Genomic DNA, 56,112 nt, shown 5'->3' with positions numbered 1-56,112 from the left:
CGCGCGCAGCGTCTATCAGCGCACCATGGGCTCGGTGCTGTCGCCGTTCAACGCCTTCCTGCTGCTCCAGGGCATCGAGACCGTGGCGCTGCGCATGGAGCGCCACGTCGAGAACGCCCGCAAGGTCGCCGAATTCCTGCGCAAGGATTCGCGTGTTGCCTGGGTCAATTACACCGGCTTTCCCGACAGTCCCTACTATCCGCTGGTGCAGAAATATCTCGATGGCAACGCCTCCTCGCTGTTCACCTTCGGCATCAAGGGTGGGATGGAAGCCGGAAAGAGCTTCTATGATGCGCTGAAGCTGATCACGCGCCTCGTCAATATCGGCGATGCAAAGTCGCTGGCCTGTCATCCGGCCTCGACCACCCATCGACAGATGTCGGCAGAGCAGCAACGCGTTGCCGGCGTGCTGCCGGAGACCATCCGGCTCTCGATCGGCATCGAGCATGTCTCTGATATTATCGAGGACATTGACCAGGCACTGGACAAGGCCTGTCGGTCAGCGCGCCTCGAGGCCGCGGAGTAGACGGCGGCGCCCATGACGATCTTGATCGACAGGGATCAAGTCATCTCGAGCCCGGCGCTGGTGCCGACCGAGCGCGATCTCGCGCGAGAACGCGGCCCCGAACTCACGATCGGGCTTGTCAACAACATGCCGGATCCGGCGCTGAAGGCGACCGAGCGGCAGTTCATGAAGCTGCTCCAGGCCGCAGCAGGCCAGTGCCGCATCCGCTTCCACTGCTTCTCGCTGCCCTCGGTCAAGCGCTCGCCGGAAGCGAAATGGCATGTCGAAAGCGAGTATTCCGACCTTTCAGATCTCAAGCGTCAGAAATTCGACGGGCTGATCGTAACAGGCGCAGAACCCGTCGCTCCCGAACTCGACCAGGAGCCGTACTGGCGCGACCTCACCGACCTCATCGACTGGGCCAAGGTCAACACGCGCTCGACGATCTGGTCGTGCCTCGCCGCGCACGCGGCGGTGCTGCACCTCGACGGCATCGAACGGCGACGGCTGCCGGCCAAATGCCACGGCATCTTCGATTGCGATGCCGTGACGAGCGATTCCCTGACGCGCGCCGCGCCGGCGCCGCTGAAGGTCTCGCATTCGCGCCTGAACGAGATTGCGGAGAGCGACCTGGCGCAGGCCGGTTATCAGGTGCTGACACGCTCGGCCCAGGCGGGTGTCGATGTTTTCGTTCGCCAATATGCCAGCCGCTTCGTGTTCTTCCAGGGGCACCCGGAATACGACGCGCTGTCGCTCCAGCGCGAATATCTGCGCGACATCGGCCGCTATCTCGCGCGCGAGCGTGAGAATTATCCGCGCCCGCCCGTGAGCTATTTTGACGCAGCGACGGAAGAGAAATTGACCCGCTTCGAGAAGAAAGCGGCCCACCAGCGCCATCCGGCGCTCACCAACGAGCTGCCGGGACTGAATTTGCGCGCCGATATCGGCGCCGGCAGCGCGGCGGCGGTGCTTTTCCGCAACTGGTTGCAATATCTCAGCGTGGGAGCCGATGCGTGGGTCCTTGCGCGTCAGCCGAAGGATGTTGGTTCCGCGTTAGGATTACCCAAGCGTTAGGCTTGCCTCAACCAGCGCGCGAATGTTTCAGTACAGAAATACGTAAATCACGGGAAACGCAGTCGTGTGGTCGGCACTCCAGGGACGCGTGAGCAATCGGCTGGCTCGGCACTTTCGCGCCGCGCCGCACCGGCTGCCGGCGCATGCGCCGATCGTGAGCTTCACCTTCGACGATGCCCCCGACAGCGCCGCGGGCGAGGGTGCGGAGCTTCTGGAAAAGCACGGCGGCCGGGGCACGTTCTATCTCGCCGGGAGCCTGATCGATCAGCCGTCGGACCACTGGCATGGCCTGTCGGATGACGCGATCGTGCGGCTTCACCGCGCCGGTCACGAGATTGCCTGCCACACTTTCTCGCATCAGAGCTCGGTCAATCTCGACGAGGCCGCGATGGCTCGCGAGATCGAGCGAAACCGCGCTTATTTCCGTGGTATCGATTCCTCGATCACGCTGGAGAATTTTGCCTATCCCTATGGGATTGCCTCGGTCTGGCGCAAGCCGCAGCTCGCCAAGGCCTTCCGTTCGGCGCGCGGCATCCTTCCCGGCGTTAACAGCGACGTCATCGACCTCCAGTTCCTGCGAGCTTCGCCCCTGGTCGATTGCGAGATCGATAGAGCGGGCGTCGATCGCTATTTCGACGAGGCGGTCGCGAGCGGCGGATGGCTCATCTTCTATGGCCACGACGTGGCGAACACGCCGAGCCCCTACGGCTGCACCCCAGACCTGATGCGTCATGCGTTGCAAGCGGCCGGAAAGCGCAACATGCCGATCGTGACGGTCGCAGAAGCGCTGCGAAGGATCGGGGCGTAGCTTCTTTACCTTCTCCCCGCTTGCGGCAGGGCAATCGCATTCGAACATCAGAATATGTCGTCATGCCCGGGCTTGTCCCGGGCATCCACGTTCGTTGTGCTGTGTGGAAAGGCGTGGATGGCCGGGACAAGCCCGGCCATGACGTTGTGGGTACTGTCGGTGCCTCAGCCCCACACCTTATGTGCGTTTCCCGTACCGCAAGCGGGGAGAGGCAGAAGATGGACTTGCCACGCCGACGCCGCTATGCGACTGGCCTTGTGACGAATCTCACGGCCTTGGTTCCATCCCGCCCATGTCCGCTTCCTCCACCGCCCCGCTGCCTGCGCCGGCCAACGGCCGCGACGCGCTGTCGGTGCTCCATTCCGTATTCGGCTTGCCGGGTTTTCGTGGCGCGCAGGGTGAGATCGTCGGGCACGTCACCGACGGCGGCAATTGCCTGGTGCTGATGCCGACCGGCGGCGGCAAGTCGCTGTGCTACCAGCTTCCTTCACTGCTGCGCGAAGGCTGCGGCATCGTGGTGTCGCCGTTGATCGCCTTGATGCGCGATCAGGTCGCGGGCCTCATCGAGGCCGGTGTCAACGCCGCCGCGTTGAACTCGTCACTGACGCCGCAGGAGGCGTCCGATATCGAGCGCCGCCTGCTCGCGGGCGATCTCGATCTGCTCTATGTCGCACCGGAACGCCTGGTGACGCCGCGCTGCCTGTCGCTGCTGGCGCGGGCGAAGGTGGCGCTGTTCGCGATCGACGAGGCGCATTGCGTCTCGCAATGGGGCCATGACTTCCGCCCCGAATATGTCGGCCTCTCCATCATCGCCGAGCGCTTCCCCGACGTGCCGCGCATCGCGCTGACCGCGACCGCAGACGACTTGACGCGCAGGGAGATCGTCGAGCGGCTCCAGCTCACGGGCGCACCGCAATTCGTCTCGAGCTTCGACCGGCCCAACATCCGTTACGAGATCGTCGACAAGCGCAATGCCGTATCGCAGCTGAAGGAGTTCATCCGGGAGCGGCATGCGGGCGATGCCGGCGTGGTCTATTGCCTGTCCCGCAATCGTGTCGAGGAGGTCGCCGCCGCGCTTCAAGACACCGGCATTGCGGCGCTGCCCTACCACGCCGGACTCGATGGCAGCGTGCGCTCGCGCAACCAGGACCGCTTTCTCAACGAAGACGGCATCGTCATCGTCGCGACCGTCGCGTTCGGCATGGGCATCGACAAGCCCGACGTGCGCTTCGTCGCCCATCTCGACCTGCCCAAGAGCATCGAGGCCTATTATCAGGAGACGGGGCGCGCCGGCCGTGACGGCAAGCCGTCGGCGGCCTGGATGGCCTATGGGCTCTCCGACATCGTGCAGCAGCGCCGGATGATCGACGAGTCCAGCGCCTCCGACGAATTCAAGCGGGTCTCGATCGGCAAGCTCGATGCGCTGGTTGGCCTTGCCGAAACGCCGCACTGCCGTCGCCGGCGGCTGCTCGCCTATTTCGGCGAGATCGTGATGGGCGAGACCTGCGGCAATTGCGACAACTGCCTGACGCCGCCGAAAATGCGCGACGGCAAGGTGCTGGCGCAGAAGCTGTTGTCCTGCGTCTATCGCACCGGACAGCGTTTTGGCGCGATGCACCTGATCGACGTGCTGGTGGGCCGGTTGACCGAGAAGGTGACGCAGTTCGGCCACGACAAATTGTCCGTGTTCGGCATCGGACGCGAGCTCAACGAAAAGCAGTGGCGCACCGTGCTCCGGCAGTTGGTGGCGACGGGACATTTGCAGAGCGACAGCGAAGCGTTTGGCGCGCTGAAGCTGACCGAGACCGCGCGCGGCGTGCTGCGCGGGGAGACTGAGGTGTGGCTGCGTGAGGAAACGCCCGGCATGCGCATTCGCGCGAGTCGCGGCAAATCCCGCCGCGGCGATCTCGCGCCTCCGACCAGCCCGCCGCAAGGCGATGTCGATCCCGAATTGCGCGCGCGGCTGCGCTCATGGCGCTCTGACATCGCGCGCGAGCGCGGCGTGCCGGCCTATGTCGTGCTGCACGATGCCACCATCGACGGCATCGTCCGGGCCTGGCCGACCACACTCGACGAACTCCGCAACGTGCCCGGCATCGGCGACAAGAAGCTCGAGCACTACGGCGACGAGCTGCTGCAGATCGTCAGGACGCGGTAAGCGATCGCAGGTGCCGTAGCCCGGATGGAGCGCAGCGCAATCCGGGGCAGCCTTTCCGTATCGTGCGATTCCCCGGATTGCGCTGCGCTCCATCCGGGCTACGAAGATGGAAGAGGCGGCTATCGCCCGCCTCCCTCATGCCTCACCCATTCCGGAACGCATACGCATATCCGTTCAGCGCGGGGGCGCCGCCGAGATGAGCGTAGAGGATCTTTGCGCCCTTCTCGAAATAGCCCTTCTTCGCAAGATCGATCAGGCCCTGCATCGACTTGCCCTCGTAGACGGGGTCGGTGATCATGCCCTCGAGCCGCGCGCTGAGGCGGATCGCCTCCTTGGTCTCTTCCGACGGCACGCCATAGGCGGGATAGGCGTAGTCCTCGATCAGCACGACGTCGTCGGCGACGAGCTCCTTGCCGAGCTCGACGAGCTTGGCCGTGTTCTGCGCGATCTCGAGCACCTGCGCCTTGGTCTGATCAGGCGTGAGAGAGGCGTCGATGCCAATCACCTTGCGCGCGCGGCCGTCGGCGGCGAAGCCGACCAGCATGCCGGCATGGGTGGAGCCGGTGACGGTGCAGACCACGATGTAGTCGAACTTGAAGCCGAGCTCTTTCTCCTGCTTGCGCACCTCCTCGGCGAAGCCGACATAGCCGAGACCGCCGAATTTGTGCACAGAGGCGCCGGCGGGAATGGCGTAAGGCTTGCCGCCCGCGGCCTTCACCTCCTCGATCGCCTGCTCCCAGCTCTTGCGGATGCCGATGTCGAAACCGTCGTCGACCAGGCGCACGTCGGCGCCCATGATGCGCGAAAGCATGATGTTGCCGACGCGGTCATAGACGGCGTCCTCGTGCGGCACCCAGGCTTCCTGCACCAGACGGCACTTCATACCGATCTTGGCTGCGACGGCGGCGATCATGCGGGTGTGGTTCGACTGCACGCCGCCGATCGAGACCAGCGTGTCGGCGTTGGAGGCGATCGCGTCGGGGATGATGTATTCGAGCTTGCGCAGCTTGTTGCCGCCATAGGCAAGGCCCGAATTGCAGTCCTCACGCTTGGCATAGACCTCGACATTGCCGCCGAGATGCTTTGACAGCCGCTCCAGCTTCTCGATGGGCGTCGGGCCGAAGGTCAGCGGGTAGCGCGCGAATTGGTCCAGCTTCATGGGTCATCCCGATTGGCGTTGAGGTCTGGGACCTGGCTAGCACTGGCCGCGGAAAATGTGCTCTCGAATATTGCGCCAATATTGCACACTATCTTGCAGCTTTTGCGGAATAGGATATCAAGTCTTCCAATGTAATGACACTTTCTGGAAGTTTCTTCCATGCCGGCTCGACTCGACCGCATCGACCTTAAGATATTGAGATTGCTGCAAAATAACGGCCGGCTCAGCAATGCCGAATTGGCCGAGACCGTCGCAATCAGCCCCGCCACCTGCCATCGCCGCACTCAGCGCCTGTTCGAGGACGGTTTCATCGCCGCTGTCCGCGCCATGGTCGCTCCGAAGAAGGTGGCCAAGGGCACGCTGGTGATGGTCGGCGTCGTGCTCGATCGTTCGACACCGGAGAGCTTTGCCATTTTCGAGCAGGCGATCGCCAGGCTGAAATTCGTCCTCGACTGCCACCTCGTTGCCGGCGACTTCGACTACTTCCTCAAGATCCGCGTCGGCGACATGGAGGATTTCAACCGTATCCACGGCGAGCAGCTCATCGCGCTGCCCGGCGTGCGCCAGACCCGCACCTTCTTCGTCATGAAGGAAGTCGTCGACAACGCGCCGCTGGAGTTTTGAGCAGGCCTGTCACAGCAACTTCACTTGCCACGCGCGGGCATGCGCGCGACGGTCCTCGCCTTCTCAACGAGGAGATCCCGCCGTGCGCCTTTCCATTCTCGATCCGAAGGATCTGACCGACGAGCAGAAGCCGCTCTATGACGACATGCGAGCGGGCATCAAGGACCACTTCAAGGGCTTCGTGAACATGCGCGATGACGGCGCGCTGCTCGGGCCGTGGAATCCCTGGATCCGCGAGCCGCGCTTCGGCAAGCCGGTGTGGGAGCTGGTCAAGGCGATCGCGTCGAACCCGCTGCTGCCCGCACCGGTGCGCGAGGTCGCCATCCTCGTCACCGGCTCGCATTTCCGTTCTGGCTACGAGCTCTATGCCCATGTGCTGGTCGCCGAGCAGCGTGGCCTGTCCGACGAGAAGCTCGCGACGATCGTCGCCGGGCAGCGGCCGGTCGATCTCACCAAGCAGGAGGCTATCGCCTACGACGTGGCATCCGCGCTGGTCAGTGGCGGCGTGCTGCCGGAATTGACCTGGCGCGCCGCGGTGAAGGAGTTCGGCGAGCATGGCGCGGCCGAGCTGTCGTATCTGGTCGGCGTCTACTGCATGGTCTCGGTCACGCTGAACACGTTCGACGTGCCGGTGCCGGACTGAGAGCTGCGTGCTTCGATCACTCCGCCGCTTTGCTTGCAAGCGGCGGAGGCGCGAAGGCGATGCAGCGGTTGCGGCCTTCGGCCTTGGCCTGGTAGAGCGCATGATCGGCCGCGCCCATCAGCGCGTCGATGCCGGACATGCCGACCGTGGCCTCCGCGATGCCGATGCTGACGGTGACGTCGAACTGAATCTCGCCGGCGACGATCTGCGCGCTCATCACGCGCTTGCGGATGCGATCGGCGACAGTCCTCGCCCGCGACAGGCTGGTCTCGGGCAGGAGAACGGCGAACTCCTCGCCGCCAAGGCGGCCGACGATGTCCGATTTGCGCTTGCCGTCGAGGCACGCGGCCGCAACCGCCCTGATCGCGGCGTCGCCCACGGCATGGCCGTAGCGATCGTTGACCGACTTGAAGTGGTCGATGTCGAGCATCAGCACTGAGACGGAGCGATAATAGCGCTGAAACCGGCTCCACTCAGCCTCGAGGCTCTCGAGGAAGTGGCGGCGGTTGTAAAGGCCGGTGAGCGGATCGGTGGTAGCGAGCGTCTCCAGCATCGCGGCTTTTTGCATCAGGTCGGTGATGTCGACATAGGTCAGCATGCGGCCGCCATTCGACATCGTGGTGCAATGGGCCCTGATGCGCCGTCCGTCCGGCGTCTGCAGATCGCGCACATGGTCGCCGGCCGTGACCTCTTCGACGCGCCGCGCCGGAAATCTCGCGATCTCGTTTGTCGGAAGATTGGGCGCGCTGGCGCGATGCAGGCGCCGCACGAGCGACGAATAGGCCGGCCGGCTCGCCGCCTCGTCTTCGCTCACCTCCCAAAAGCGCCGCATACGCCGGTTCATGAAGGTGGCGTGCAGGTCGGAGTCGAGAAGCAGGACCCCGTCCTGGACATTCTCGAGCGCATCCCGCAGCAGCTTCAGCTCGTCGGAGGCGCGCACGATGTCCGTGACGGGCGTATAGGTCAGCATGCGCCCGCCATCGGGCAAGGGCGTGACCTGGACACGCACGACATCGCCATTGGTCCGGCGCAGATCGATCGGCGTCGGATCACCCGCCTCGATCACACGGACGCGTTCCGCCACCAGAGCATCGAGCTCGGGGTCGGGCACTTCATAGGCGCCGGTGTCACGGCCGTGATGGAGCAGCGTAAGGATTGATGGATTGCTGTCGGCAACCTCGTCAGGCAGGCGCCACATCTTGCGGAACGACCGGTTGATCAGGCGCGCCCTGAGACTGGAGTCGAGCAGCACGATGCCGGTCGGCACGTGATCGAGCGCCGCGCGGAGCGCCAGCATCTGGCTGCGCATCAGCGCGTCGGGCGAGCGTTCCCGCTCCTCGCCGACCGCTCGCTCGACGATGCCTGGCTGCTCGAAGGTGATCCCGACCTGACGATCCGATCGCCAGATCACGCGGCAGGTCAGGATCTCGCGCCCCGCGAGCCTGAGCTGGAAACGCTCGGGTACGCCGATGCCGCTCTCCATCTCGAGCGTCGCGGCGTCTTCGGTCAGCCGGCGCACGACGCAGTCGATCGACGACTGGCCGAAATTGAAAAAGATCTTCCCAGCAAGGAACGTCCGTTCCGGAACCAAGCGGGACATTCGCAGCCTCCAAGGCGAAAACGACGGGACGAACACGACACCAAACAGCCGGTCCAGTCTCGCTCAAGGTTCCTTGCGGCGATGTAACGCGATCAGTGATTTTGGATGAGGATTAACGATTGGTTGACGAGCGAGGTGGGGTGACCGTGGCCGCACTAGTTGCGGATGGCGTAGAGCGGTGTCCGCAGCGTCACCTGGTAGGACGGTTTTGGCATCCACGCGATCTGGGCGGTGATGCCGAACAGGCGGTTGTCGTTGTCGTCCATGCGGTCGAGGTCGAGCCGCAGGATCGGCTGGGTGAAGGACGCCGCCAAGGTCCGGCCGGCGAGCTGCGCGCCGCCGAACGACTGCATGCCAAGGCGCCCGGTGAACTTCCAGTTGCTCGGCCATTGGTAATAGCCGCCGGCATAGAGGATCGTGTTCGGCCGGATGCTGGCGAGCTGGCTGGCGATGTCGGTGTGGGTATATTGCACGCCGGCCAGCCAGCCCCGCGTCTCATCCTCGTCGAGCGCGTAGTCGAATTCCAGGATGTTGTTCAACGAATTCGTCATGCCCTGCTCGTTCGGCACCGATTGGGTCAGCGTCGATTGCAGCGTGATGGTCGGGATCTTCCCGCCGTTCTGTTGATAGAGGTCGGCCTGGACGCCGATGTTCCAGCTCGTGATGTCGAACGCCGACCAGCCGCCGCCGATGTCGGTCGTCGAGCCCGACACACCGCCATAGAGCGAGACGCGATCGCTGACGTCCACCGTCAGCGGCAGATCGACGGCGATCGATTTCGCGGCCGGCAAGCCGTTCGGCAAGCTTGCGCCCCGGCGCGCCGCCAGCGCCTGGAATGCGGCCGACAATGACGTGTTGCCGAAGCCGAGCCCGAGCGTGCCCGCCGGGATCGTCGCATAGATGGTACGGAGATCGAGATAGATGTTTGGTACGGCCGGCTTCGCCGGTGCGTCGTCGGCAGCGAAGGCGGCGCCGGCCGAGATCGTCAGACAAAGCAGCCCCATCGCGGCCGCGCGCAGAGCCTGGCGATGCAAGGGGCTATGATCGAGCACGAGACAATCCGACGCGCGGCGATTTGGTGACGGAATTCTTCCTAGATGGAACGTGATCGTTGGTGCGGTCAAGCGCTATTGCAAGCGGTGGACTGCACGGACGTGCGCAGCTACCTTGTGGTGATTGTACCGACACACACACGCCGGCCGGGGTGCAGGCGAGACAATGGAAGGACGACAGCCATGAACACGTCACGCCGCATTCTGCTCACTGGTCTGGCGGGGCTCGCTGTTGCTCCGACGGCCGTGGTTGCCGCCATACCGACGTCCGCGCCTGACGACGTGACGGTCGCCGAGGAGCGCTTCGCGCGCACCATTGCGGCTGCGCATGCGCCCGATGTCACCTGCGCAAGGCAGGCCGAACGTTATGCGGATGCACATTGGCCTGAATACGTCGTGGCAGCCAGGGCGGTGCTCGACGCGCGCGTGTGATTCGCAGGCTCAGTTTTCGACCGCCCGCCTGACCTGCTCGCCGATCTGCGACAGCACGAGCTGCGCCTGCGGCAGGATCGCCCCCATGGCGTGGAAATTGTGGACCATGCCGTCGTGGCAGACATGCTCGACGGCGACGCCAGCAGTGAGCAGCTTGCGGGCATAGGCATTGCCTTCATCGCGCATCGGGTCGTACTCGGCCGTGTGGATGATCGCGGTCGGTAGGCCTGTGAGCCGCGTTGCGCGCAAAGGGGAAACGCGGGGATCGGCGGTGTCGATGCCGTCAGGCAAATAATCAGCAAGATCGGCCGCGATGGTGACGCGGTCGATCAGGTGGCCCTCGGCAAAAGCCTCGCGCGAGGGCGATGTTTCCTCGAAATCCAGCACCGGGCAGATCAGGCATTGCGCGGCGATGGCAAGGCCAGCGGTTTGCGCCGCCTCCTGGCACACGATCGCAGCGAGCGTCGCACCGGCGGAATCGCCGCCGACCACCAGACGCTCCGCGTCGATGCCGAGCGATGCGGCCTCGCGCGCAACCCATTCGGTGGCGGCGATCGCATCGTCGACGGCGGCAGGAAATCTGTGCTCCGGCGCGAGCCGGTACTCGACCGAGACGAGGCGGCAACCGGTAGCATGTGCCAGCGCCGCCGCGATGCGATCATGCGTGGCGATGCTGCCGGCGACGAGGCCGCCGCCATGAAAGAACACGAAGCCCGGCGCGCGCTCCTCGGCATTTGCCGGCGTGTAAAGGCGATAGGGCAGTTCGCTGGCGCGGCCGGGCAGCCTGCCGTCGCGTGTCGTCACATCCGGCGCATCGGTGCGCGCGAACTGCATCAGCTTGGCCAGCGATTGCCGCCGCGCCTCCACGCTCGGCCGGCCTCTCGCCTGCGGTGCGGCCGCAGCAATCATGGTCAACAAGCGCCTTGCGAGCGGATCGAGCGGCATGGTGAACTCCGTATCATTGCTCGCATTATAGCCGGTTTGGCCTGCTTTACCCTCCAGGGGAGGGGTGCCAGTCCCGCAGCAAATCGTTTAGAAATTGGGACAATAGTGCCCGGGTATTTCCAAGGGGAGGCCGCCGGTCATGGCCGAAATCAAGAAGCCGATCGAATATTCGCCGAGCTGGACCTTCTTCGAGGGCAAATGGCACGAAGGCAATGTGCCGATCATGGGTCCGCGCACGCACGCGGCCTGGCTCGGCTCGGTGGTGTTCGACGGTGCACGCGCGTTCGAGGGCGTCGCGCCCGATCTCGACCGTCACGTCGTGCGCGCCAATCAATCCGCGATCAATTTTGGCCTGAAGCCGGTGGTCGATACCGGCACCTGGCTCACGCTCGCAACGGAAGGCATCGCACGCTTTGCGGCCAATGCCGAGCTCTACGTCCGTCCGATGTATTGGGCGCAGAACGGCGCTGGCGGCGGCGTGCTGTTCGACCCCGAGACCACCAATTGGTGCCTGTGCATCTACGAGGCGCCGATGCCAAAGCCCGTCGGCAACGCTATCACCCTATCGCCGTTCCGCAGGCCCACCGCCGAATGCGCGCCGGTCGAGGCGAAGGCGGCCTGCCTCTATCCGAACAATTCGCGCGCGCTCGCGGAAGCCGCTTCCCGCGGCTTCCAGAACGCGCTGATGCTCGACATGCTCGGCAATGTCGCGGAGTTTGGCAATTCCAACGTGTTCATGGCCAGGGATGGCGTGGTCTATACGCCGGTGCCCAACGGCACGTTCCTCAACGGCATCACGCGCCAGCGCGTCATCAACCTGCTTCGCGGCGACGGCGTCACCGTAGTCGAGAAGACGTTGCGCTATGCCGACTTCCTGGCCGCCGACGAGATATTCTCCTCCGGCAATTTCGCCAAGGTCGCCCCGGTGATCCGCATCGACGAGCGCGAGCTGAAGCCGGGCCCGTTCTACACAAAAGCGCGAAAACTCTATTGGGACTTTGCGCATGCGGTGAAGCTGGCGGCTTGATCCGCACTTTACGCCGTCAAGCCCGGGCTCGTCCCGCCTGCGCGGCCGAAGCCGCTTCGGCGCGGCGAAGGCCCGGGCATCCACGTACTTGCTCGCATGTCGTGATGCGTGGATGGCCGGGACAAGCCCGGCCATGACGAGAGCTATTTCTGTCGCTCAAACCGGCTGAACTGAAACGCCTGCGTCGAATTCCACGGCGTATGATGCGTCTCGCCGCGCGTCTCGACCAGTTCGAACTCCGGCCCGAGCTCCGCTGCAAGACTGGCGCTGTCATGGCGCTGCACCGGCAAGCCGCTGCATTTCTCCGGACCGTCGGGTGCAAACGTCGCGATAATGACGTGGCCACCGGGCGCAAGCGCAGATCGCAGGCGCTCGACGTAAGCGGCCCTGTCGCGGGAATCCGTCAGGAAGTGAAACGCCGCGCGATCGTGCCATACATCGTAAATCCTCGCCGGCCGCCACGTCGTGGCGTCGGCGACGATCCAGTCGATCGTCGAGGCGGCGTGGCCAATTCGGCGCTTGGCTGCGTCGAGCGCGTTGGCGGAAAGGTCCAGCACGGCAACATCGCGATATCCGCCGTGCAAGAGAGCGTCAACCAGCCGCGAAGCGCCGCCGCCGATATCGATGATGGCGGCGTCATGATCCGCCGTGGCCGCGCGGATCATCTCGAGCGAGATCGCCGGGCTGTCCTGAAACCAGCTGACTTCCGCCTCGCCCTTGGTGGCGTACACGTGCTCCCAATGGCCGCTTCGGTCAGGCAAGGCGGGTGCTCCGGACTAGGCCGGCATGACAGCGAGCGAGGCAGCATCGCTCTCGACCGGCAGCTTGCGCACCCGCAACATGGGGTGCGCCCGCACGGACGAAAGAGCTATTCTTCCTTCTTCGACATCCGCTCCAGGCGTTCCTGCATTTCCTTCATCTGCTGGCGCAAATCGTCGATGTTGCTGTCCTTCGGCGTCTCTGCGTTCGCATCCGGCTCGGACTCAGCGCTTGTCGCCGAGCGGGGCGGGACGAACGGCTTGAACATCGAAAAAGTCTGCTGGAACAGCTCCATGTTGCGGCGGACTTGTTCCTCCAAGGGAGCAAAAGGAGTGCCGGACAGGCTATTGGCGATCTGCTTGCGGAACTTCTCTTGCTCCTGGGTCAGGGTCGCGATCGACTGCTCCAGATATTTCGGCACCACCATCTGCATGCTGTCGCCGTAGAAGCGGATGAGCTGGCGCAGGAAGGTGGTCGGCAGCAGGTTCTGGCCGGCCTTGTTCTCCTGCTCGAAGATGATCTGGGCGAGCACGGAGCGGGTGATGTCGTCGCCGGTCTTGGCGTCATAGACCAGGAAATCTTCGCCATCCTTGACCATCGCGGCGAGGTCTTCCAGCGTCACGTAGGTACTCGTCCCGGTGTTATAGAGCCGGCGGTTCGCGTATTTCTTGATGGTGGTGGGTTGGTCTGATTTCGCCATGGGCTCTCACTTGCAAGCGCGGAGAACGGGAACCCGGCGGGCAATGCCGCAGGGCGGGAAGAGTACGCAACGCAACAAAATAAGCATTTTCAAAGGGGTCACGCTACCGTTTTGTGCGGCACGGTTAATTGCGGTGCAAAATCTTGCTTGCGAAAGCGCCAAGAACGCTATTTTGAATGCGCCGCGGCATGAATTCGGTCGCCGGCCGATTGACATGCCTCAACGACGTTAACAGGATGGCCGACGAGACTGGCGAGCCGTTTTCCTAAGCCCCGCCTGCCCCTTTCAAGAACCTCAAGCCTCAGGAGATGCCCATGTCAGACGATGTCGTCATCGTCAGCGCCGCCCGCACCCCGGTCGGAAGCTTCAACGGAGCCTTCGCGACCCTTCCCGCCCACGATCTCGGCGCCATCGCCATCAAGGCGGCGCTGGAGCGCGGTGGCATCGAGCCCGGTCGGGTCTCGGAAGTCATCATGGGGCAGATCCTGACCGCCGCCCAGGGTCAGAACCCGGCCCGTCAGGCCTCGATCGCCGCCGGCATTCCGGTGGAGAGCCCGGCCTGGGGCGTCAACCAGCTGTGCGGCTCGGGCCTGCGCACGGTCGCGCTCGGCTACCAGGCGCTGCTCAACGGCGATTCCGAGATCGTGGTCGCCGGTGGCCAGGAATCCATGAGCATGGCCCCGCACGCCCAATATCTGCGTGGCGGCGTCAAGATGGGTGCCGTCGAGTTCGTCGACACCATGATCAAGGATGGCCTGTGGGATGCCTTCAACGGCTACCACATGGGCAACACCGCCGAGAACGTGGCGCGGCAGTGGCAGATTACCCGTGCCCAGCAGGACGAGTTCGCGGTCGCCTCGCAGCAGAAGGCCGAGGCGGCGCAGAAGGCCGGCAAGTTCAACGACGAGATCGTCCCGGTCACCATCAAGTCCCGCAAGGGCGACGTGGTCGTCAGCGCCGACGAATATCCGCGTCACGGCGCAACGCTCGACGGCATGGCAAAGCTCAAGCCCGCCTTCGAAAAGGACGGCACGGTCACCGCGGGCTCGGCGTCCGGCATCAATGACGGCGCTGCCGCCGTGGTGCTGATGACCGCCAAGCAGGCGGCCAAGGAAGGCAAGAAGCCGCTCGCGCGAATCGTCTCGTGGGCGCAGGCCGGTGTCGATCCGAAGATCATGGGCTCGGGCCCGATCCCGGCCTCGCGCGCCGCGCTGAAGAAGGCCGGCTGGAACGTCGGTGATCTCGACCTGATCGAGGCCAACGAAGCCTTCGCTGCGCAGGCCTGCGCGGTCAACAAGGACCTCGGCTGGGATACCTCCAAGGTCAACGTCAATGGCGGCGCGATCGCGATCGGCCATCCGGTCGGCGCGTCCGGCGCCCGCGTGCTGGTGACGCTGCTGCACGAAATGCAGAAGCGCGATTCGAAGAAGGGCCTTGCCACGCTGTGCATCGGCGGCGGCATGGGCATCGCGATGTGCATCGCGCGCGACTGAAGATAGCTTACGCGTAACTGACGTGTCATGCGCGCGTGCGCTGCACACATTGGTTAGTGCGTTGCACGCGACTAAAAAGGCAGCGGTTGCAAATCAAATATTCTTCGCAACCGCGCAAGCCTCGACTAAAGAGAAACGCCCGGCTCAACGCCGGGCGTTTTGTTCTTGATGTCCGTCAAACGTCCCGCATAATCCGGAGTTAAAAAACGATCACGTCAGAAACGTCCGAAGAGTCCAAGGGAAGGAATACGATATGGCACGTGTTGCATTGGTCACGGGTGGTACGCGGGGCATCGGTGCTGCGATCAGCAAGGCACTGAAGGCGGCTGGCTACAAGGTTGCGGCGAGCTATGCCGGCAACGACGCGGCGGCGGAGAAGTTCAAGGCCGAGACCGGCATTGCGGTCTACAAATGGGACGTCAGCAGTTTCGACGCCTGTGCCGAGGGCGTGAAGAAGGTCGAGGCCGATCTCGGGCCGGTCGAGGTGCTCGTCAACAATGCCGGCATCACCCGCGACACCGCCTTCCACAAGATGACGCTCGATCAGTGGAACGCCGTCATCAACACCAATCTCGGTTCGCTGTTCAACATGACGCGCCAGGTCATCGAAGGCATGCGTTCGCGCAAGTTCGGCCGCATCATCTCGATCTCCTCGATCAACGGCCAGAAGGGGCAGTTCGGTCAGGTCAACTATTCCGCGGCGAAGGCCGGCGATATCGGCTTCACCAAGGCGCTCGCGCTCGAGAATGCCAAGGGCGGCATCACCGTGAATGCGATCTGCCCCGGCTATATCAACACCGAAATGGTGCAGGCGGTGCCGAAAGACGTTCTGGAAAAGAACGTGATCCCTCAGATCCCGGTCAACCGGCTTGGCGAGCCCGAGGAGATTGCGCGCGCGGTCGTGTTCCTCGCGGCCGACGAGGCCGGCTTCGTCACCGGCTCGACCATGACCATCAATGGCGGCCAATATCAGGCCTGAGATAACGCCAGGCTCTTAAAAGCCTGTAGCTTCAGGCGCGACAAGGCGATAGTGAAGACGAAAATGCCCGGCCTCGTGCCGGGCATCATCGTCCTCGGGCCTTGATTGATGACCCCGCGCACAGCCACCCTGATCGGATTGACCGCGATCCTGATGTGGTCGCTGCTGTCAGTGATGACGGTGGCGACCGGAAAGATCCCGGCGTTCCAGCTCGCCGCGATGACCTTCGCGATCGGCGGCCTCGTCGGTCTGCTCACCTGGATCGGCCGCGGCGAGGCGGCGAAAAGCCTGCGCCAGCCGCTCGTCGTCTGGGCCGTCGGCGTCGGCGGTCTGTTCGGCTATCACGCGCTGTATTTTCTCGCCTTGCGCTTTGCGCCGCCGGCCGAAGCCGGCTTGCTGAATTATCTTTGGCCGCTCCTGATCGTGCTGTTCTCGTCGTTCCTGCCGGGCGAGCGGCTCGCGCTGCATCACATCGTCGGCGCGGTGCTCGGCCTCGTCGGCACCGTGCTGCTGTTCGCCGGCAACACCAGCGGCTTTGCGCCGGGAGCGGTGCCGGGGCTAGTGGCGGCCTTCATCGCTGCGTTCGTGTGGGCAATTTATTCGGTGTCGTCGCGGCGTTTGAAGGCCGTGCCGACCGATGCGGTCGCCGGCTTCTGTCTCGCCACAGCGGTGCTCGCCGCGTTGATGCACGCCGCGCTCGAAACCACCGTCATGCCGGAGACGAGCTTGCAATGGCTCTCCGTGGTCGCGCTCGGCATCGGCCCCGTCGGTGCCGCCTTCTACGCCTGGGACATCGGCATGAAGCGCGGCGACATCCGCGTGCTCGGCGCCGCCTCCTATGCGACGCCGCTGCTCTCGACCGGCTTCCTGATCGCCGCTGGTTTTGCAAAAGCCAGCGCCAACATCGCGATTGCCGCGATCCTGATCGCCGGCGGCGGCCTGATCGCGGCGAAGGATATGGTGCTGCGGAAGCGATGAGCTAAAGCGCCGGCTGCCACCCTGGTGGCCGGTACATCGCCTCCGGAATCTGTCCGAGCTCGGAACGCTGCAGGCGCTGCGGCATCAGGCCATAGAATTCCTGGAAGCTGAGGATGAGCGGTCGCCATTTATCGGGATCGATGCGGTTGCTCGCCCCACTCATCATGATGGCGGGGTGCGCGTGCACGCGGGTGATGCGAACCTCGATTGCGGCGAGATTGCCGCGCCAGACAGCATCGTCCTGCGCCATCTCATGCACATATGCGACCTTGGCTTCCATTTGCACCGGACATTCAGTTGCACGCGGCGCGCCGACCGTTTCGCCTGCCAGCGCCGTCAATCCGCAGAGGCTGAACTTGTCCTTTTCGTACCGATAACCGCGATAGAGTTTTCCCGATGGCACCGGGTTCGATCCGGTGGTGCGCGCGAGGCGATCGACGGCGGCAACGAGATCTGCCGACGGCAGATTGAGCACGCATTCGCCGGTGCGAATCATGTTCTCGGTGGTCTTGGAATTGCGCGCGAGTCCGAGCATGCAGCGCCACCCAACCCACCATGCCGATGACATCGGCGCGAGATTGTGAGAGCCGTCGTCATTGATCGTTCCGATCAGGACGACGGGTGTTCCAAAATACAGAATGGCCGGGTCGATCTGGACGGCGGCGGGACCGAGTGTTCCGTGCATCGTGCGCTCCTGTTCACTGGAAGCGCTGTCCTAGTGCGGAAGACAAATGGGACCCACCCGATTCCGGATCGCAGCTTCAGGGCTCCCAGTCCTGAGGTGCGAGTTCAAAGCCTGCGAACTCGAACGCCGGAGCGACAGTGCAGCCGACCAGCGTCCACTCGCCCGACGTCTCGGCGGATTGCCAGGCCTGCGCCGGCACGATCGCCTGGGGCCTGTCGCCATTCGCAAGATCGGTGCCGAGGCGCACCACATGCTGCGAGCAACCGTCATGGGCGATGCGCAGCGTCAGCGAGCTGCCGGCGTAATAGTGCCACGTCTCGACCGCGTCGACGCGATGCCAGTGCGAACGCTCGCCGCGTGCGAGCAGGAAATAGATCGAGGTCGAGCGCGACCGGCCGTTGGTGTCCGTGGTCTGGTCGCGGAACGTCTCGCGGTAATGCCCGCCTTCAGGATGCGGGCGGAGTTCGAGGCGCGCGATGATCTCGGCTGCGGTCGGCATCGATCCTCGTCAAGACTTGTTCTTCAGGACTTGTTCTTGCGCTCGCGTAGCTCGCCGAACACCGCGGCGGCATCCGCGCCCTTCATGTGCAGCCTGGCCGCGACCGACGGTTCGTCCGCGCGGAGGAACACGTTTGCCCGCTTCTCGTCACCCAGCAGTGTGGGAATGGTCGGTTTATTCTCGGCCCGGAGTTTCGCCACCTCCGCCGCGCGCGCCTGGAGCGCCGCATTGTCGGGATCGACGGTAAGCGCGAACTTGACGTTGGAGGCCGTGTATTCGTGGCCGCAATAGAGCTTGAAGTCGTCGGGCAGGGCACGCAGCTTCAGAAGCGAATCCCACATCATCGGATAGGTGCCCTCGAACACGCGCCCGCAGCCGATCGAGAACAGCGTGTCGGCGGCGAAGACCGTCTTCTCGGTGTCGAACACGTAGGAGATGTGGTCGAGCGTATGGCCGGGCGTCTCGATCACACGCGCCAGCAGGTTGCCGATCTTGACCACGTCGGCATTGGCGACACGCAGATCGACGTTCGCGATCTCAGTGGTCTTGTCGTGCGGCGCGACGACGCGGCAATTGTATTTGCGCTTGAGTTCGGCGACCCCGCCGACATGGTCGCCGTGATGATGGGTGATCAGGATGTCGGTGAGCTGCCAGCCCTCGCGCTCCAGCGCCTTCACAATGGGGCCGGCCTCAGGCGCGTCGATGGACGCCGTCGCCTTGGTTTCCACATCGTGGATCAGATAGCCGAAATTATCGTTTAAACAGGTGAAAGTACGAATTTCGGCGGCCATATCATCTCCATCGCGCTCAGCCCCGCCAGACAAATATGGCGTTAACGTCGCGCAGGCAATGCAATATTCCGCGCGCGGCGCCGGCCTTGCGCATGTTACATTGCCGTCATGACCATCGATGTCGTCGACCTCCGCGAGTTCTATTCCCGCCGCCTCGGGATTGTGGCGCGACAAATGATCAATCGCGGCATCCGGGAGCGCTGGCCGCGTGCCGACGGCCAGCGTGTGCTCGGCCTTGGCTATCCCACGCCCTATCTGGGGTTGTTCCGGGAAGATTCCGAGCGCTGCATCGCCTTCATGCCGGCGGCCCAGGGCGTCCTAAAATGGCCGACGGGACGGCCGGCGCTGGCCTCGCTGGTCGACGAATTCTCGCTGCCGCTTCCCGACGCCGCGGTCGACCGCATCCTGCTGGTCCACGCGCTGGAGATGTCGGACGATCCGGCGGCGCTGCTGCGCGAGGTGTGGCGCGTGCTGTCGCCGTCCGGGCGCGTGATCGCGGTGATCCCGAACCGGCGCGGGGTGTGGACCCGCACCGACAGCACGCCGTTCGGTCACGGCCGGCCCTATTCGCGCTCGCAGATCACCGATCTGTTGCGCCAGACCTGGTTTACGCCGACTGCCTGGGGCGAAGCGCTGTTCATGCCGCCCTATGCCGGCGGTTGGGTGCTGAAGTCGGCGCAGATGTGGGAGCGCGCCGGCGCGGCGCTGTCGCTGCCCTTTGCCGGCGTGCACATCGTGGAGGCCACCAAGCAGGTCTACCGCGCGATCCCCGCCAAGCGCGAACGGGCGCGGCTCATTCCCTCGCTCGCGAAGCCGGTGCTGGTGCCGTCCTCGACGGTGACGCGCAGCTGAAAAAATCGTCCCGGCGAGGCCGGGACGATTTCAGATCGGAGGTCCAGAACAGGCTTACTCGCCGGACGCGAGATCGTCGCTCGAGGCGGCCGGAGCTGCCTCGCGCTCGGGGCGCGGACCATGCGGCCGGCGCCGCCGGCGCGGATAGCGTTCGCCACCGCCGGCGCCGCCCTCGCCGCCATTCGCGCCGGCATTCACTTGCGGCTGCGCGCCGGTGATGAAGGACGGCAGGCGATCGACGCTGCCGGCATCGGCGATGACGGGTTGCGGCTGGTTCGCGGGCAGCGGCTGCGGCTGATATTGCGGCTGCGGACGATGATCGCGCTCGCGGTGCTCGCGCGGCTGCTGGTTGTCACGCTGGAACGGCTGCTGGTTGTCGCGTTGCTGATGATCGCGCTGGCCGTCGCGGTCGCGCACGAAAGACTGCTGCGGCGGCTGCGGGACGAAGCCCGGTTCCTGGCCGAAATTCGAGAAATTCTCGCCGTCGTCTTCGCCGTCGTCGCTGTTGCTGCTGACCGGTTCGTCACCGCGTGGCTGCTGATTCTGGCGGAACTGTTCCTGGGCCGCGGCGATCAGGCGGAAATAATGCTCGGCATGCTGGTAGTAGTTCTCGGCCGCAACGGGGTCACCGGAGGAGCGCGCGTCTCGCGCGAGCTGGAGATACTTTTCAGCGATGTGCGAGGCGGTGCCGCGGATCTTGATGTCGGGTCCGTTGGACTCGTAGACCCGGGTCATCGGGTTCTGGCTGCGCCGGTTATTGTTGTTGTTGTTGTTATTGTTGTTGCGGTTGCGCATCCGCTGCTTGTTCTGACCGTTTCTCATGTCCTGCCTTTAATTCCAGCCCTAAACGTTGCACGCATTACAGATTGCCAGGAGTGACCCGGTGACAGCGGCTCACATCGCTCGCGCGCACTGCGCGCAAGCGGATTGATCCCTGCCGATGTTCGTCGACCGTCGCGTTCAACAAGGACGCGTTCCCCACCCGCCAGCACTGATCGCCAGCGAACCCATTCATTTTGCTTGCCGAAACAAGCCCAGCGGTGTTGCGTAAGTCTTCAAGCGCAATATCAGGCTTTCGTTCACTTTGCGGTCGGAGAGCAGCGCAGCTCCACTGGCTATCGCGCTTCACAGGACCTGCGGCTTGGAACCTTTATCAGTAAAGCTCTCGCCCGAGAGCCCGGCTTTCGCCCGTAGGTCTACGGGGCCGGCACCGATGTGTTGACCGAAACGTAGTCGTTCCCAAGGGATATTCCAAGAGCTATTTGCAAGCCAATCCGGCTTTTATGGGGGCATTTTTCGGGCCGAAACGGCCCGGGGAATGCCCGCAAGGTCGGCCTTGGGTGGCCTGTCTACCGTTAACCCCGCGGCCGCCATAAGGGTTTCAATATTTCTCGCCTGGCCCTGGCCGGCCTCGACGATCAGCGCTCCGCCGGGGGCGAGACGCTCGCTCGCCTGCGGAATCAGGGCGCGGTAGGCGTCATACCCGTCATTGCCGCCGTCGAGCGCCAAATGCGGATCGTGCTCGCGCACCTCGATGCTCAATGTCGGAATTTCGGCCGAGGGAATATAGGGCGGGTTCGACACGATGAGGTCGAACGGGCCGCCGAGCGCCGACGCGTAGGAGCAGGCGACGAAGCCGGCGCGGCCGGCGAGGCCGAGAGCCGCCGCATTGTCGCGTGCCGTGTTGAGCGCCGTCAGGCTGACATCGGTGCCGACGCCAAACGCATCGGGAATTTCGTGCAGCAGCGCGAGCAGGATGGCGCCCGAACCGACGCCGATATCCGCGATTCCAGGGCGTTGTCCCGATATCGTGAGCCCGCGAAAAATCTCGAGCGCCAGCTCGACGACGGTCTCGGTGTCCGGCCGGGGCACCAGCGTCGCCTCGGACAGCCGGAACGGCATGCCCCAGAAGTCCCGCGCGCCGAGAATGCGGGCGACCGGCTCATGTGCCAGCCGGCGCTGCGCATATCGTTCGAGGCGCGCGGTCTCCTCAGGTGTGAGTTGTCGTGCCGCCTGCGTCATCAGGCCGGTCAGATCGAGCTCCAGGGCAGCGCCGACGAGCAGGCGCGCATCGAGGGCGGGCACCTCGATGCCGGCCGATTGCAGCCGCGCGGTGAGGGCGCGACGCGCACTCTCTATGCTGTTTCCGGGATCGAAGCCTGTCGTCAATGGAACCATCCTACCCCCCATCGTGGATAGATCGGCAGGCTTGCTTGCGTCAACGGAAAGGAGCGCGTTTGATCGCGCCCTCGCAGCGAGGGAGGGGATCCGTGACGGCCTACGACGATCAGAACGTCTTCGCAAAGATCCTGCGCGGCGAGATTCCCTGCTTCGAGGTCTTCAGGGACGATCGCAGCCTGGCCTTCCTCGACATCATGCCACGTGCGCCCGGACACACGCTGGTCATTCCGCGGGCGCCGGCGCGCGGCATCCTGGATATCGCCGATGACGATCTCGCCGCGGTCGCGAGAACCGCCAAGCGGATCGCGATTGCGGCGATGAGGGCGTTCGACGCCGAGGGCATCATCCTGCAGCAGTTCAGCGAGCCGGCCAGCGGGCAGGTGGTTCTTCACCTGCACATGCACGTCATGCCGGTCAGGTCCGGTATCGAGCTATTGCCGGCGCAGACGCGCAAGGAAGACATGGCCGTGCTCGCCGATCACGCCAAACGGATGGTCGCGGCGCTTGTTGGCTAGAGCATGATCCGGAAAAGTGCGCAGCGGTTTTCCGAAGAGATCATGCTCAAAAAATCATCTAAACGCCGAGATAGCGCTGTAGCAGTTCCGGCTGGGCTTTCAGCTCCAGCGCCGGCCCCTCATGCACGATGTGGCCGTTGTTGATGATGTAGATCCGGCCCGCCAGCGCCAGCGTCGCCGCCAGATTCTGCTCCACCAGCACAATGGTCTGCCCGGCGGCCGCCAGCTCGCGGCAGGCCTTGACGAGATCCTGGACGATCACAGGCGCAAGGCCCTCGAACGGCTCGTCGAGCAGCACGATTTTGGGATCGCGCACCAGCGCCCGCGCGATCGCGAGCATCTGCTGCTCGCCGCCGGAGAGCTCGGTGCCGCGGTTGTTACGACGCTCCTTCAGCCGGGGAAACATCTCGTAGATGCGGCCGAGCGGCCAGCGTTTCGGCGCGGTGATCCCTGCAAGGGTGATGTTCTCCTCCACCGACAGGCTGCCGAAGATGCGGCGCTCCTCGTGCACGAGCTGCATGCCCGCCCGCGCGATCTTGTGGCTTCTGCGTCCGGCGATGTCGATGCCGTCGAATTTCACGCTGCCGCTGCGCGGGGTCACGACGCCCATCAGGCTCTTCAGCGTGGTGCTCTTGCCGGCGCCGTTGCGGCCGAGCAGTGCCACCACCTCGTGACGCTCGACGTGCATGGTGACGTCGAACAGGATGTGGGAGTCCCCGTAATAGCTGTTCAGGCCGTTGACCTCGATCAGGCTCATGCGGCGATCTCTCCGTGAACGCCGCCGAGATAGGCTTCCTGCACCGCGGCGTTGGTCTTGATTTCTTCGGGCGTGCCGGAGACCAGCACGCGGCCTTCCTGAAGCACGGTGACGCGCTCGACCAGCTCGAACAGGGAATCCATGTCGTGGTCGATGATGATCATGGTGCGGCCGCGCGCGATCGACTTGAGCAGCTTGACGGTCTCGACCCGCTCGCGCGGGCTCATGCCGGCGAGCGGCTCGTCGAGCAGCAAGAGCCGCGGTGAGGTCGCGAGCGCAAGCCCGATCTCCAGCCTGCGCTTCTCGCCATAGGCGAGTTCGGACACGGGCGTGTCGGCGCGGCGGGTCAGATTGACCAGTGCCAGGGTGTGCTCGACTTGCTCCGTCAGGCCCTTGACGCCCGAGAGCTTGCGGAACAGATCAAGCCGGAATTTCCCGCGCAGCTCGGCCAGCGCGGCGATCGTCAGGTTCTGGCGAACGGTGAGGCCAGTGAAGAGCTGGTTGACCTGGTAGCTCTTGGTGAGGCCGAGCTGGCAAACCTCGGTGACCTTCAATCCCGTGATGTCGCGGCCCTCGAACACGATCCGGCCAGATGTCGGCGCGATCTCGCAGGTCAGCATCTTGAAGAAGGTCGACTTGCCGGCGCCGTTGGGGCCGATGATGCCGCGCAGCTCGCCCTGGTTGACGCTGAAATCGATGTCGCTGTTGGCGACGAGGCCGCCATAGCGCTTGGTGAGACTGGTGGCCTTCAGGATCGGCCCGGAATAAGCGGGATGCTCGACCTCCTTGGCCTGCATCGGCGCTGGCGCGGGTTGCTGTGTCGCCGCGGCGTCCGCAGCTTCCTGTTCAGTCTCAGCTTCCGTCCGCTTACGCTTGCCGGAGGCGAGGCGATAGAGATCCGCAATTCCCCCGACGATGCCGCCGCGCAGGAAGCAGACCAGCAGCACGAACACGACACCGAGCACCAGCTTCCAGGCCGCTCCGAGCCCGAGCGCGGCCTGCAGGAAATCCTGCAGGAAGAGCCAGACCGCCGCACCGACCAGCGGCCCGAACAGCGTGCCTCTGCCGCCGATCGCGGTCTGCATCACGAGCTGGCCGGATGTCTCGAAGGTGAAGGCATCGGGCGGCATGAAGGCCTGGAGCACACCGAGCAGGCCGCCCGCAAACCCCGCGTAGGCGGCAGCGATCACGAAAGCAGTCAGCTTGTAGCCGTGGATGTTGTGGCCGACCGCCGTGGCGCGCAGCGGATTGTCCCGGATCGCGCTCAAAATCGCCCCAACCGGCGAGCGGACGATCCTGAGCGCGATGATGACGCCGACGAGGTAGCACAGCGCGATGAATTGATAGAGCGACCAGCCATTGCTGAAGTGGATGGTGGTGAAGCCGAGATTGAAGCTCGGCGTCGGCACGCCGGGCAGGCCGTTCTCGCCGCCGGTGAAATCCGACAGCGGATTGAACTCGACGAAGAAGAACACCTGCGCGATCGCCACGGTGATCATGGCGAAATAGATGCCGGTCCGGCGCAGCGCGATCAGGCCGACGAGGTAGCCGGTCGCGGCGGCCGCGATCATGCCGATGATCAGCGCACCCAGCACGTTGCCGAAGCCGGCGCGCGTCAGGAGATAGGCCGCGACGAAGCCCCCGGTGCCATAGAAGGCGGATTGGCCGAACGACAACAACCCGGTGAAGCCGAACAGGATGTCGAAACCGAGCCCGAACAGGCCCCAGACCAGGATCCGGTTCACGGTGTTCGGCGCGAAGCCGAGATGGGGCAGCACGAAGGGAGCCACGATCAGGCCGATGGCCGTCAGCGTCTCGATCAGGAATGGGCGTTGCTTGAGCATCGGGGAATCGCTTACTCGCGGCCCTGGACGCCGAGTAGGCCATGCGGTCGCACCACGAGTACGAGCGTCATGACCGCAAACAGCATCACATAGGCATAACCGGGGTTGAACATGGAGGTGACGCTGATGATCTCGCCGGCGATCAGCCCGCCGAGGATCGCGCCGGGGAATGAGCCGACGCCGCCGATCACCACCACCACGAAGGTCTGGACCAGGATGTCGTCACCGATGCCCGGTGTCAGCGAGACCACCGGCGCGTTGATGATGCCGGCAAAGCCGGCGGCCATTGCGCCGATGCCGAACACGACCATGAAGACGCGGTAGACGTTGATGCCGAGCGAATCGACCATCACGGAGTCCTCGATGCCGGCGCGCACGATCATGCCGAGCCGGGTCCGGTAGAGGATGATGAACAGCGCGCCGAGCGCGACCGCGACGATGCCGACCACGGCGAGGCGATAGGTCGGATAGAACATGAAGCCGAGATTGGTGATGCCCTGGAACAGCGCGGGCGGCGGCACCAGCTGCGACTGGCTCGAGAAGATCAGACGCACGAGCTCGACGAAACAGATGCCGAGCCCGAAGGTCACCAGCAGCTGATCCTCGTGCGGACGATGATAGAAATGGCGGATGATGACGCGCTCCATGAGCACGCCGAGCAGCATCACGAACAGCGACCCCGCGATGACGGCGAGGACGAACGATTCCGTATACTGATAGGCGACGAAGCCGGCATAGCCGCCGATCATGAACATCGCGCCATGCGCGAGGTTGAGCACGCCGAGCGTGCCGTAGATGATGGTCAGACCGGAGCTGATCAGCGCGAGCAGCGCGCCGAGCGCCAGCCCGTTGAAGAGCTGCGAAACGAGGTTGGGCCAACTGATCATGAAAGGGTCACTGTTGCGAGGCGCCGCGGCGCGCCAAAAAGGTGACGCCGCAGGAGCAGAGGGCAGCCCGCGGCGTCACAGGGGTTAGAGCGGGCTCAGCTGTAGTCGCCCGGATGGCAGCCGAAGGCGTCCGGTTTTTGCATCAGGCTTTCACCGGGGACGATCTCGACTACGTCGTACCAATCTTCCTTGTTCTTCATGTCCTTCTGCATCTTGCCCTTCACGATCACGACAGGACGGATGCACTGGTGGTCCTCGGGACGGTAATGCACGTCGCCGACGAGCGAGGGGATCGTCTCGCCTTTCTCATAGGCCTTGATCACATCAGGCGGGTTGAAGCTGCCGGCCTGCTCGCACATGCGGGCCCAGTGCGCGAAGCTGACATAAGCATTCTCGGCACCCCATTCCGGCTTGTAACCGTACTTCTTCTCGAAGGCCTCGTTGAACATCTTGGCCAGCGGGAACTTGTCCTCGAGCGTCCACCAATAGTCGGTGGCGGCGTAGACGCCCTGCATCAAGCCGCCGGTCTCGCGCGCGATGAACGGCACCTGATACGGGACCACCAGCTTCATCTTGTCGAGGACACCGAACTGCTTGGCCTGCTGGGTCGACAGCACCGCGTCGTGGCCCCAGTTGACGTTGATCAGCACGTCGGCGCCGGAATTCGCGACGTTCAGAAGATATGAGGAGTAGTCGGGCGCGCCGAGCGGCGCGACCTGATTGGTCACGGTGGTCCAGCCGGCGGACGCAAGGAAATCCTGCATCGACTTGGTGACGGTGTGGCCGTACGTGTAGTCCGGCGTGAGATACGCGGCCTTCTTGCCCTTGCCGAATTCCTTGACCATGACGGGGCCGATCGCCGCCGCGGCGGTTTGGCCGAAGAAGTTCTGGCGGAAGCCGTAGCGGACGCAGTCCTTGCCGGTGGTGTCGTTCGAGCCGGAAATGCCGCACACGAAGATCACCTTCTCGCGCTGGGCGAGCTTGTTGAGCGCGACCGCGACCGCGCTCGACGTGCCGCCGGTGATCATGATCGCCTTGTTCTCGCTGATGAAGCGTTGCTGTGCCTGCACGGCCTCGTTCGGTTTGGCTGCGGAATCAGCGACGCCAAACTTGAGCTCCTTGCCGAGCACGCCTTTGCTGGTCTTCGGCGAGATCTTCTTGATCAGCTCGTGACCGCTGTTGATGTGCTCGATCGCGAGTTGATAGCCCTTGAGCTCGTCCTCGCCCTGAACGGCATAGGTTCCCGTGCGCGGCACCGAGATGCCGATGAAGGCGGTGGAACCCGAAACGCCCGCGGGATAGGTGCCGATCGGCTTGTCCTCGGCCAAGGCCGGCATCGCCGGCAGCACCGAGCCGCCGATGAGGCCCGCGGTGGTCTGGAGCAGGCCGCGGCGCGAGAGGCCGCGGCGGACGAGATCGTCAGTCATGATCGTTTCCTCCGAATGTCGTTCTTGTTTGCAGGCACAACACGACCTGTCCGGCGGCAGCCGACCTCGAGGGCCTGCCTGCACCGGGCACGTCACATCCGCGTGTAGCTCCTGGACGTAAACATTGCTTGTGAACACCTTCTGTCAATTTCGTCTTTGGTCGAACGACGAAAATTATCGCGTGAAAACATATCGGATCACGATATATATTAGTCTTTGTGAGTACGAGAATGGCGGGTTCGGCGAGAGAGATGCCGCGGCAGACGACAGTAGCGGGTACCCGGAAGCGACGATCCTGGCCGCAAGAGGCGGAGCGGCAGGAGGCGGCGCGGCCTGCGGGGGAGGGGAGCGACCAACGCGTATCGCCGCAGTCCGGCGATGGCTCGCGCATGTCGGAGCCGCGCAGTCGGTCCGTCGGTCAACGCGGGCCGGCCGTCGGCTCCGTCCAGGCCAAGCGCACGCCGGTGCCGATGCAGAGACTTAGCGTGCGCGCCCAGAATGTCTTGAAGGAACTCGCGGTCGAGCTCACCGGCGAGCAGCCGCCGAAGGGGACATGGTCGCCCTCGCGCGAGCTGCTGCTTGCGTTGACGGCCGAGCGACTTGCGACGACGCGCAATTGCGGTCCTCACACGATGCAAGAGATCGTCGACTGGGCGCAGGGCTGCGGCGTGACCATCAAGCCGGTGATCCCGCCCGGCGGCTCGCTGTCGCAGATGTGGGGTGAGTTGATCACGAATGCATCCGACGGCGCCTTGACCAGCGCCGAGATCGTCAGTGCGCTTCAGCGTTCGATCAGGCGGAAGAGCGTTCGTATTCCGATCGCGTTTCAGGTCATCCTGGTGAAGATCCTGCTGTCCAACTACGAATAGGAGAGCTGCAAAAGCCCCCATATTTGTGCATCCGCGACGCCTGCCGATGGTTCCGCCCGGGCTTCCTTGCTAATCTCGGCAGCTCCCGCTTCGCCGGCGGGCGGGCTGAGGTCGAAGGCACGGAATGGCTGAATCGAAACGGAAGACTGGACGCACGGCGCGGGCTGCTCCCGCAAAGGGCGGTGCGATGCGTGAAGCCGACTACACGGCGCTTGCCCAATTCCGCCGCCAGTTGCGAGGCTTCCTTGCTTTCAGCGAAGCCGCGGCCCAGAACGCCGGGTTGACGCCGCAGCAGCACCAGGCGTTGCTGGCGATCAAGGGATTGGCCGGCCCCGGCGGCGCCAGCGTCGGCGACATCGCCGGCTTCCTCCTGATCCGGCACCATACGGCGGTAGAGCTGGTGGATCGCATGGCGAAACTGAAGCTGATCGGCCGGGAAGCCGATCCCGAGGACGCAAGGCGCGTTCTCGTCAAGCTGACGGCCAAGGGCGAGCAGAAGCTGCGGTCGCTCTCGCGCATTCATCTGGACGAGCTGGGTGCCGCCGCTCCCGCCTTGGCCAAGCTCCTGCGATCGTTCCGGGCCAAGGCACGCTGAATAAGGCGCGCTGAACAAGACACGCTGAAGCGCGGATTCAGGCCGCTGCGCCTTGTGCGGCGAGTTGCGCGGCCTGGTGCTCGGTGGTCAGCGCGTCGGTCAGCTCGCCGAGCGCTTCGCCTGCGATCACCTGCGGCAGCTTGTAGAGCGTCAGATTGATGCGGTGGTCGGTGACGCGCCCTTGCGGAAAATTATAGGTGCGGATGCGCTCAGAGCGGTCGCCGGAGCCGACCTTCTCCTTGCGCTCCGCCGAGCGCGCGGCATCGACGCGTTGCCGTTCGGCGTCGTAGATGCGCGAGCGCAGGATGTTCATGGCGGAAGCGCGGTTCTTGTGCTGCGAGCGGCTGTCCTGCATCATCACCACGATGCCGGTCGGGATGTGGGTGATGCGGATCGCAGACTCAGTCTTGTTGACGTGCTGGCCGCCGGCTCCTTGCGCGCGCATGGTCTCGATTCGCAGATCGTCGTTCTTGATGTCGACGTCGACATCCTCGACCTCCGGCAGCACGGCGACTGTCGCGGCCGAAGTGTGGATGCGTCCCTGCGTTTCGGTGTCGGGCACGCGCTGCACGCGGTGCACGCCGGATTCGAACTTCAGCTTGGAGAACGCGCCGCGGCCCTGCACCTCCGCGATGATTTCCTTGTAGCCCCCGACGGTGCCTTCGCTGGCCGAGATCACCTCGACTTTCCAGCCCTGCAAGGCCGCGAAGCGCTCGTACATCCGGAACAGGTCTCCGGCAAACAGCGAGGCCTCGTCGCCGCCAGTGCCGGCGCGGATTTCCAGCACCACGTTGCGATCGTCCATGGCGTCTTTGGGCAGCAGCGCAACGCGGATCTTCTGGACCAGTTCCTCGATTCTCGGTGCGAGCTCGTTGCGTTCGGCTTCCGCCATGCCGCGCATCTCGGCATCGGTTGCGGGATCGGCGATCAGCGCTTCTGTGTCGGCGAGCTCCTTGACGGCGGAACGGTAGGCCTTCACCGCTTCGATCAGCGGCGTGATCTCGGCGAGCTCGCGCGTGATCTGCACGTAGCGTTCGGAGGCGAGTTGCCCCAGCGATTCGGCCTCGAGTGAGGCGTGATGGGCGAGCAGGACGTCCAGTTTGGCTTCGGGGAGTGACGACATCGGTTCAGTCTCAAATGGCGGGAGGCGAGGCGGCAGGGAGCGGGACAGGCCCGCTACAACGCCAGGCCTTCGGCCTCGGCAAATTCCGTGAGTTTCTGCCGGATCGAGACGCTGCCCGCCGGCGCGTCCAGGAGCGGGCCGAGCATGGCTTCGGCCTTCTTTGCATCGAGATCGATCACCATCGCCTTGACCGGGCCGAGCGCGGTTGCCGAAAGCGAGAGTGAGCGATAGCCGAGCGCGATCAAAGCGAGTGCGCCGAGCGGCTTGGACGCCATCTCGCCGCAGAGCGAAAGCGACTTCTTCGCCGCCTGCGATTTGTGCGCGATCTCGCGCAGCGCGCGCAGGATCGGCGCCGACATGGTGTCGAAGCGCTCGGACACTTTTGCGTTGCCGCGGTCGACTGCGAACAGGAACTGGAACAGATCGTTGGAGCCGACCGAGATGAAGTCGACCTTCCTCAGGAGCTCGTCGAGCTGATAGAGCAGGGCCGGCACCTCGACCATGGTGCCGATGTCGATTCGTTCAGGCAGCGTGTGGCCGTGCTGACGCAAGTAAGTGAGCTCGCGCTCGACCAGCGCCTTCGCCGAATCGAATTCGGCGACCTCCGAGATCATCGGGAACATGATGCGCAGCGCGCGGCCGCCGCCGGCGCGCAGCAGCGCGCGAATCTGGCCGCGCAAGAGGCCGGGGCGATCCAGCCCGAGCCGGATCGCGCGCCAGCCGAGCGCGGGATTTTCCTCGATCACGGCTTCCATATAAGGCAGGGCCTTGTCGCCGCCGATGTCGAGGGTGCGGAAGGTGACGGGCTTGTGACCGGCGGCATCCAGCACGGTGCGATAGAGCGCCAGCTGGTCGCTGGTGCGCGGCAGGCTCTGGCCGACCATGAATTGCAGTTCGGTGCGGAACAGGCCGATGCCGGCGCTGCCGGTGTCCTCGATATGCGGCAGGTCGATGGCAAGACCTGCGTTGATCATCAGCTCGACCTTCTGGCCGTCCCTGGTGACGCAGGGCCGGTCGCGCAGCGCCAGATATTGCGCTTGGCGGCGGGCGCGGAAGCGCACGCGCTCAGCGAAGGCCGCTTCGACTTCCTGAGAGGGGCGCACATAGATCGAGCCGGAGGTGCCGTCGACGATGATGGCGTCGCCGGGATCGGCGATGCCGGGCGCGTTCGGCACTTCGCCGACCGCGGGAATGCCGAGCGCGCGGGCCACGATCGAGACGTGGGAGTTGGCGGTGCCTTCCTCCAGCACGATGCCGCGCAGGCGCTTGCGGTCGTAGTCGAGCAGCGCCGCCGGGCCCATCGCGCGCGCGATGACGATGGCGTTGTCGGGCAGCTGCTCGCGCGACGGCGCATGGTCCTGACCGACCAGCTGCCGCATCAAGCGGTAGCCGAGATCCTCGAGATCGTGCAGCCGGTCGCGCAAATAGGGATCGGTCGAGCGCAGCATGCGTGCGCGGGTGTCGGACTGCACGCGCTCGACGGCGGCTTCCGCCGTGAGGCCGGTGGCGACCGCCTCGTGCAGCTTGTGCGACCAGCCCTGGTCGTTGGCGAACATGCGGTAGGCTTCCAGCACCTCGCGATGCTCGCCGCCTTCGGCGACGTCGCCGCGCTCCAGCATGCGGTCGAGATCGGCGCGCAGCTTGGCGAGCGCGGTGTCGAGCCGCTTGATCTCCTTCGGCAGGTCCTCGGCGATGTAGTCCTTGATGACGACGCGCGGCTCGTGCAGCACGACATGGCCGAGCGCGATGCCCTCCGAGAGGATGGCGCCGACCTTCTGCGCGGAATGGCGCGCGGCCGGTTCCTGGCCCGGCTGGGCCAGCGCGGAGAGTTCGCCGGAGGCGATCAGCTCCGCCAGCACCATCGCTGTGGTCTGCAGCGCCTCGAGCTCCTCCTCGACATAGTTGCGCTTGGCGCGGTTCTGCACCACCAGCACGCCGAGCGTGTTGCCGGCCCGCAGGATCGGCACGCCGAGGAAGGAGTGGTAGATTTCTTCGCCGGTCTCGGGGCGGAACGAGAAGGCCGGGTGGCTCTGCGCATCGCTTAGGTTGAGCGGTGTCGCCTCGCTGGCGACGAGGCCGACCAGGCCTTCATGGGCGCTCAGCACGGTGTGGTGCACCGCCTCGCGGTTGAGGCCCTCGGTGGCGTAGAGCTCCAGCGTGTTGTCGATGCGCAGCACATAGACCGAGCACACCTCGGCCACCATGTTGGCGGCGATCAGCACCACGATCTTGTCCAGCCGCTCCTGGGCCGAGACCTGCTCCGCCATGGTTTCGCGGAGCCGTCTCAACAAGACGCGGGGACCTCCCGACGCGCTCCGCATGTCCCGTCAATCTCCTCCGTGTGCCCGGCCCGGCGGTATCGGCCGGCGGCTGGCCCATAATTCCAGAAAAACAACCAATTTGTTTGTCCGGCGCCGGCACAAGCCCAAAATCACTTGAGATTTAGCGCTTGCACCGGAGCGGCGCCGCCTGAACTGGGACACAGTCTGCGGCAGCCCACCCTGTTCGCCGTATAGCGAATTGAGGCTTGTTTTGCCAAGCAAAACGCCTGCCAAACGCGAAGGTGTGTACACCTTCGCGTTTGCTGCGACCGCTAAGAGAAAATTAGTCCAAGCATGGTCCGGAAAAGTGCGAAGCGGTTTTCCGCAAAGACCATGCTTAAACAGCAATCTGAAGCGCGACGACGGTCGCTTCAGCCCTGATCGAGGCCGTAGAGCGTGTGCAGCGTGCGTACCGCAAGCTCGGTATAGGCGGTGTCGATCAAAACCGAGAATTTGATCTCGGAGGTTGTAATGGCCCGGATGTTGATATTCCGCCCCGCGAGGGCCGAGAACGCCTGGGCGGCGACGCCGGCATGGCTGCGCATGCCGCTGCCGATCACCGAGATTTTGGCGACATCGGTGGCGGTATCGAGCCTGATATAGCCGATCTTGCCCTTGGCGGCGGTAATCGTGTCCTTGGCGCGGGTATAGTCGGCCGCCGGCACCGTGAAGGTGAGGTCGGTGGTCTTGCCGTCCTCGGAGACGTTCTGCACGATCATGTCGACGTTGATGTTGGCATCCGCCAGCGGGCCGAAGATCGAGGCCGCAACGCCCGGCTTGTCCTCGATCTGGCGCACCGAAATCTGGGCCTCGTCCTTGGAGAAGGCGATACCGGTGACGACGTGGCTTTCCATGATCTCCTCCTCGCTGCAGATCAGCGTGCCGGGCGGCTGGTTGGCATGCGGGTCGATGTCCTCGGGCTTGTCGAAGCTCGAGCGGACGAAGATCGGCATGTTGTGGACCATGCCGAGTTCCACCGAGCGGACCTGGAGCACCTTTGCGCCCTGAGAGGCCAGTTCCAGCATGTCCTCGAACGCGATCTTGTCGAGCCTCTTGGCCTTCGGCACGATTCGCGGGTCGGTGGTGTAGACGCCGTCGACGTCGGTATAGATATCGCAGCGGTCGGCTTTGACGGCTGCGGCAATTGCCACGGCCGAGGTGTCGGAGCCGCCGCGGCCGAGCGTGGTGATGCGGTTGGTCTCGGCGTTGATGCCCTGGAAGCCGGCGATGACCGCGACCTCCTTGCGCTCCCTAAAGCGCTTGATGATCTCGCTGCCGTCGATGTCCTCGATCCGGGCCGAGGCATGGGCGTCGCTGGTCTTGATCGGGATCTGCCAGCCCTGCCAGGAGCGGGCCTGGATGCCCATGCCCTGGAGCGCGATGGCAAGGAGGCCGGAGGTCACCTGCTCTCCAGAGGCGACGACGGCATCATATTCGCGCGCGTCGTGCATCGGCGAGGCCTCGGTGCACCAGGCCACCAGCTCGTTGGTCTTGCCGGACATCGCCGAGACGACCACGGCCACTTCGTGGCCGGCATCGACCTCACGCTTCACATGGCGTGCGACGTTGCGGATACGTTCGATGTTGGCGACGGATGTGCCGCCGAATTTCATCACGAGGCGGCTCATGACGACGCGTGCATTCCCTCATAAGGATAAGTATGGTGACCCGCGCGAGGCGATGCTGCGGACACCCGACCGCGCGTATACAGAGGGGCGGGGCCGGGGGCAAGCGGGTTCCTGCTCCGGCCAATCCGGGCAATGGGTTAATCGAGGTTATGGCGCGCTATATTGACGAAATCCTGCAGCCGGGCGAGCGGGTGCTGTATTCGACCAATGCGCACTGGATCTTCTATTTTCCGGCGATCCTGGCTTGGATCGTGGCCTTGGGCCTGTTCGTGCTGTCGCGGCAGACCGCGGTCGATGGTCTCGTGATTCTGTGTCTCGTCGCCGCGGCGCTGGTGGCTCTCGCTGCCCTGTACTGGACCGTGAAGGGCTGGTTCCATCGCTTCACCACCGAGACCGACGTCACCAATCTCAGGATCGTGCACAAGACCGGCTTCATCAAGCGCCGCACCTTCGAGATGGCGCTGGACAAGGTCGAGAGCGTCGACGTCAACCAGACGATTCTTGGACGTATTCTCAACTACGGCGATGTGACCATCAACGGGGTCGGCGAAGGCCGTGAAACCATCCGGACGATCGCCTCGCCGCTCGCCTTCCGTAGTTCGATCACCACGCGGTAGGACCGCGCGTAACCATGAGCATGCAGCAAAATACTTCCGCAACCGCCCAGCCGGGCTCGACCGTCGATGCCGCCGAGATCGCGAAATTCTCAAAACTCTCGGCCGAGTGGTGGGACCCCAACGGCAAGATGGCGCCGCTGCACCGGATCAACCCGCTGCGGCTCGGCTATATCCGCGACGCCGCCTGCCGCAAGTTCGAGCGCAACGTGCGCAGCCTCAACTGCCTCGGGTCCTTGCGCGTGCTCGACATCGGCTGCGGCGCCGGCCTCTTGTGCGAGCCGCTGTCCCGCCTCGGGGCGCAGGTCATCGGCGTCGATCCTTCCCAGAGCAGCATCGCCGCCGCGAAGCTGCATGCCGACAAGGGCCATCTTGCGATCGACTACCGCTGCACCACGGTGGAGGAGATCGACCCCCGCGAGCGCTTCGACATCGTGCTGGCGATGGAAGTGGTCGAGCATGTCGTCGACGTCGGCGTCTTCCTGAAGCGCTGCGCCTCGATGCTGAAGCCGAATGGCCTCATGGTGGTCTCGACGCTGAACAGGAACTGGAAGAGCTTCGCGCTCGCCATCGTCGGCGCCGAATACGTCCTGCGCTGGCTGCCGCGCGGCACCCATGAGTGGAATAAGTTCGTCACTCCCGACGAGTTGACAAAATACCTGCTCGACAACCGCCTCGTCATCACCGAGCAGACCGGCGTGGTCTACAGCCCCTTCGCCGACAAATGGACCCTCTCGTCGGACATGGACGTGAACTACATGGTGGTGGCCGAAGGGATGGTGTGAGGGGGCGTGGAACGGTGTCGTCCCCGCCTAGTGCGCAATTGCGCACGAGGCGCAGGACCCATGCCGCGGAATCTACCGAGTTTGTTGCGAGAGCATCGCACCCATGACGTCCACGTGATTGACCTGCTTCGCTGCTAGCGGCAGGTTCGCTGAACATCCCTTCCTGCATTTTGCCACCCCCCATGCTCACCATCGCCAACCTCTGGATTCCCTTCACCGTCATTGCCGCGCTCGGGCAGGTCGCGCGCAATGCGATGCAGCGGTCGTTGACGAAGCCGCTGGGGACCTGGGGCGCGACCAATATCCGCTTCCTGTTCGGCTTTCCGTTCTCGGTGCTGTTCTTAGGGGTGGTGCTGATCGCGACCGGCGATCATCTCGGTATGCCGCCGACCGCGTTCTGGCCATGGCTGCTGCTCGGGGCGCTCAGCCAGATCGTCGCCACCGGCCTGATGCTGCTGGCGATGAACGACCGCTCCTTCGTGGTGACGACGGCATATCTGAAGACCGAGGCGATCCAGACCGCGATCTTCGGCTTCGTCTTTCTCGGCGATCACCTGACCTGGCTGAAGGTGCTGGCGATCGTAATTGCGACCGTCGGTGTCGTCATCACCGCGCTGCGGCCCGGCGGTGAGAAGAGTTTTGCGGAATTGAGGCCAACCATCACCGGCCTCGTTGCTGCTGCGGCCTTCGCGCTCTCCGCGGTCGGGTTTCGCGGCGCCATCATCAACGTGCCGGGCGTCTCCTTCGTGACCGCGGCCTCGTTTACACTGGTGCTCGGCCTCCTCGTGCAGACACTGATCCTGACGATCTATCTGCTCTGGCGCGCGCCAAATATCCTGCGGGCGATTCTGGGGCTATGGCAGCCGTCGATGCTCGCGGGCTTCATGGGCGCCTTCGCCTCGCAATTCTGGTTTCTGGCGTTCGCGCTGACCGCCGCCGCCAATGTCCGCACGCTCGCTTTGATCGAGGTGCTGTTCGCGCAAGGCGTGGCGTATTACTCGTTCAAGCAGCCGATCGCACCGCGCGAGATTTTCGGCATTGTGCTGATCGTAGTTGGGGTGGGCGTGCTGGTGGGCCTCTAGCCAAGTCCCTCAACTGCCGTCATGCCCGGGCTTGTCCCGGGCATCCACGATCTTCTTTGTCACAGCAAGAAAAGGCGTGGATGGCCGGGTATCAACCCCGGCCATGACGAAGAGCCGAGAGTCTAATTCCGGTCTTCCGGCAGCGTCGGCAACGGCGAAACCTCGATGCCCTCGTCGATCAGCGACTTTGCTTCTTCCGGCGAGGCCTCGCCGTAGATCGGACGATGCTCCTTGTCGCCGTAATGCATCGCGCGGGCTTCATTGGCGAAGCGCTCGCCGACATTGTCGGCGTTCTTCACGATGTGATCGCGCAGCTCCTTCAGCTTGGTGCGCAGCTCTTTCTCCTGTGCCATCAGCAGCGAGGTCGGACCTGACGGTGCGGCCTCGGGCGTGGTCGCAGCCGCGGGCTCCGGCGGCGGCTCCGCGCGCCCGCGGCCCTTCTTGCCGACGATGCGCGGCGCCATGATCGCCTTCTCGACCTTGGCCGAGCCGCAGATCGGACAGGTCACGAGCTTGCGCTTGACCTGAGAATCATACGCCGACGAGCTCTGGAACCAACTTTCGAAGTCGTGGTCCCGGTCGCAGCGTAGCGCATAGCGGATCATGCCGATCCCCGTACGAGGTGCAGATGATCCGGCCCCGCCTTGGGGTCGGACACGCCGAAGCGGCGGCCGTGCTGGAGCGAGGGGATCGCGCGGCGCGCGGTCTCGACCTTGGCCGGATCGATTTGGGCCATGATGATGCCGGGCTCGACGTCGCCCTCGGCGAGGATCTCGCCCCAGGGGTCGATGATCAGCGAATGGCCATAGGTCTCGCGCTTGTTCTCATGCAAGCCTGCCTGCGCGGCGGCGAAGATGAAGCAGCCGGTCTCGATCGCGCGCGCGCGCAGCAGCACGTGCCAATGCGCTTCCCCGGTCTTGCGGGTGAAGGCCGAGGGCACGGTGATGAAATACGCGCCGCTCTCGGCGAGCGCGCGATAGAGCGCGGGGAAGCGCACGTCGTAGCAGATCGTTAAGCCCACCCGCCCCCAGGGCAGATCGGAGATCACGGCGGTCTCACCCGGCTGGTAATTGGCGGATTCGCGATAGCTCTCGCCGTCCGGCAGCTCGATGTCGAACATGTGGATCTTGTCGTATCTCGCGAGCACATTGCCCTCGGGCCCGATCAGGAAGGAGCGGTTGACCGCCTTCTCCGGCGAAAAGCGCAGCGCCAGCGACCCGACATGGATATGGATCTTCAGCTCTGCCGCCAGCGCGCGGTAGGCCTTCAGCGAGGTGTCGTCCTCCTCGCTCTGGAGATGCTCGAACAGCGCCTTGCGGTTCAGCTGCATCATGTTGCTGACTTCGGGCGTCTGCACGTAATCGGCGCCATTCGCCGCCGCCTGCCTGATCAGTCTGGTGGCCTGCGCGAGACTGGGCTCGGGCATCAAGCCGGTGCGCATCTGCACCATCGCGGCGGTGAAGGTCCGATTCTCGCTCATGACACTGCCTTCACGCTTTCGAGCATGCCGTCGAGCTTGCCCTCGCGATCGAGGGCGTAGAGGTCGTCGCAGCCGCCGACATGAGTTCCGCCGATCCAGATCTGCGGGAAGGTCGAGCCCTCGCCGGCGCGGTCGTACATCTCGGCCCGCCAGGAAGGGTTCCTGGCGACGTCGAATTCCGTGAAAGCCGCCTTCTTGCGGGTCAGCAGCGACCTGGCAGCGGAACAATAGCCGCAGCCCGGCCTGGTGTAGATCTCGACAGCAGCAGTCATCTCGTCTGGCGCTCTCTTGTCATGAATTCATTGAATTATATGGGACTTTACCTGACCTCCACAACCCGGGCGAACACCAGCACGTCCACCTGGGCCGCCTTGGCGCGTAGCAGGGCCCGCGCGCAGGCATCCAGCGTCGCGCCGGAGGTCAGGACGTCGTCGATCAGGACAATGCGGCGGCCCTGGACTTCTGCCTGACGGTCCGGGGATACCTGGAACGCGCCCTGCACATTGGTGGCGCGCTGGGCTCGCGACAGGCCGATCTGCTGCTCGGTGGCCCGCACCCGGCGCAGCACCTCAGCCCTCGTCTTGACCCCGCTCTGTCGCTCGATGGTCTGCGCCAGCGCCCCGGACTGGTTGTAGCGGCGCCGCCAGGCCCGCCGCCAATGCAGGGGAACGGGCACCAGCATGTCGGCGCCGGCCAGCAGCTCGCCGCCCGCGCGCGCCATCCAGCGGCCCATGGCGGGCGCCAGGTCGGTCCGGTCTTGGTATTTCAGCGCATGCACCAGCGTGCGCGCGACGTCGTCATAGCGCACTGCCGCGCGGGCCCGCTGGTAGGCCGGCGGGCTCGCGATCGCCTCCATCGACAGCATGTCGGGGCCGGGATCATAGACAAAGGGAATGCCGAGCCGCGGGCAGTAGGGCCGCTCGATGAACGACAGCCGCGCCCAGCACGAAGCGCAAACGCCCTCGCCATCGACCGGCTCGCGGCAGGACACGCACAGCGTCGGCAGCGCAATGTCGAGCGCGAGCCGTGCGGCGCGCGACAGAATGTGACGGCCGGCCGTCCACGCGGCACGCAGCGGTGCGGCGATGGAGCGGGTGGGGGCGGCGTCGGCTTCCATGGGAGGAGGCTAGCGTTGCAACCTGGATTGCTCAAGTCATGGTCTGGTGCCCCGGACGCAGTGCGCCGCGTAGCGGTGCGCTGCAGAGCCGGGGCCCATCCGTCCGCATCGTGCGGTGTGGCTTCTGGGTCCCGCTCTGCGGAGCGTCACTGCGTGCCGCACCGCGTCCGGGACACGAGAGTGATTGCAATAGTCAGCATGATCGGCGTAACCAGCGGCATGGCTCAACACCCCCCAACTCCGCCTGCTTTGTTCGATCGCGCCTTGCTGAACGCGCGGCAGCGGCGCGCGCAGATGCAAGGTGCCGTGAGCTTCCTGCTCGATCGTGTTGCGGAAGACATGGCGGAGCGGCTCGCGGCGGTGATGCGCGAGTTTCACACGCCGGCCGATCTCTGGACGCCCGGTGAAGGTCTCGCGGTGCTGCGCACGCGCCTGCCCGCTATCGAGCGGATCGCGCTCGATGTGTCGGGTGCGGAGAAACTGCCCTTCGCACCCGAAAGCCTCGACCTTGTCGTCTCCGCGCTGGCGCTGCAATTCGTCAACGACCTGCCGGGCGTGCTCGCGCAGGTTCGGCGCGCGCTGAAACCGGATGGGCTGCTGCTGGCCGCGATGATCGGCGGCGACAGCCTGACTGAGTTGCGCCAGGCTTTTGCCGCGGCGGAGGCCGAATGCGAGGGCGGCGTGTCGCCGCGCGTGGCGCCCTTCGCGGATTTGCGGGACATCGGCGCGCTGTTGCAGCGGGCGGGCTTCGCGCTGCCCGTGACCGATGTCGATCGCGTCGTGGTGCGTTACGCCAATGCGTTCGCGCTGATGCAGGATCTCCGACGCATGGGCGCCGCCAACGTGCTGATCGAGCGACGGCGCACGCCGTCGCGGCGCGCCACGTTGTTGCGGATGGCGGAGATCTACACTGAGCGCTTTGCCGATGCCGACGGCCGCATCCGCGCCACGTTCGACATCATCTGGCTCTCCGGCTGGGCGCCGCATGCGAGCCAGCAGCAGCCGCTCAAGCCCGGCTCGGCCAAGGCGAGCCTGGCCGAGGCAGTGAAGAAGGCGGGAGAGACGTAAGCTCTCTCCTCCGTCATGGCCGGGCTCGACCCGGCCATCCACGTCTTTCAGGCTCGGAGGAAGATCGTGGATGCCCGGGACAAGCCCGGGCATGACGCTGAGAGTGTGGCGAGTACTTCGGCCTCACATTAACAAATCAATCAAATGCGGGATCAGCGGAATATCCGCGGGCGGCATCGGGTAGTCGCGCAGTCTGTTGACGCGGACCCAGGCCAGAGCCTGGCCTTCACGCGGCGCCACCTGTCCTTCCCAGCGCCGGCAGATATAGAGCGGCATCAACAGGTGGAAGCTCTCATAGCCGTAGCTCGCGAAGGTCAGCGGCGCGAGGCACGGCTCGGCGACAGTGATGCCGAGCTCCTCGTGCAGCTCGCGGATCAGGCTCTGCTCCGGCCGCTCGCCGGGCTCACATTTGCCGCCGGGAAATTCCCACATGCCGGCCAGCGCCTTGCCCTCGGGGCGCTGCGCGATCAGGACGCGGTTGTCGGCATCGACCAGCGCGCAGGCCACCACCAGTGTCAGTTTGAGATCGGCCATGCCCAGAATGTTGCTCGCTGAGGTCGTTCGCAAGGATTCGTTAATCCCGCTGAGGGGCCACGTTTCTATGGCTCCCATAAGTCATATTTAATCAACGGTTCCTAGAGTGGAAACATATTTAAACCATTCCGGACCCGAGCCATGCGCGCGGCGCTTTCCATCATGATCCGCCGGTTCGTCCGCGACCGGCGCGGCAATATCGCGGTGATTTTCGCGCTCGCCTGCGTCCCCCTGATCACGGTGGTCGGCTGCGCGGTCGATTACTCCCGCGCGACGCAGATGCGGTCGAAGCTTCAGGCCGCGGCCGACGCGGCCAGTGTCGGCGCGGTCGCCAAGGCTTCGCCGGCCTTTGCGGCGGCGGGCACGATGACCTCGGACGGTGCGATCCCGGTCGGCGTCACCGACGCAAGTAACATCTTCAATGCCAACGTCGCCAACCTGACCGGCTATACGCTCGACAGCCTCACGTCGACCGTGGTCAAGAACGGCTCGACGGTCACCTCGACCGTTGCTTTCAGCGGCAGCATCAACACCATGTTCCTTGGCGTGATCGGCAAGACCGCGCTGACGGCGAGCGGCACGTCGACGGCGACGGCGAGCATGCCGCTCTATGTCGATTTCTACCTCCTGCTGGACAATTCGCCCTCGATGGGCGTGGCGGCGACGCCGGCCGACGTCAGCAAGATGGTCAACAATACCTCCGACAAATGCGCCTTCGCCTGCCACGACTACAACGACGCCAACAATTACTACAATCTCGCCAAGACGCTCGGCGTGACGACGCGGATCGACGTACTGCGTAGCGCGACCCAGTCGCTGATGGACACCGCCGCGGCCAGCGAGACCTATTCGAACCAGTTTCGCATGGCGATCTACGATTTCGGTGCCTCGTCGAAGACGATCGGCCTGCGCGCGCTGTTCTCGCTGTCGGCGAGCTTGTCGAGTGCCAAGACGGCGGCAGGCGGCATCGACCTGATGGGCGTCTACGGCAACAACGATTCCTACACCGCCGACAAGGACACGCAATTCAGCACGGTCTTTCCGGCGATCAACTCCGCGATCACCGCGCCGGGTGCCGGCACGTCGTCGGCGCCGATGAAATATCTGTTCTTCGTCTCCGATGGCGTCGCCGACGAATACAACACCGGTTGCTCCAAGCCGTTGGTGAGTGGCGGCCGCTGCCAGTCGCCGATCGACGCCTCGCTCTGCACCACCATCAAGAACCGCGGCATCAAGATCGCGGTGCTCTACACGACCTATCTGCAGCTGCCGACCAACTCCTGGTACATGACCTACATCGACCCTTTCAATAAGGGCCCCTTCGGTCCGTCGCCGAACAGCCAGATCGCGCAGAACATGCAGAGCTGCGCCTCGCCGGGGCTGTATTTCGAGGTGAGCCCGACGCAAGGCATCTCGGACGCGATGAACGCGCTATTCCGGAAGGCGGTCGCGGACGCGCGGATTTCGGGGTGATGTGGTTCACCTCTCCCCGTAAGAACGGGGAGAGGGAGAAACCTCACGACCTGTAATCGCCGTTGATCGCGACATATTCCTTGGTGAGGTCGCAGGTCATCACGCGGTCGCGGCCCTTGCCGAGGCCGAGCGAGACCTTGATCGCGATTTCCGGCGCCTTCATCGCCTCCGACACCTTTGTCTCGTCATAGTCAGGATCGCGCGCGCCGCTCTTGGCGACGCGGATGCCATTGAAGGAGATCGAGAGCTTGTCGCGATCGGCGGGCTCGCCGGCCTTGCCGACCGCCATCACGACGCGGCCCCAATTGGCGTCCTCGCCGGCGATCGCGGTCTTGACCAGCGGCGAGTTCGCGATCGACATCGCGATCTTGCGTGCCGAGGCCTTGGTCTTGGCGCCCTCGACCGTGATCTCGACCAGCTTGCGCGCGCCTTCGCCGTCGCGCGCCACCTGCTCGGCGAGGTTGGCAAGCACCTGGTTGAACGCCTTGACGAACGCCTTCAGGCGCGGATCGCTGGCGCGGCTGATTTTGGGTGCGCCGTGCTCGGCGGCAGCGCCGGTGGCGAAGGCCAGCAATGTGTCCGAGGTCGAGGTATCGCCATCGATCGTCACGGCGTTGAAGGTGTCCTCGACGCCGCTCTTGAGCAGCGCTTGCAAGGCCGCGGGCGCGATCGGCGCGTCGGTGAAGATGAAGGACAGCATCGTCGCCATGTCGGGGGCGATCATGCCGGCGCCCTTGGCCATCCCGTTGATGGTGACCTTGGCCTTGCCGAGCTTGACGGTCGCGGTCGCGACCTTCGGGAAGGTATCGGTGGTCATGATCGCCTTGGCAGCAGTGAGGTAGTCGCCGGGCTCGGCGGCCTCCGCGAGGCGGCCCAGCACGCCGTCGAACTTGGTCGCGTCCAGCGGCTCGCCGATCACGCCGGTCGAGGCCAGGAAGATTTCGCCCTCGCTGCACCCGACCGCCTTGGCCGCGATCTTGGCGGTCAGCGCGGTGGAGGCGCGGCCGGTCTTGCCGGTGAAGGCATTGGCGTTGCCGGAATTGACCACCAGCGCGCGTGCCTTGCCGCCCTTCAGCTTGGCGCGGCACCATTCCACGGGGGCGGAGGGGCACTTCGATTTGGTGAAGACGCCGGCCACCGCGGTGCCCTTGTCCATCACTGCCAGCAGCACGTCGGTTCGGTTCTTGTAGCGGATGCCGGCCTCGGCCGTCGCCAGGCGGACGCCTGCGATCACGGGCATGTCGGGAACGGTTTTGGGGGCGAGCGGGGAGACGGTTGAGGACATCGCGGGGCGCCTATGGACAAATGGAAGCCGTCATGGCCGGGCTTGTCCCGGCCATCCACGTCCTTCAGCACATTTTGATGAGGGTCTTAAGACGTGGATGCCCGGGACGAGCCCGGGCATGACGTCAAACTAATGAAGTTCGAGAGCGAAGTCGATTTACTTCTTAGCAGGCGGCGCCATCTTGCTGTCGGACGGCTTCGCATCGGGCTTGGCGTCCTTGGACGCGTCTGCCGCCGGCTGGTCCAGCCGCTCGACCTTGGCCTCCGCGCGCAGCTTGGCCACATACTCGGCCTGGGCCTTGCGGGTGACGTAGCTCTCGATCTGGGTCTTGACCTGCTCGAAGTCCGGCGCCTTGCGGTTGCGCTTTTCCTCGACCTTGATGACGTGCCAGCCGAACTGCGACTTCACGGGGTCGGAGATCTTGCCGGGCTCCATCGCGAAGGCGACTGTCGAGAATTCCGGCACCATCTGCTCCTTGGTGAAGAAGCCGAGGTCGCCGCCGTCGGCCGAGCCCGGATCCTTGGACTTCTTCTTGGCCAGTTCGGCGAAATCGGCGCCCTTGTCGAGTTCGGCCTTCACTGCCTTGGCTTCGTCCTCGGTCTCGACCAGGATGTGGCGCGCGCGCACCTCCTGCTCGCCGGTGATCTGCTTGGAGGCCTCCTCATAGACCTTCTTCATGGCGTCAGGGGTGGTGGCAGCCTTGCCCTCGCCCGCGAGCAGGCTGTCCATCAGAAGCCGGTTGCGGGCGAATGCCAGGCGCTTCTTGAACTCCTCGCTGTCGGCAACCTTCTTGTCTTCGGCAGCCTTGCTGACGATTTTCATGTCGATCAGGAACGACAGGACGTTCTCGTCCTTGGTCGCCGGGTCCATCTGGGCGAGGCTGGGCCCGAGTTCCTCCTCCGCCATGGCGACGTCGCTCTTCTTGATTTCCGCGCCATTGACCTTCGCCAGCACCGGATCGTCGGCGGCCCGGAGCGGGCCCGCGAACGCCAGGGACAGCGCCAGAGCGAGGCTGCCAGCCAGGGCGGACGCACGGCGGAAACGCTGGCCGGTGGTTACCGGGAACGAGGTGGTCATGGAAAATCCTTATGTTGAAGCAGGGGGCTGCTCGAGCGGGGCGGACACTCGCCCAATTCAGGGGGCCTTGGCAACGCGAAAAGTCTGTCAAAATGATGAATTAGCCGCAATGCGCCCGCCGTTGACAAGGCCCTGACCGGGCCATATCTCTGCCCGGTCGCGACCATGGCGATGGCGTTTATTTTGCTGCGTTTTTGGCCGTTGAACCCAGACTTGTCCAACTCCCACCCATATGGCGGACGCCCCCCGCAGTCCGGGCCAACGGCGCCGTCAGGCGTCACGGTGAGTTGATGGGCAGGTGGGTGACAACTTCTTGGCTGCAACGCGGTTGAATCGCGAACACAGGAACTAGGCATGATCGGCGCGCTCGCCCGCAAGTTTTTCGGCTCCGCCAACGACCGGCGGGTGAAGGGATATCAGTCCCGCGTCAACGCGATCAACGCGCTGGAGGGAGAGGTTTCCAAACTCTCCGACGAGGCGCTCAAGGCCCGCACCGCCGAGTTCAAGAAGCAGCTCGCCGAGGGCAAGACGCTCGACGACCTGCTTATCCCCGCCTTCGCAACCGTGCGCGAGGCCGCCAAGCGCACGCTCGGCCAGCGCCATTTCGACGTCCAGCTGATCGGCGGCATGGTGCTGCATGAGGGCGACATCGCCGAGATGAAGACCGGCGAAGGCAAGACGCTGGTCGCGACGCTGGCGGTCTATCTCAACGCGCTCGCCGGCAAGGGCGTCCACGTCGTCACCGTCAACGACTATCTCGCCCGCCGCGACTCCGGCTGGATGGGCGAGATCTACGGCTTCCTCGGCATGACCACCGGCGTGATCGTGCACGGTCTCGACGATGCCGAGCGCAAGGCCGCCTATGCCTGCGACATCACCTACGGCACCAACAACGAATACGGCTTCGACTATCTGCGCGACAATATGAAGTACCGGCTTGAGGACATGGTCCAGCGGCCGCACTTCTTCGCCATCGTCGACGAGGTCGACTCCATCCTGATCGACGAAGCGCGCACGCCGCTGATCATCTCCGGCCCGCTCGACGACCGTTCCGACTTCTACAACACTATCGACGGCTTCCTGCCCAAGCTCGACAAGACCGACTACGACGTCGACGAGAAGCAGCGCACGGTGACGCTGACCGAAGCCGGCATGGAGAAGATCGAGACCCTGCTGCGCGATGCCGGCCAGCTCAAGGGCGAGTCGCTCTACGACGTCGAGAACGTCTCCGTCGTGCACCACATCAACCAGGCGCTGCGCGCTCACACGCTGTTCACGCGCGACAAGGACTACATCGTCCGCGACGACGAGGTCGTCATCATCGACGAGTTCACCGGACGCATGATGCAGGGCCGCCGCTATTCCGAAGGTCTGCACCAGGCGCTGGAAGCCAAGGAGCACGTGCAGGTTCAGCCGGAGAACCAGACTCTGGCCTCGATCACCTTCCAGAACTATTTCCGGATGTATGAAAAGCTCGCCGGCATGACCGGCACGGCGTTGACCGAAGCCGACGAACTCTTCGACATCTACAAGCTCGAGGTCGTGGAAATCCCGACCAACGTGCCGATCGGCCGCCTCGACGAGGACGACGAGGTTTATCGCACCCACAAGGAAAAATACTCGGCCATCCTCGCCGAGATCGAGCGGGCCAATTCGCGGCTCCAGCCGGTGCTGGTCGGCACGGCGTCGATCGAGAAGTCGGAAGTGTTGGCAGAGTTTCTGAAGCAGAACGGCTACAAGCAGATCGATTTCGGCAAGGAGAACGCGCTCGACAAGCTTTACGCTGCCGCCCGCGCCGGCAAGCCGGCAAAACTGTTTGCGGTGCTGAATGCGCGCTTCCACGAGCAGGAAGCCTATATCGTCGCGGAAGCCGGCGTGCCCGGCGCGATCACGATCGCGACCAACATGGCCGGCCGCGGTACCGACATCAAGCTCGGCGGCTCGCTCGAGATGCGTATCCCGAAGGAGACCGCGGGTATCGAAGACGAGGCCGAGAAGGCCAGGAAGATCGAGCAGATCAAGGCCGACGTCGAGCGCTTCCGCGACATCGTGCTGAAGGCGGAAGAGATCGTCGAGATCGAGCCGGCGAAGGGCAGCAAGCCCGCCAAGACCGTGACGAAGCCCGGCGGCCTCTACATCATGGGCTCCGAGCGCCACGAATCCCGCCGCATCGACAACCAGCTGCGCGGCCGGTCCGGCCGTCAGGGCGACCCCGGCCGCTCGAAATTCTTCCTGTCGCTGGAAGACGATCTGATGCGCATCTTCGGCTCGGATCGCCTCGACAGCATGCTGCAGCGTCTCGGCCTGCAAGAGGGCGAGGCCATCATCCACCCCTGGATCAACAAGGCGCTGGAGAAGGCGCAGCAGAAGGTCGAGGCGCGCAACTTCGACATCCGCAAGAACCTGCTCAAGTTCGACAACGTCCAGAACGACCAGCGCAAGGTGATCTTCGACCAGCGCGTCGACCTGATGAAGGACGAGAGCGTCGCCGAGACCGTCACCGACATGCGCCACGCCTTCATCGACGACCTCGTCGCCAAGCACGTGCCCGAGCATGCCTATGCCGAGCAGTGGGACGTTGCGGGCCTGAAGGACGAACTGAAGCGCGTGCTCGATCTCGACCTGCCGGTGGACGATTGGGCCAAGGAAGAAGGCATCGCCGACGAGGAGCTGCTCACGCGCATCGAGACCAGGGCCGACGAGCACATGGCGGCCAAGGTGGCGCAATGGGGTCCCGACGTGATGCGTTACGTCGAGAAGACCATTTTGCTCCAGACGCTCGACCATCTCTGGCGCGAGCATCTGATCATGCTCGACCATCTGCGCCAGGTCATCGGCCTGCGCGGCTACGGCCAGCGCGATCCGCTCCAGGAGTACAAGACCGAAGCCTTCAATCTCTTCCAGGAGATGAGCGCGCATCTGCGCGAGGCCGTCACGGCGCAGCTGATGCGCGTCGAGATCGTCCCGCCGGAGCAGGAAGCCCCTGTCCTGCCGCCGATGGAGGCGCACAAGTTCGACCCGAACACCGGCGAGGACGAAGTGGCGCTCGCCCACGTCACGCTCGGCGCTCAGGCCTCCGACGCCGCGCTGCGCGATCCCAAGAACCCCACCAGCTGGGGCAAGGTCGGCCGCAACGAGGACTGCCCGTGCGGCTCAGGCAAGAAGTACAAGCACTGCCACGGGCGGTACGCGTAATTAGCTGCGCGGGCGTGAGGCGCAACACAGGCGCCTCATTCTCCAATGTCGTCGCCCGGCTCGGCCGGGCGACCCAGTACGCCGCGGTCCCTCGGCTCAATTACGTCCGCCTCTAGAATACTGGATCGCCCGATCGAGTCGGGCGAGGACAGCGAGTATGTGGTGTGTGCTCGTAGCCCGGATGCACGGCGCGACACGCGCGCTCAATTCGAGCTGTCGATCAGGCTCTCCAACAGCCGCTTGAGCTCGCTGGTCGACTTGTCGCCGTAGCTCTCCAGGATGTGCTCCTCCTGGTCCACCGCGAGCGAATTGAGCTTCCTGCTCAGCACCTTGCCGCGGTCGGAGATGAACATCAGGACCTTGCGGCGATCGTTGGGGTCCTGCACGCGGTAGACCAGCGTGTCCGAGACCATGCGGTCGATCATCTTGGTCAGCGTCGGATGGTTGAGCAGCACCGCGTCCGCAAGCTCGCCCATCGAATGGCCGTTGCCATCCGACAGCACCTTCAGGATGCGCCATTGCTCGACCGGCACGCCCTCCTTGCTCAACCGCAGTTCGAGCTGCCGGTTGATTTCCCGGTTGGCTTGCGCGAGCAGGTAGGCGAGATGTTCGGTGATCGGGGTGTTTTCTTTCGACGGTTTTGCCACGGCTAAGACTTCGTCTTGACCCAAATGAGTGAATGTCTTGCAATCAATGCTGCATCTATATGCACTTCAATTGTTGAATATTCAATATTTTCAAAATAGGATCATTGCCCAACAAAAGGGCGGAAGCCGCGGCCGCCTGCTCAATGTGCTTTCAGGTCTGGTGTCAGACAGGAGTTGGCGTGCGCGCGACGGTGAACTTCCCGGCTCACGGCGGCCCGGCGTTGCCGCCGTCCTTGCTGTTCAGGAATCTGTCGCCCGCGGCGGCGCATGGTGCGTTGTCGCCGAGCGATCACGCCTCCTTCAGGCGGCGGGGTGCCAACAAGCTGCGTGTCGGCGGCTTCATCTGCTGCACCGGATCGCCTGGCGTCTGGGGTCCCTGTGCCACTAACAGCGCACGGCTCGCCGTTGCCGAGATCAACAAGCGCGGTGGTATCCTCGGCCGCGAGATCGAGCTGTCCATCTACGACGCCGGCGGGCCGCTGGATGAGGTCCTGAACCGCGCCGAGCAGGCGATCGCGTTTGACGAGGTCGATCTCATCGTGGGCCTGCACACCAGTGCGGTCCGCGTCGGCCTGCGCGACGTCACCACGCGTCATCGGATCCCCTATATCTATACGCCGGTCTACGAAGGCGGCGAGCGGACGCCTGGCGTGATGGCGATCGGGGAGACGCCGCGCTGGCAGAGCCGGCCGGCGATCCACTGGCTCGCCGACGTCAAGAAGGCCAAGCGCTGGTATCTGATCGGCAGCGACTACGTCTGGCCCTGGCAGTCGCACCGCGCGGTGAAGAGCTACATCAAGGAAACCGGCGGCCACGTCGTCGGCGAGGAGTTTGTTCCCCTCGGCGAGGACAATCACGAGCCGCACTTGGCGCGCATTTGTGCCGCGAGGCCCGACGTCGTGCTGATCTCCCTGATCGGAACCGACAGCAGCGCCTTCAATCGCGCCTTCGGCGAGTGTGGCCTGGGCGGCACCACGCTGCGGCTTGCCGGCGCCATGGATGATACCGTGCTGCTCGGCATCGGCGCGGACAACAGCGAGAACATGTTCTGTGCCTCGGGCTATTTCACCGGCACGGGCGCGCGCGCGAATGACGACTTCCAGAGCCGCTATCACGCGATGTTCGGACCGAATGCGCCGCCAATCGGCTCGGTCGGACAATCCAGCTACGAAGGCCTGCGCTTTCTCGAGGCGGTCGCGAACAAGGCCGGTTCGTTGGCGCTGGCACCGATGCTCGCGGCCGGCCGCAACATCGTCTACAGCGGCGCCCGCGGCCCCGTCACCGTCCGCAACGGGCACGCGCGGATGCCGATGCATCTCGCCGCGGCCGATGGCCTCGACTTCAAGCTGATCAAGCCGCTCTGACCTCGGCGCGGCTATCCGCTCGCACCTCATTGCAAAATAATACTTGAAAAGGAAAATATTTCCGTTTTGAATGTTCGGGCGAGGCCGGTGGTGCGTGCGTCGCGCCGGGGCGGCCGCGTCCAAAGGACCGTTCCAAGGGATCGCTTCAAGGGATCGTTTCAAGAAACTTCAGGAGAGCGCCGTGACTGTTGTCCTTCCCACGCCAACCCAACTTCGCAGCGTCGCCGAGCAGTGCGGTCTTTCGCTGACCGACGACGATGTCGCTTCGTTCCGCGGCCTGATGCAGGGCTCGATCGAGGCCTACAATCTCGTTGCCGCAATGCCGGACGAGGTGCCGGAGGTGAAATATCCGCGCACGCCGGGCTATCGGCCCTCGGCCGAGGAGAACCCGCGCAATGCCTGGTATCGCAAGTCGACCGTGAAAGGCGCTGCCAGCGGCAAGCTCAAGGGTAAGACTGTCGCGCTGAAAGACAACATCATGCTGGCCGGCGTGCCCATGACCAACGGCTCGTCGACGCTGGAAGGCTATGTGCCCGATTTCGACGCCACCATCGTCACGCGCATGCTGGACGCCGGTGCCGAGATCAAAGGCAAGGTGCATTGCGAGCACTTCTGCCTGTCCGGCGGCAGCCACACCGGCTCCTACGGGCCCGTGCACAATCCGCACAAGATGGGTTACTCGGCCGGCGGCTCGTCGTCGGGCTCCGGCGTCGTGGTCGCGCTCGGCGAGGTCGACATGGCGATCGGCGGCGATCAGGGCGGCTCGATCCGCATGCCGTCCTCGTTCTGCGGCATCTACGGCATGAAGCCGACCTGGGGCCTGGTACCCTATACCGGGATCATGCCGATCGAGATCTATGTCGACCATACCGGCCCGATGACTGCGACGGTCGCCGACAACGCGCTGCTGCTCGAAGTGCTCGCCGGCGACGACGGTTACGATCCGCGCATCAAGTCGCCAAAGGTCGAGGAGTACACCAAGGCGCTCGGCCAGGGCGTCAAGGGCATGAAGATCGGCATCGTCAAGGAAGGTTTTGAGCAGCCGACCGCGGAGGCCGCGGTGAATGAAAGCGTGCGCGAGGCCGCAAAGCGCTTCAGGGATCTCGGCGCCACCGTCGAGACCGTCTCGATCCCGATGCACCTTCTGGGCGGCGCAATCTGGACCCCGATCGGCACTGAAGGCCTGACCCAGACCATGATGTTCGGCGACGGCTACGGCCTCAGCCGCGGCGATCTTTATTCGACCTCGCTGATGGATTTCCATCGCGGCTGGCGCCGGCAAGCCGACTCGCTGTCCGAGACCACGAAATTGTTCATGATGCTCGGCACCTACATCAACAACAATTTCGGTCCGCGCTTCTACGGCAAGGCGCTCAACATCTCGCGACGGCTGACCGCAGCCTACGACAAGGCGTTCAGCGATTACGATCTGCTGCTGATGCCGACCACGCCGATGAAGTCGACAAAGCTGCCGGAGCCCAATGCCAGCCGCGAGGATTACGTTGCCCGCGCGCTCGAGATGATCTCCAACACCGCGCCGTTCGACATCACCCATCATCCCGCGATGTCGCTGCCCTGCGGCATGGTCGACGGCCTGCCCGTCGGCCTGATGCTGGTCGGCCGCATGTTCGAGGAATCCACCATCTACCGCGCCGCCCATGCCTTCGAGCAGATCGGCGACTGGAAGAAGATGTGAAAGAGGCATTGATACGGACGGGCGGAACAGCATCGAATGGCTAACGCGTTCGTCGCGGCGTTCGAGATCCTGAGCTTCGGCGCGATCATCGTCCTGATCGTGCTGGGGCTCGGGATCATCGCGAGCATGATGGGCATCTTCAACTTCGCGCAAGGCGAGTTCGTCCTGCTCGGGGCCTACGTCACCTATCTCGCCTATGCCAAGGGACTGCCGATCTGGGCCGGTATGGTCGCAGCGCCTTTCGTGGTCGGCGCGCTCGGCTTCGTGCTGGAGGCGCTGATCATCCGGAGATTCTACGCCGCGCCGATCGTCGCCATGCTCGGCACCTATGCGCTGGGTCTGATCATCCGCGAATCCGTGCGGGGCCTGATCGGCGGCTTCTATCTCACGGTGCCCGAGCCGATCGGCGGCTCGATCGACATCGGCGCCATGCACATCTCGGCCTGGCGCTTCACCATCATCGTGATCACGCTCCTGGTGATGGCTGGCTGCTATTTGCTGCTGTCGCGCACCAGCTTCGGCCTGCGCGTGAGGGCCACGCTGGAGAATCCGTCGCTGGCGCGCGCCTCGGGCATCTCCACGCCGCTGATCTACGGCGCCACCTTTGCCTTTGGCGCCGCGCTTGCCGGCCTCGCCGGCGCGCTGATCGTGCCGGTGTTCAGCCTGTTCGCCGATCTCGGCCTGCGTTTCCTGATCCAGGGCTTTGTCGCAGTCATGGTCGGCGGCGTCGGCTCCTTCATCGGCCCGGTTGCCGGCGCCGGCGTCATCGGCACGCTCAGCGCGGCGCTGCCCTGGGTGATGGCACCCGTGGTCGCCGACGTGCTCGTCTTCGTCCTTGCCATTGTCTTCATCAAATTCCGCCCGCAGGGCCTCATCGCTGGAAAAGGGGTTTAGTCACATGTTCGATCGCACTCAGCTCTCACGCCGCCGCTTTCTGTCCAATTTCGCCTTTGCCTCCGGTGCGGTCGCAACCGGGGTCGGGAGCTGGGTGATCCCGGCCCCCTGGGCCAATGCGGCCGAAGCGCCGATCAAGGTCGGTATCGCCACCGACCTCACCGGCCCGATCGCCTATGCCGGCAACGCCGATGCCAATGTCGCCAAGATGGTGATCAAGGAGATCAACGCCGCCGGCGGCCTGCTCGGCCGTCCGCTCGAGCTCTATATCGAAGACACCGCCTCCAACGAATCCGTCGCGGTCGGCAACGTGCGAAAACTGATCCAGCGCGACAAGGTCGACATGGTGCTCGGCGGCATCACCTCGTCCATGCGCAACGCGATCAAGGACCCGATCGTGGCGCGCGGCAAGACGCTCTACATCTATCCGCAGCTCTACGAGGGCAAGGAGTGCACGCCCTATCTGTTCTGCACCGGGCCGACACCGGCGCAGCAATGCGACGAGTTCATTCCCTGGCTGATCAAGAACGGTGGCAAGAAGTTCGCGCTGCCGAGCGCCAACTATGTCTGGCCGCACACGCTCAACGTCTATGCCCGCAAGGTGATCGAGGCCAACGGCGGCGAGGTCGTGTTCGAGGAATACTATCCGCTCGACCAGGTCGACTTCTCCGCGACCGTCAACCGCATCGTCTCCAACAAGGTCGACGTCGTCTTCAACACCGTCATTCCGCCGGGCGTCGGTCCGTTCTTCAAGCAGCTCTATGAAGCCGGCTTCCTCAAGAACGGCGGGCGTCTCGCCTGCGTCTATTACGACGAGAACACGCTCAACATCAATCAGGCCGCGGAAATCGAGGGACTTGCGAGCTGTCTCGATTATTTCAAGGTGCTGACCAAGGAGAGCCCGTTCGACGCCAAGATCCAGGCCGCTTACGAGAAAGATTTTCCGGGCAACTTCCTGTTCGCCGCCGGCAGCGCCGCCACCGGCACCTATCGCGGCCTGAAGCTGTGGGAAGCCGCGGTGAAGGAAGCCGGCAAGATCGACCGGGAGTCGGTCGCAGCAAGCCTCGACCATGCCAAGATCGCCGAAGGTCCTGGCGGACCGGCCGAGATGGTGCCGGGCAAGCGGCACTGCAAGATGAAAATGTACACCGCGGTCGCCAAGGGCGGCAATTACGAGATCGTCGCGCGCAGCGCCGGTCTGGTTGACCCCAAGGAATGCTAAAGGCGGAATGCTGAGGTGGAATGCTGAAGCCGATGAGTGTGGTAAGACAGGCCATCGTTGCCGACGCCAGCGACGAAATGGACGGTGCGATGGCTGAAGGCGCAGCGGCGGGGCAAGCCAAGGACCGCGTCAAGGCGGGACGAAGAGTCCTGCCGATCGTGGAGGGCGTCGTGCTGGTCGCGGCGCTGCTCGCGCCGCTGGTGCTGCAGGATTATCTCACGGTGTTCGCAACGCGCGTGATCATCCTGGCGCTGTTCGCGCTGTCGTTCGACCTGGTCTGGGGCTATGCCGGCATCATGAGCTTCGGCCAGGCCCTGTTCTTCGGCTCGGCCGGCTATGGCGTGGCGCTGCTCGCGCGCGACCTCGACATCACCAACATCCTCCTGGTGCTGCCGGCGGGCACCATCATCGGCCTCACCTTCGCGCTGCTGCTGGGCGGCTTCCTGCTGCTGGGCCGGCATCCCTCCAGCGTGATTTTCGTTTCGCTTGGCACGCTGACGGGGTCCTACGCCGCCGACCGCCTGGCGCGCGGCTGGTATTATCTCGGCGGCCAGAACGGCATCCCCTCGATCGCGCCGATGACGCTCGGCGGTTACGAGTTCACGGAAGGCCCGTCCTTTTACTATCTCGTGCTCGGCATTCTCGTCGTGGTCTATCTGCTCTGCCGCTTCCTGGTGCGTTCGCAATTCGGCCTCGCGCTCGCCGGCCTGCGCGAGAACGAGCAGCGCATCGCTTTTTTCGGCTACAAGGCGCAGCACCTGAAAGCGATCATCTTCACTATCGGCGGCGGCGTCGCCGGGCTTGCCGGCAGCCTCTATGCCTTTCACGAAGGTTTCGTCTGGCCCAACATGGTCGGCGTCGTGGTCTCGACGCAGGTGGTGCTCTACGTTCTGTTCGGCGGCTCCGGCACGCTGATCGGCGCCGTCATTGGTGCCGTTATCGTCGAAGGTGTCAGCTTCTGGCTGTCGGACAATTATCGCGACATCTGGCCGATCATTCTGGGCTTGCTGCTGCTGCTGGTGATCCTGTTCCGGCCGCTCGGCCTGATCAGCTTTGTCCTCGGCGAGCGTGAGCGGGTCGGGAGCTTTGGCGCCGCCGCTAGGGAGAAGCGCAATGCCGCTCCTTGAAGCCGCCGGCATCAAGAAGATATTCGGCAAGCTCACCGCGCTCGACGGCGCCGCACTCACCGTCGGCGAAAACGAGTTCCACGGCCTGATCGGCCCGAACGGCTCCGGCAAGAGCACGCTGATGAAGTGCATCGCCGGCGCCGAAGTGCCGACGCAGGGAAAAGTTTCCTTCGTCAACACCGACATCACCGCGTTCACGCCGACCGAGCGGGCGCGGGCCGGCATGAGCCTGAAATTCCAGATCACGTCCGTGCTGCCGTCGCTGACGCTCTACGACAACATCCTGCTCGCGCTGCAGGCCCAGTCTTCGCTGTTCGATCTCGTGTTTTCGCGCACGCGGGGCGCGCTGCACGACCAGGTCATGACCATGCTGAGGCAATTTCGCCTGGCCGACCGCGCCTTCGATGCGGCGGCCGCGCTGTCGCACGGCCAGCAGCAATGGCTGGAGATCGCGATGGCGCTGGCGGGCAAGCCGAAATTGCTGCTGCTGGACGAGCCGACCGGCGGCATGAGCCTGGAGGAGCGCCGCGTCACCGGCGAGTTGCTCCAGCCGATCAAGCAGCACTGCTCGTTGGTTATCGTCGAGCACGACCTCGATTTCATTCGCGACATCTGCGACCGCCTCACCGTGCTCGACCAGGGCCGGGTGCTGGCGTCAGGCACCGTGTCCGAGATCCAGGCCAACCCATCCGTCCAGGAGATCTATCTGCGCCGTGCCTGAATTTTTGGACATCAAGCATCTCGACGCCGGCTATGGCAGAAGCCAGGTCCTGTTCGACGTCAACCTCGGCATTCCCTGGCGCGGCGGCGTCGCCGTGCTCGGGCGCAACGGCGCCGGCAAGACCACGCTGATGAAGACCATCGTCGGCGAGCTGCCGGCGTGGAAGGGCGAGGTCGCCTTCGACGGCCGCGACATCAGCCGCCGCGCCACCCAGGAGCGCGTCCGCGCCGGCATCGGCTACGTGCCGCAGGAGCATTCGGTGTTCGCGCGCCTGTCGGTGCGCGACAATCTGGCCGTCGGCTCGCTGGCGAGCAAGGATGCTTCCGCGGTCGACCGCGTGCTGACCATCTTCCCGAAGCTCGGCCAGCGCCTCGACCAGCCCGCCGGCACGCTGTCGGGCGGCGAGCGCAAGATGCTCGCGATCGGCCGCGCCATGCTGGGCGATCCAAAACTGTTGCTGCTGGACGAGCCGACCGAAGGGGTCTGGATCGGCGTCATCGAGGAGATCACCGAACGCCTGATCGAGCTCGCCCAGACAATCGCCGTCATCATCGTCGAGCAGCACCTCGACCTCGCGCTCCGCGTTGCCGACTACGCCTATGTGCTCGACCGCGGGCGGGTCGCGCTGCAAGGCGGGGCCGGGGAGGTGAGGGGCAATCCGGAGCTGATGCGCTATCTGGCGCCGTAAGACGGGCTAAGCTCTGCGAGCGTCCTGCCAGTCCCGTCATCCTGAGAGCTTGTGACCCTATGAGTTGCGGGCGCGCTATTTGGCTCGGTGGGACGATAGCAATCGGGCGGTAGGCCTCAAGGTTGGTGGGATT

General features: G+C 64.5%; 54 protein-coding genes (1 of these 54 only partly in view). 28 read left to right on the top strand and 26 right to left on the bottom strand.

Annotation, left to right across the window (positions count from 1 at the left end):
• From IVA81_RS26885 to recQ, 4 genes are all read left to right on the top strand, one after another.
• Positions 1-526 carry the 3' end of an O-acetylhomoserine aminocarboxypropyltransferase/cysteine synthase family protein gene (locus IVA81_RS26885; RefSeq protein WP_247323573.1) on the top strand. The gene continues 776 nt to the left of window position 1, outside the view, so the window shows 526 of its 1,302 coding nt (coding positions 777-1,302); its start codon lies beyond the left edge, outside the window; its stop codon occupies positions 524-526.
• 12 nt (positions 527-538) lie between these two features.
• Positions 539-1,579 carry a homoserine O-succinyltransferase gene (locus IVA81_RS26880; protein WP_247323572.1) on the top strand — a complete coding sequence of 347 codons (1,041 nt, stop codon included), beginning with the start codon at positions 539-541 and terminating at the stop codon, positions 1,577-1,579.
• A gap of 64 nt (positions 1,580-1,643) precedes the next feature.
• A complete protein-coding gene (locus IVA81_RS26875; protein WP_247323569.1) occupies positions 1,644-2,387 on the top strand; it encodes a polysaccharide deacetylase family protein in 744 nt (247 codons plus the stop codon).
• 292 nt (positions 2,388-2,679) lie between these two features.
• Entirely contained in the window at positions 2,680-4,545 is a 1,866-nt protein-coding gene (gene recQ, locus IVA81_RS26870; protein WP_247323567.1) for a DNA helicase RecQ, read from the top strand.
• 142 nt (positions 4,546-4,687) lie between these two features.
• Here the strand turns inward: recQ and IVA81_RS26865 are convergent, their stop codons facing one another.
• Positions 4,688-5,704, bottom strand: coding sequence for a 1-aminocyclopropane-1-carboxylate deaminase (locus tag IVA81_RS26865; protein ID WP_247323565.1), 1,017 nt, complete (start codon positions 5,702-5,704; stop codon positions 4,688-4,690).
• Positions 5,705-5,863: 159 nt separating this feature from the next.
• Here IVA81_RS26865 and IVA81_RS26860 point away from each other — a divergent pair, with 159 nt between their 5' ends.
• Positions 5,864-6,328, top strand: a complete 465-nt coding sequence (locus IVA81_RS26860) for an Lrp/AsnC ligand binding domain-containing protein (protein WP_247323563.1) — start codon at positions 5,864-5,866, stop codon at positions 6,326-6,328.
• A gap of 82 nt (positions 6,329-6,410) precedes the next feature.
• Entirely contained in the window at positions 6,411-6,971 is a 561-nt protein-coding gene (locus IVA81_RS26855; RefSeq protein WP_247323561.1) for a carboxymuconolactone decarboxylase family protein, read from the top strand.
• Positions 6,972-6,987: 16 nt separating this feature from the next.
• Here the strand turns inward: IVA81_RS26855 and IVA81_RS26850 are convergent, their stop codons facing one another.
• Both IVA81_RS26850 and IVA81_RS26845 read right to left on the bottom strand, forming a co-directional pair.
• Complete coding sequence (locus IVA81_RS26850; RefSeq protein ID WP_247323559.1) at positions 6,988-8,571, bottom strand: sensor domain-containing diguanylate cyclase; 1,584 nt, start codon at positions 8,569-8,571, stop codon at positions 6,988-6,990.
• A 155-nt stretch (positions 8,572-8,726) separates the two neighbouring features.
• Positions 8,727-9,590 (bottom strand): hypothetical protein, encoded by an 864-nt coding sequence (locus tag IVA81_RS26845; RefSeq protein WP_247323616.1) that lies wholly within the window; start codon positions 9,588-9,590, stop codon positions 8,727-8,729.
• Positions 9,591-9,806: 216 nt separating this feature from the next.
• On the opposite strand from IVA81_RS26845, the gene IVA81_RS26840 reads away from it, so the two are divergent.
• Positions 9,807-10,055, top strand: coding sequence for a hypothetical protein (locus IVA81_RS26840; RefSeq protein ID WP_247323557.1), 249 nt, complete (start codon positions 9,807-9,809; stop codon positions 10,053-10,055).
• Between the two features lie 9 nt (positions 10,056-10,064).
• On the opposite strand, the gene IVA81_RS26835 is transcribed toward IVA81_RS26840, so the two are convergent.
• Positions 10,065-11,000 (bottom strand): alpha/beta hydrolase, encoded by a 936-nt coding sequence (locus IVA81_RS26835; protein ID WP_247323554.1) that lies wholly within the window; start codon positions 10,998-11,000, stop codon positions 10,065-10,067.
• Positions 11,001-11,139: 139 nt separating this feature from the next.
• Here IVA81_RS26835 and IVA81_RS26830 point away from each other — a divergent pair, with 139 nt between their 5' ends.
• On the top strand, positions 11,140-12,027 hold the full coding sequence (locus IVA81_RS26830) for a branched-chain amino acid aminotransferase (protein WP_247323553.1): 888 nt from the start codon (positions 11,140-11,142) through the stop codon (positions 12,025-12,027).
• 143 nt (positions 12,028-12,170) lie between these two features.
• Here IVA81_RS26830 and IVA81_RS26825 read toward each other — a convergent pair whose 3' ends face one another.
• Complete coding sequence (locus IVA81_RS26825) at positions 12,171-12,788, bottom strand: class I SAM-dependent methyltransferase (protein WP_247323552.1); 618 nt, start codon at positions 12,786-12,788, stop codon at positions 12,171-12,173.
• 107 nt (positions 12,789-12,895) lie between these two features.
• Complete coding sequence (gene phaR, locus IVA81_RS26820) at positions 12,896-13,486, bottom strand: polyhydroxyalkanoate synthesis repressor PhaR (RefSeq protein ID WP_247323551.1); 591 nt, start codon at positions 13,484-13,486, stop codon at positions 12,896-12,898.
• 314 nt (positions 13,487-13,800) lie between these two features.
• Between phaR and IVA81_RS26815 the strand changes: the two genes are divergently transcribed.
• The 3 genes from IVA81_RS26815 to IVA81_RS26805 all read left to right on the top strand — a co-directional run bounded on the left by IVA81_RS26815 (position 13,801) and on the right by IVA81_RS26805 (position 16,936).
• Complete coding sequence (locus tag IVA81_RS26815) at positions 13,801-14,979, top strand: acetyl-CoA C-acetyltransferase (RefSeq protein WP_247323536.1); 1,179 nt, start codon at positions 13,801-13,803, stop codon at positions 14,977-14,979.
• 253 nt (positions 14,980-15,232) lie between these two features.
• Positions 15,233-15,958 (top strand): acetoacetyl-CoA reductase, encoded by a 726-nt coding sequence (gene phbB / locus IVA81_RS26810; protein ID WP_247323534.1) that lies wholly within the window; start codon positions 15,233-15,235, stop codon positions 15,956-15,958.
• Between the two features lie 108 nt (positions 15,959-16,066).
• Positions 16,067-16,936: an EamA family transporter gene (locus IVA81_RS26805; protein ID WP_247323532.1), complete on the top strand. Its 870-nt coding sequence runs from the start codon at positions 16,067-16,069 to the stop codon at positions 16,934-16,936.
• 1 nt (position 16,937) lies between these two features.
• On the opposite strand, the gene IVA81_RS26800 is transcribed toward IVA81_RS26805, so the two are convergent.
• The 3 genes from IVA81_RS26800 to gloB form a co-directional block, all read right to left on the bottom strand.
• Positions 16,938-17,621: a flavin reductase family protein gene (locus IVA81_RS26800; protein WP_247323529.1), complete on the bottom strand. Its 684-nt coding sequence runs from the start codon at positions 17,619-17,621 to the stop codon at positions 16,938-16,940.
• A gap of 76 nt (positions 17,622-17,697) precedes the next feature.
• Complete coding sequence (locus tag IVA81_RS26795) at positions 17,698-18,120, bottom strand: cupin domain-containing protein (protein ID WP_247323527.1); 423 nt, start codon at positions 18,118-18,120, stop codon at positions 17,698-17,700.
• A gap of 23 nt (positions 18,121-18,143) precedes the next feature.
• Positions 18,144-18,911 carry a hydroxyacylglutathione hydrolase gene (gloB, locus tag IVA81_RS26790; RefSeq protein WP_247323525.1) on the bottom strand — a complete coding sequence of 256 codons (768 nt, stop codon included), beginning with the start codon at positions 18,909-18,911 and terminating at the stop codon, positions 18,144-18,146.
• Between the two features lie 108 nt (positions 18,912-19,019).
• Here gloB and IVA81_RS26785 point away from each other — a divergent pair, with 108 nt between their 5' ends.
• The gene (locus IVA81_RS26785; protein WP_247323522.1) at positions 19,020-19,763 is read left to right on the top strand and encodes a methyltransferase domain-containing protein; all 744 of its coding nucleotides are present in this window, start codon (positions 19,020-19,022) and stop codon (positions 19,761-19,763) included.
• A 54-nt stretch (positions 19,764-19,817) separates the two neighbouring features.
• On the opposite strand, the gene IVA81_RS26780 is transcribed toward IVA81_RS26785, so the two are convergent.
• Both IVA81_RS26780 and prmC read right to left on the bottom strand, forming a co-directional pair.
• The gene (locus IVA81_RS26780; protein ID WP_247323519.1) at positions 19,818-20,585 is read right to left on the bottom strand and encodes a DUF4167 domain-containing protein; all 768 of its coding nucleotides are present in this window, start codon (positions 20,583-20,585) and stop codon (positions 19,818-19,820) included.
• Positions 20,586-21,044: 459 nt separating this feature from the next.
• Entirely contained in the window at positions 21,045-21,941 is an 897-nt protein-coding gene (gene prmC / locus IVA81_RS26775; protein ID WP_247323518.1) for a peptide chain release factor N(5)-glutamine methyltransferase, read from the bottom strand.
• A gap of 92 nt (positions 21,942-22,033) precedes the next feature.
• On the opposite strand from prmC, the gene IVA81_RS26770 reads away from it, so the two are divergent.
• Positions 22,034-22,459, top strand: coding sequence for an HIT family protein (locus IVA81_RS26770; RefSeq protein ID WP_247323516.1), 426 nt, complete (start codon positions 22,034-22,036; stop codon positions 22,457-22,459).
• Between the two features lie 58 nt (positions 22,460-22,517).
• Here the strand turns inward: IVA81_RS26770 and IVA81_RS26765 are convergent, their stop codons facing one another.
• The 4 genes from IVA81_RS26765 to IVA81_RS26750 form a co-directional block, all read right to left on the bottom strand.
• The gene (locus tag IVA81_RS26765) at positions 22,518-23,216 is read right to left on the bottom strand and encodes an ABC transporter ATP-binding protein (protein WP_247323514.1); all 699 of its coding nucleotides are present in this window, start codon (positions 23,214-23,216) and stop codon (positions 22,518-22,520) included.
• Positions 23,213-25,060 (bottom strand): branched-chain amino acid ABC transporter ATP-binding protein/permease, encoded by a 1,848-nt coding sequence (locus IVA81_RS26760; protein ID WP_247323512.1) that lies wholly within the window; start codon positions 25,058-25,060, stop codon positions 23,213-23,215. The genes IVA81_RS26765 and IVA81_RS26760 overlap by 4 nt, the downstream gene beginning before the upstream one ends.
• Positions 25,061-25,071: 11 nt before the next feature.
• Entirely contained in the window at positions 25,072-25,947 is an 876-nt protein-coding gene (locus tag IVA81_RS26755; RefSeq protein WP_246929047.1) for a branched-chain amino acid ABC transporter permease, read from the bottom strand.
• Between the two features lie 95 nt (positions 25,948-26,042).
• Complete coding sequence (locus IVA81_RS26750; protein ID WP_247323510.1) at positions 26,043-27,374, bottom strand: substrate-binding protein; 1,332 nt, start codon at positions 27,372-27,374, stop codon at positions 26,043-26,045.
• A 389-nt stretch (positions 27,375-27,763) separates the two neighbouring features.
• On the opposite strand from IVA81_RS26750, the gene IVA81_RS26745 reads away from it, so the two are divergent.
• Positions 27,764-28,243, top strand: a complete 480-nt coding sequence (locus IVA81_RS26745) for a hypothetical protein (RefSeq protein WP_247323508.1) — start codon at positions 27,764-27,766, stop codon at positions 28,241-28,243.
• 124 nt (positions 28,244-28,367) lie between these two features.
• On the top strand, positions 28,368-28,838 hold the full coding sequence (locus tag IVA81_RS26740) for a MarR family winged helix-turn-helix transcriptional regulator (protein ID WP_247323506.1): 471 nt from the start codon (positions 28,368-28,370) through the stop codon (positions 28,836-28,838).
• A gap of 37 nt (positions 28,839-28,875) precedes the next feature.
• On the opposite strand, the gene prfA is transcribed toward IVA81_RS26740, so the two are convergent.
• From prfA to IVA81_RS26725, 3 genes are all read right to left on the bottom strand, one after another.
• Complete coding sequence (prfA, locus tag IVA81_RS26735) at positions 28,876-29,961, bottom strand: peptide chain release factor 1 (protein WP_247323503.1); 1,086 nt, start codon at positions 29,959-29,961, stop codon at positions 28,876-28,878.
• Between the two features lie 53 nt (positions 29,962-30,014).
• A complete protein-coding gene (gene ptsP / locus IVA81_RS26730; RefSeq protein ID WP_247323501.1) occupies positions 30,015-32,282 on the bottom strand; it encodes a phosphoenolpyruvate--protein phosphotransferase in 2,268 nt (755 codons plus the stop codon).
• Positions 32,283-32,653: 371 nt separating this feature from the next.
• Entirely contained in the window at positions 32,654-33,910 is a 1,257-nt protein-coding gene (locus IVA81_RS26725) for an aspartate kinase (RefSeq protein ID WP_247323491.1), read from the bottom strand.
• A gap of 149 nt (positions 33,911-34,059) precedes the next feature.
• Here IVA81_RS26725 and IVA81_RS26720 point away from each other — a divergent pair, with 149 nt between their 5' ends.
• The 3 genes from IVA81_RS26720 (at position 34,060) to IVA81_RS26710 (ending at position 36,391) form a co-directional block, all read left to right on the top strand.
• Positions 34,060-34,527 (top strand): PH domain-containing protein, encoded by a 468-nt coding sequence (locus tag IVA81_RS26720; protein ID WP_247323490.1) that lies wholly within the window; start codon positions 34,060-34,062, stop codon positions 34,525-34,527.
• Positions 34,528-34,541: 14 nt separating this feature from the next.
• Positions 34,542-35,309: a bifunctional 2-polyprenyl-6-hydroxyphenol methylase/3-demethylubiquinol 3-O-methyltransferase UbiG gene (ubiG, locus tag IVA81_RS26715; protein WP_247323489.1), complete on the top strand. Its 768-nt coding sequence runs from the start codon at positions 34,542-34,544 to the stop codon at positions 35,307-35,309.
• Positions 35,310-35,491: 182 nt separating this feature from the next.
• Positions 35,492-36,391, top strand: coding sequence for an EamA family transporter (locus IVA81_RS26710; RefSeq protein ID WP_247323488.1), 900 nt, complete (start codon positions 35,492-35,494; stop codon positions 36,389-36,391).
• A gap of 122 nt (positions 36,392-36,513) precedes the next feature.
• Here the strand turns inward: IVA81_RS26710 and IVA81_RS26705 are convergent, their stop codons facing one another.
• The 4 genes from IVA81_RS26705 to IVA81_RS26690 are packed head-to-tail and all read right to left on the bottom strand — an operon-like array spanning position 36,514 to position 38,988.
• A complete protein-coding gene (locus IVA81_RS26705) occupies positions 36,514-36,996 on the bottom strand; it encodes a DUF1178 family protein (protein ID WP_247323485.1) in 483 nt (160 codons plus the stop codon).
• Entirely contained in the window at positions 36,993-37,871 is an 879-nt protein-coding gene (locus tag IVA81_RS26700) for a carbon-nitrogen hydrolase family protein (protein ID WP_247323484.1), read from the bottom strand. Before IVA81_RS26700 ends, IVA81_RS26705 begins: the two co-directional genes overlap by 4 nt.
• Positions 37,868-38,143, bottom strand: coding sequence for a glutaredoxin 3 (gene grxC, locus IVA81_RS26695; protein ID WP_247323483.1), 276 nt, complete (start codon positions 38,141-38,143; stop codon positions 37,868-37,870). Before grxC ends, IVA81_RS26700 begins: the two co-directional genes overlap by 4 nt.
• Before the next feature lie 47 nt (positions 38,144-38,190).
• Positions 38,191-38,988, bottom strand: coding sequence for a ComF family protein (locus tag IVA81_RS26690; RefSeq protein WP_247323482.1), 798 nt, complete (start codon positions 38,986-38,988; stop codon positions 38,191-38,193).
• Between the two features lie 198 nt (positions 38,989-39,186).
• On the opposite strand from IVA81_RS26690, the gene IVA81_RS26685 reads away from it, so the two are divergent.
• A complete protein-coding gene (locus tag IVA81_RS26685; protein WP_247323615.1) occupies positions 39,187-40,056 on the top strand; it encodes a methyltransferase domain-containing protein in 870 nt (289 codons plus the stop codon).
• A gap of 123 nt (positions 40,057-40,179) precedes the next feature.
• Here IVA81_RS26685 and IVA81_RS26680 read toward each other — a convergent pair whose 3' ends face one another.
• Positions 40,180-40,590: a (deoxy)nucleoside triphosphate pyrophosphohydrolase gene (locus tag IVA81_RS26680; protein WP_247323480.1), complete on the bottom strand. Its 411-nt coding sequence runs from the start codon at positions 40,588-40,590 to the stop codon at positions 40,180-40,182.
• A 141-nt stretch (positions 40,591-40,731) separates the two neighbouring features.
• Between IVA81_RS26680 and IVA81_RS26675 the strand changes: the two genes are divergently transcribed.
• On the top strand, positions 40,732-42,063 hold the full coding sequence (locus IVA81_RS26675; protein ID WP_247323478.1) for a TadE/TadG family type IV pilus assembly protein: 1,332 nt from the start codon (positions 40,732-40,734) through the stop codon (positions 42,061-42,063).
• 43 nt (positions 42,064-42,106) lie between these two features.
• Here the strand turns inward: IVA81_RS26675 and argJ are convergent, their stop codons facing one another.
• Both argJ and IVA81_RS26665 read right to left on the bottom strand, forming a co-directional pair.
• Positions 42,107-43,348, bottom strand: coding sequence for a bifunctional glutamate N-acetyltransferase/amino-acid acetyltransferase ArgJ (argJ, locus tag IVA81_RS26670; protein WP_247323475.1), 1,242 nt, complete (start codon positions 43,346-43,348; stop codon positions 42,107-42,109).
• Between the two features lie 156 nt (positions 43,349-43,504).
• Complete coding sequence (locus tag IVA81_RS26665) at positions 43,505-44,425, bottom strand: peptidylprolyl isomerase (RefSeq protein ID WP_247323474.1); 921 nt, start codon at positions 44,423-44,425, stop codon at positions 43,505-43,507.
• A 354-nt stretch (positions 44,426-44,779) separates the two neighbouring features.
• On the opposite strand from IVA81_RS26665, the gene secA reads away from it, so the two are divergent.
• Entirely contained in the window at positions 44,780-47,620 is a 2,841-nt protein-coding gene (gene secA / locus IVA81_RS26660) for a preprotein translocase subunit SecA (RefSeq protein ID WP_247323472.1), read from the top strand.
• Between the two features lie 203 nt (positions 47,621-47,823).
• Here secA and IVA81_RS26655 read toward each other — a convergent pair whose 3' ends face one another.
• On the bottom strand, positions 47,824-48,267 hold the full coding sequence (locus tag IVA81_RS26655) for a MarR family transcriptional regulator (RefSeq protein ID WP_247323471.1): 444 nt from the start codon (positions 48,265-48,267) through the stop codon (positions 47,824-47,826).
• Between the two features lie 179 nt (positions 48,268-48,446).
• On the opposite strand from IVA81_RS26655, the gene IVA81_RS26650 reads away from it, so the two are divergent.
• From IVA81_RS26650 to IVA81_RS26620, 7 genes are all read left to right on the top strand, one after another.
• On the top strand, positions 48,447-49,631 hold the full coding sequence (locus IVA81_RS26650) for a substrate-binding domain-containing protein (protein WP_247323470.1): 1,185 nt from the start codon (positions 48,447-48,449) through the stop codon (positions 49,629-49,631).
• A gap of 181 nt (positions 49,632-49,812) precedes the next feature.
• Positions 49,813-51,327: an amidase gene (locus tag IVA81_RS26645; RefSeq protein ID WP_247323469.1), complete on the top strand. Its 1,515-nt coding sequence runs from the start codon at positions 49,813-49,815 to the stop codon at positions 51,325-51,327.
• Between the two features lie 36 nt (positions 51,328-51,363).
• On the top strand, positions 51,364-52,221 hold the full coding sequence (locus IVA81_RS26640; protein ID WP_247323468.1) for a branched-chain amino acid ABC transporter permease: 858 nt from the start codon (positions 51,364-51,366) through the stop codon (positions 52,219-52,221).
• Positions 52,222-52,225: 4 nt separating this feature from the next.
• Positions 52,226-53,443: a substrate-binding protein gene (locus tag IVA81_RS26635; protein WP_247323467.1), complete on the top strand. Its 1,218-nt coding sequence runs from the start codon at positions 52,226-52,228 to the stop codon at positions 53,441-53,443.
• A 20-nt stretch (positions 53,444-53,463) separates the two neighbouring features.
• The gene (locus IVA81_RS26630; RefSeq protein WP_247323466.1) at positions 53,464-54,570 is read left to right on the top strand and encodes a branched-chain amino acid ABC transporter permease; all 1,107 of its coding nucleotides are present in this window, start codon (positions 53,464-53,466) and stop codon (positions 54,568-54,570) included.
• Positions 54,557-55,291 carry an ABC transporter ATP-binding protein gene (locus IVA81_RS26625; RefSeq protein WP_247323465.1) on the top strand — a complete coding sequence of 245 codons (735 nt, stop codon included), beginning with the start codon at positions 54,557-54,559 and terminating at the stop codon, positions 55,289-55,291. The genes IVA81_RS26630 and IVA81_RS26625 overlap by 14 nt, the downstream gene beginning before the upstream one ends.
• Positions 55,284-55,979, top strand: a complete 696-nt coding sequence (locus IVA81_RS26620; RefSeq protein WP_247323464.1) for an ABC transporter ATP-binding protein — start codon at positions 55,284-55,286, stop codon at positions 55,977-55,979. The genes IVA81_RS26625 and IVA81_RS26620 overlap by 8 nt, the downstream gene beginning before the upstream one ends.
• Positions 55,980-56,112: the final 133 nt, after the last annotated feature.

This window comes from Bradyrhizobium sp. 141, from assembly GCF_023074055.1.
Lineage (GTDB): Bacteria > Pseudomonadota > Alphaproteobacteria > Rhizobiales > Xanthobacteraceae > Bradyrhizobium.
Note: the sequence above shows the minus strand (reverse complement) of the source record. Positions and strands in the feature narration are given on the sequence as shown.

Bases quoted from the DNA above. Each gene is read 5' to 3' on its own strand.
- IVA81_RS26880 (WP_247323572.1), top strand. From the start codon at position 539: ATGACGATCTTGATCGACAGGGATCAAGTCATCTCGAGCCCGGCGCTG.
- recQ (WP_247323567.1), top strand. From the start codon at position 2,680: ATGTCCGCTTCCTCCACCGCCCCGCTGCCTGCGCCGGCCAACGGCCGC.
- IVA81_RS26865 (WP_247323565.1), bottom strand. From the start codon at position 5,704: ATGAAGCTGGACCAATTCGCGCGCTACCCGCTGACCTTCGGCCCGACG.
- IVA81_RS26860 (WP_247323563.1), top strand. From the start codon at position 5,864: ATGCCGGCTCGACTCGACCGCATCGACCTTAAGATATTGAGATTGCTG.
- IVA81_RS26850 (WP_247323559.1), bottom strand. From the start codon at position 8,571: ATGTCCCGCTTGGTTCCGGAACGGACGTTCCTTGCTGGGAAGATCTTT.
- IVA81_RS26840 (WP_247323557.1), top strand. From the start codon at position 9,807: ATGAACACGTCACGCCGCATTCTGCTCACTGGTCTGGCGGGGCTCGCT.
- IVA81_RS26835 (WP_247323554.1), bottom strand. From the start codon at position 11,000: ATGCCGCTCGATCCGCTCGCAAGGCGCTTGTTGACCATGATTGCTGCG.
- IVA81_RS26830 (WP_247323553.1), top strand. From the start codon at position 11,140: ATGGCCGAAATCAAGAAGCCGATCGAATATTCGCCGAGCTGGACCTTC.
- phaR (WP_247323551.1), bottom strand. From the start codon at position 13,486: ATGGCGAAATCAGACCAACCCACCACCATCAAGAAATACGCGAACCGC.
- IVA81_RS26815 (WP_247323536.1), top strand. From the start codon at position 13,801: ATGTCAGACGATGTCGTCATCGTCAGCGCCGCCCGCACCCCGGTCGGA.
- phbB (WP_247323534.1), top strand. From the start codon at position 15,233: ATGGCACGTGTTGCATTGGTCACGGGTGGTACGCGGGGCATCGGTGCT.
- IVA81_RS26805 (WP_247323532.1), top strand. From the start codon at position 16,067: ATGACCCCGCGCACAGCCACCCTGATCGGATTGACCGCGATCCTGATG.
- IVA81_RS26800 (WP_247323529.1), bottom strand. From the start codon at position 17,621: ATGCACGGAACACTCGGTCCCGCCGCCGTCCAGATCGACCCGGCCATT.
- IVA81_RS26795 (WP_247323527.1), bottom strand. From the start codon at position 18,120: ATGCCGACCGCAGCCGAGATCATCGCGCGCCTCGAACTCCGCCCGCAT.
- gloB (WP_247323525.1), bottom strand. From the start codon at position 18,911: ATGGCCGCCGAAATTCGTACTTTCACCTGTTTAAACGATAATTTCGGC.
- IVA81_RS26785 (WP_247323522.1), top strand. From the start codon at position 19,020: ATGACCATCGATGTCGTCGACCTCCGCGAGTTCTATTCCCGCCGCCTC.
- IVA81_RS26780 (WP_247323519.1), bottom strand. From the start codon at position 20,585: ATGAGAAACGGTCAGAACAAGCAGCGGATGCGCAACCGCAACAACAAT.
- prmC (WP_247323518.1), bottom strand. From the start codon at position 21,941: ATGGTTCCATTGACGACAGGCTTCGATCCCGGAAACAGCATAGAGAGT.
- IVA81_RS26765 (WP_247323514.1), bottom strand. From the start codon at position 23,216: ATGAGCCTGATCGAGGTCAACGGCCTGAACAGCTATTACGGGGACTCC.
- IVA81_RS26760 (WP_247323512.1), bottom strand. From the start codon at position 25,060: ATGCTCAAGCAACGCCCATTCCTGATCGAGACGCTGACGGCCATCGGC.
- IVA81_RS26755 (WP_246929047.1), bottom strand. From the start codon at position 25,947: ATGATCAGTTGGCCCAACCTCGTTTCGCAGCTCTTCAACGGGCTGGCG.
- IVA81_RS26750 (WP_247323510.1), bottom strand. From the start codon at position 27,374: ATGACTGACGATCTCGTCCGCCGCGGCCTCTCGCGCCGCGGCCTGCTC.
- IVA81_RS26745 (WP_247323508.1), top strand. From the start codon at position 27,764: ATGTCGGAGCCGCGCAGTCGGTCCGTCGGTCAACGCGGGCCGGCCGTC.
- IVA81_RS26740 (WP_247323506.1), top strand. From the start codon at position 28,368: ATGGCTGAATCGAAACGGAAGACTGGACGCACGGCGCGGGCTGCTCCC.
- prfA (WP_247323503.1), bottom strand. From the start codon at position 29,961: ATGTCGTCACTCCCCGAAGCCAAACTGGACGTCCTGCTCGCCCATCAC.
- ptsP (WP_247323501.1), bottom strand. From the start codon at position 32,282: ATGCGGAGCGCGTCGGGAGGTCCCCGCGTCTTGTTGAGACGGCTCCGC.
- IVA81_RS26725 (WP_247323491.1), bottom strand. From the start codon at position 33,910: ATGAGCCGCCTCGTGATGAAATTCGGCGGCACATCCGTCGCCAACATC.
- IVA81_RS26720 (WP_247323490.1), top strand. From the start codon at position 34,060: ATGGCGCGCTATATTGACGAAATCCTGCAGCCGGGCGAGCGGGTGCTG.
- ubiG (WP_247323489.1), top strand. From the start codon at position 34,542: ATGAGCATGCAGCAAAATACTTCCGCAACCGCCCAGCCGGGCTCGACC.
- IVA81_RS26710 (WP_247323488.1), top strand. From the start codon at position 35,492: ATGCTCACCATCGCCAACCTCTGGATTCCCTTCACCGTCATTGCCGCG.
- IVA81_RS26705 (WP_247323485.1), bottom strand. From the start codon at position 36,996: ATGATCCGCTATGCGCTACGCTGCGACCGGGACCACGACTTCGAAAGT.
- IVA81_RS26700 (WP_247323484.1), bottom strand. From the start codon at position 37,871: ATGAGCGAGAATCGGACCTTCACCGCCGCGATGGTGCAGATGCGCACC.
- grxC (WP_247323483.1), bottom strand. From the start codon at position 38,143: ATGACTGCTGCTGTCGAGATCTACACCAGGCCGGGCTGCGGCTATTGT.
- IVA81_RS26690 (WP_247323482.1), bottom strand. From the start codon at position 38,988: ATGGAAGCCGACGCCGCCCCCACCCGCTCCATCGCCGCACCGCTGCGT.
- IVA81_RS26685 (WP_247323615.1), top strand. From the start codon at position 39,187: ATGATCGGCGTAACCAGCGGCATGGCTCAACACCCCCCAACTCCGCCT.
- IVA81_RS26680 (WP_247323480.1), bottom strand. From the start codon at position 40,590: ATGGCCGATCTCAAACTGACACTGGTGGTGGCCTGCGCGCTGGTCGAT.
- IVA81_RS26675 (WP_247323478.1), top strand. From the start codon at position 40,732: ATGCGCGCGGCGCTTTCCATCATGATCCGCCGGTTCGTCCGCGACCGG.
- argJ (WP_247323475.1), bottom strand. From the start codon at position 43,348: ATGTCCTCAACCGTCTCCCCGCTCGCCCCCAAAACCGTTCCCGACATG.
- IVA81_RS26665 (WP_247323474.1), bottom strand. From the start codon at position 44,425: ATGACCACCTCGTTCCCGGTAACCACCGGCCAGCGTTTCCGCCGTGCG.
- secA (WP_247323472.1), top strand. From the start codon at position 44,780: ATGATCGGCGCGCTCGCCCGCAAGTTTTTCGGCTCCGCCAACGACCGG.
- IVA81_RS26640 (WP_247323468.1), top strand. From the start codon at position 51,364: ATGGCTAACGCGTTCGTCGCGGCGTTCGAGATCCTGAGCTTCGGCGCG.
- IVA81_RS26635 (WP_247323467.1), top strand. From the start codon at position 52,226: ATGTTCGATCGCACTCAGCTCTCACGCCGCCGCTTTCTGTCCAATTTC.
- IVA81_RS26630 (WP_247323466.1), top strand. From the start codon at position 53,464: ATGCTGAAGCCGATGAGTGTGGTAAGACAGGCCATCGTTGCCGACGCC.
- IVA81_RS26625 (WP_247323465.1), top strand. From the start codon at position 54,557: ATGCCGCTCCTTGAAGCCGCCGGCATCAAGAAGATATTCGGCAAGCTC.